Here is a 57,534-nt window from a genome sequence, read left to right on the forward strand (position 1 = left end):
GGCTGATATGGTGCCGCTGTCCAAGCCCGTGGCGGAAGTCTGTGCGGTTGCCAAAAAGGACCTCAAGGTTGGCGAGAAGCTCGATGCGATCGGCGAATATTGCTACCGCGCCTGGATCATGACGGCGCAGGAGGCCCGCGATGCCAAGGCAATCCCCTGCGGCCTTCTGCAGGGCGGCACAGTGACGGCACCCATTGCCAAAGGCGAACTCATCACCAGCGCCAATGCTGCACCCATCGCAGGCTCCAAGATCGTCGAACTCAGACAGCGGCAGGACAAGCTTGTTTATGGCTGATTCGGGTCAAGCCAGATGACGCCACTATTGAGCCGTTCTGGTCCAAGATCAGGGCGGCTTTTTATTGCGAGTATGGAATAAATTCACTTTCTCTTTGCAAAACAAAGACTTGATGAAAGCGTGGGCAACAATAATCCCATGCAAATAAATCTGTATAAAACCTGCATCTCCTTGAAAAAACCGTGTCAAGCGCCAATATTAATAATTGGTTAACGACTGAGTCTTTGGTGCAGGAGAATGCAGTGCCAGCGTATCAAGTCAAATTTGCCTATCTGACCAAGTATAAACAGACACGCCATCTGTTTCATCAGCTTGTCATTGCCGACGACGAGGCAACAGCGCTCGCCGAAGGCCGCAGGTTGATGAACAAGCGGTCTCCCAATGCGCGGATTATGCATGAATCATGCGTTGTTCGTCCCGACAGTCAGGAAGTTGAAAGCGCTACAGCCAAGGGTTGGGTTCTCAACGACAACTGGTGGTCGCGGCCGATTATGCCTGATGATGATCTTGCTGCCATTGCCAAACATGGTTTTACCCACAGCAACCACATCCACGCCAAGTCGGCGATGGATTGCGTTGCCATCGACAAATACGCCGCATAAGCCCGGCGGACCGGCCTAGAGCTCGGTCCGCATGCTCCACAATTCAGGAAACAGCACGATATCCAGCATCTTGCGCAGATAATTGACGCCAGATGTGCCGCCGGTGCCTGTCTTGAAGCCAATGATGCGTTCAACCGTGGTCACATGGTTGAATCGCCATCGCCGGAAGTAGTCCTCGAAATCAACAAGCTTTTCCGCAAGTTCATAGAGCGGCCAATGGGTTTCGGGTGAGCGGTAGACTGCAAGCCAGGCATCCCGCACACTGTCATTGGCCTCATAGGGCAAAGAGCAGTCCCGTTCGAGCATAGCCTTGTCGATGGCAAAGCCCTTGCGCGCCAGCAGGCGGATCGACTGGTCGTAAATGCTGGGTGCATGCAGAATACCATCAAGCCACGCATGAATATCGGGCTTGTGTGCATGCGGACGCATCATGGCGGCGTTCTTGTTCCCCGCTAAAAATTCGATTGCACGGTACTGGAACGACTGGAAACCCGAGGACATGCCAAGCGCTTCACGAAACGTCGTATATTCGCTCGGGGTCATGGTTCTGAGCACATCCCAGGCGGAATTCAACTGATCGAGAATACGCGACACCCGGCTCAGCATCTTGAACGATGGCGCAAGATCGTCCTTCGCAAGGTGTTCGCAAACGGACATCAGCTCATGGATCACAAGCCGCATCCAGATTTCCGAGGCTTGATGCTGAACGATGAAGAGCATCTCGTCATGGGCATCGGAGAGTGGTGATTGTGCCGTGAGAATCTTGTCGAGGCGCAGATAGTCGCCATAGGACATGCGCCCATCAAACGACATTTGCGCGCCCTCGGTCTCCGGATTGTAAGGCGTGCGGCTCATGTCACGGCTCCCCTCACCTTATATTCTGGAGCATCCCATGTGCGTGTTGCGAGAATTTCCTTGAGGATACCAACGGCTTCAGACACTTCGGCAAAGCTTAGATAAAGCGGCGTGAAGCCAAAGCGGATAATGTCAGGGGCGCGGAAATCGCCGATAACACCGCGCGCAATCAGTGCCTGCATGATGGCATAGCCATTATCGCATGAATAGGAAACCTGACTGCCGCGCTGCTCGGGGTTGCGAGGCGTGACCAGTTTCAGGCCGAACTCACCGGCAAATCCTTCCACCTCCTGAATGAAGAAATCGCAAAGCGCTATGGATTTTGCCCGCAATGCGTCCATGTCGACCTCGTCCCACAGGGCAAGTGCCTCATCCATCGCCACCATGCCAAGCACCTGCGGCGTGCCACAAAGATACTGGTCGATACTGTTCGATGGCGCATAGGCCGCTTCGAATGCGAAGGGCGCACGATGCCCGAACCAGCCGGACAAGGGCTGGCGGAACCCGCCCTGATGACGCGGATTGACGTAGAGGAATGCCGGGGCGCCGGGGCCGCCATTCAGATATTTATAGCCGCAGCCAATGGCGAAATCCGCACCGGCTCCCGCCAGATCAATCGCCATGGCACCGGCCGAATGCGCCAGATCCCATATGACCAGAATGCCCTTTTCATGCGCCGCCTTGGTCATTTCGGCCATATCGTGCCGATACCCGGTGCGATAGTTGACATGGGTCAGCATCAGCACGGCCACGTCCTCATCAAGCATCACCGGAATATCAGCGGGTTTTTCTGATAACATCAGCCGGTGATCCTTTCCGATCTGCTTGGCCACGCCTTGCGCAATATAAAGATCGGTCGGGAAATTCTCCCGCTCCGAGATAATCTTGCTCCGTCCGGGATTGAGACCGAGCGCCGCAGAGAGCACCTTGAACAGATTGATGGAGGTGCTGTCAGCCGATACGACGCTCCCGTCCTGCGCACCGATCAAACGGCCAATCTTGCCGCCAACCTGTTGCGGCAGGTGAACCCAACCCGCCGTATTCCAGCTGCGGATAAGCTGCTCGCCCCACTCTTCGCTGATGGTCCTGGCAACCCGGGCCTTTACGGTCTTGGGCAAAGCGCCGAGGGAGTTGCCATCGAGGTAGATGACACCTTCAGGCAGTTCGAACCGCTCCCGGAAATGCCGCAAAGTGTCCGTTTCGTCCTGATGCGTCGCGTCGATTCGTGTCATCGTCATTGTCTCTTTGGTTTTCAGGCAGCGGTATCAAAGCCGGCAATGCCGCTGGCTTTGGCGAGTTTCACAAAGGCATCCTTGGCAAGGCGGACATGATCAAGCATCAATGCCTCAGCCTTGACCTTGTCACGGGCAAGCGCGGCTTCCATCAGGGCTGAATGCGCATCGATGCCCAAGGCTTCGCGGGAAAGATTGCCGAGCGACTTGTCGCTGTTTTCCTGCGCAGCCCGGGTCAGATGATCAATCCGCAGAATGATATGGCGGCGATAGCGATGCAGTTGCGCATGCAGTTGCTGGGCAAAATTCAAAAGCCACTTGGATGAGGCCCCCGCAATGAGTGCCATATGGAATTCCGTGTGGGCTGCATCCCAGATATCAATCGCCTCGAACTGCGAGAATGAATTGGGCACATCGCATTTCGACAGGCGGTAATGCGCGCCGACGAGAGTGGCTTCCCAGTTACGATCGCCATTCTCGATGGAACTGACGAGCAGTTGCGTTTCAATGACAGAGCGCGCTGCTTCAAGGTCCTGCAACTCCTCCAGTGTGACGATAGCCACCCGAAAGCCCTTGTTCGCCTCGGTTGTCACAAAACTTTCGGCCTGCAGACGATTCAGCGCTTCCCGCACCGGCGTCGCGCTGCTACCGAGTTCCGCGGCGAGTGCGCGCAGACGCAGGGATTGCCCCGGTTGCAAATCCCCGTTCAGGATGCGCGAGCGCAACGCTGTATAAAGGTTTTCAGACTTGATGCTTTCGGCCATTGTGTTCCCTCGGCCTTTGCCATTTTCTATTTGTATATCATTTCACGTTTGTTATATTATTTTCAAGCCTGAGGAGGCGAGGCCAATAAAAAGCCAACAAAAAGTGGAGAACAATAAATGATCGGTGCAAAATACGTCGTGCGGACAGCGCTTGCTGCAGCACTGGGAATGACGCTTGGGCTGAGCGCAGCCTATGCAGAGACAAAAATCGGCATTGCGCAGTTCGGCAAGCATCCGCAGCTCGATGAAACCGTCACGGCATTCAAGGCTGAACTGGTCAAGCTCGGCATCGCCGATGCGGTTTTCGATGAGTTGCAGGTCAATTTCGACGCAACACTCATCCCGCAGATGGTCACCAAGCTGACCTCGGCCAATCCAAAACTGATTCTTGCCGTCACCACGCCAGTGGCGCAGGGCGCGCGCCAGATCGTCGGCAACACCGGCACCCCGGTTGTTTTCGCTGCTGTGACTGACCCTGTCGTTGCCAAGCTCACCCCTTCCTGGGAAGCGGGCGACAAGAACATGACCGGCGCATCCGATTTGCAGGATGTGGATTCGGTCGTCAAGTTCATCAAAAAGCTGCTGCCTGATGCAAAGCGCCTCGCTTATCTCTACAATCCCGGCGAAGACAATGACGTTGCCGTTTTGAAGCTGATCAAGACAGCTGCCGCCGCACAGGGCCTGCAGGTTGTCGAAGTCGGCCTTGATAACACCAACGACATTCCGATCCGTGTCAGCTCGCTCGCAGGCAAGGCCGACGTCATTTACGTGCCGGCATCAAACCTCGTACAGCCAGCTGTTCCTGCTGTTGCCGCTGCAGCGCTCAACATCAACATCCCCATCGTCAACGCATCGGCGCAGGCTGTGCGTGATGGCCTTGTCGCTGCAGCGTTTGAAGTGTCCTATACCAAGGTCGGACAGAACGCCGCCAAGCTTGCATCCGAGATCATTGCCGGAAAGTCACCTGCCAGCCTCGCACCGATCAAGCCGTCCTATGAGGATCATACGGCGCTGATCAACGAGAAGGTTTTGGCAAAAACCGGACAAAAAGTTCCGGATACTTTCAAAGATTGCGGCTGTTTCGTCAAATAAGCCTTCTCCTATCGTCTGCAAACATATAGTTCCTGCGCCATAAAAGGCGCAGGAACTTTTGACACGGAGCAATAAGCTTCGGTTTGAGGGGCTCAAACATGACTACCGACATGCTTGCCGTCACAGGCGGCACAAAGATTTTTTATCGCGGCACACCGGATGAACGCCGGGCGCTTGATGGGTTGAACATCGCGCTCAAACCTGCCGATTTCTGCATTGTCATCGGCAGCAACGGCGCCGGAAAGTCCAGTTTCCTCAATGCGGTCTCCGGTAAGCTGCCGCTCGATTCCGGGCGCATCAAGATTGACGGCCTGGATGTTACCAAGCTGAACGCCCACAGGCGCGCCCAGTTCATCGCCCGCGTCTTTCAGGACCCGATGATCGGCACCGCGCCCACCATGACGATTGGCGAGAACATGCTTCTGGCGGAACTGCGCGGCAAACCGCGCGGGTTCTCCTACGGATTGACGGCGAACCGCCGGGCAAAATATCGCGAGCAGTTGTCGGAACTCAATCTTGGTCTTGAAAACCGGCTGGATATGCCGGTTGGGCTCCTGTCCGGCGGCCAGCGCCAGTCATTGTCACTGGTGATGGCGGTTTCGACACGCCCGAAACTTCTGTTGCTTGATGAGCATACGGCGGCGCTTGACCCGCGCACGGCCAAACTGGTTATGGATACGACAGTGCGGGCCGTCGAGGAATTGCACCTCACCACGCTGATGGTGACGCACAATATGGATCATGCGATCAAATACGGAAACAAGATCGTCATGATGGACGCAGGCAAGGTGTTGCTTGAAATCGGACCGGAAGAAAAGCGCGGCATCACGGTGCCTGATCTTATTGACCGGTTTCACACCAAGTCCGACGCCATCGCGTTGCAGGGGAGTTGAGTACTATGGATATTCTTGGCACCCTCACCAGCTTCTACGCCCTCATTCCTGTTACCATCGCCCAGAGCCTCATCGTTGCCTTCGTGGTGCTTGGTGTCATGCTGCCATTTCGCATCCTGAATTTTCCCGACCTGACATCGGAAGGCGCCTTTCCGCTGGGCGGGTGCGTTTGCGGCACGCTCATTACCATGGGGGTTAACCCATTCCTTGCCTGCGGCGTCGCGTTGATCTGCGGCTTTCTCGCGGGCTGTACGACCGCGTTCATCCATCTGCGCTTCAAGATCAACACATTGCTGGCCGGTATTCTTGTGATGACGATGCTCTACAGCATCAATCTGCGCATCATGGGCCGCACCAATATCCCGCTTTTCACCTATGACACGGTCTTCACCATTCTGGCAGGATCATCGGCCAATGTTTCCTGGGTCAAAATTCTGATCGTCGGTGCTTTGATTGCGCTGGTCGTCGGCGCCATGCTGTATTTCTTCATGTCAGAGAAAGGCACGTCTATGCGCGCGGTTGGAGCAAGCCCTGACATGGCCGAGGCACAGGGTATCAATGTCGGCATCGCCACCATATTGGGCGTTGGTGCAGCAAGCGCGCTTTCAGCGACCGGCGGCAGCATCATGGTGCAGACTCAAGGCTTTGTGGACGTCAATATGGGTTTTGGCATCCTGATCAATGGCCTTGCAGCTCTGATCATCGGTGAGGCTGTCACCGGGCGGCAATCGATCCTGCGTCAGGTGATGGCACCGGTGGTTGGCTCGATTGTCTATTATCAGCTGATTTCCTTCTGTCTGACACTCGGATTGGCGCCTGCTGATCTGAAGTTTGCCACGGGTGCATTCGTTCTGCTCATGCTGGCTCTGCCAAACCTGCGCAAATCCGGCGGAGGCACGCAAATTCGCGAAAAGGTGCGGGAATAACAGGCCCGCATTTGTCGGGACGGAGATTTTGATCCGCGCCCGGCCTCTGCTAATCTGGAGCAAACAGGCTTGATCCGCGCGACGGCCGGATTGGAGGGGGACTGTTACGGATATGACGAAGAAATTCGACTGGGATGCTGCTTACTCCAATGGCGCCTATATTCCGGGTGGAAATGACTTCCCGCCCCGATGGAAGAGCMTGGCCGCCGAATTTCGAGCGGAAATAGCTGCCGCTGGCCGCCTGCGGGCGGATATCAGCTACGGCCCGCATGAGCGCAACACTCTCGATCTCTTCATGCCGCGCGGTGAAGTCCAAGGCCTCGTCGTGTTCGTGCATGGTGGCTACTGGATGAGTTTCGACAAATCGACCTGGTCACATCTGGCAAAGGGCCCGCTCGCACACGGATTTGCCGTGGCCATCCCGTCCTATGTGCTTTGTCCGCAGGCGCGTATCAGTGAGATTACCGTGCAGATCGCCACTGCCATCACCCACGCCGCTGCGGAGGTTCCGGGGCCTGTTCATTTAACGGGACATTCGGCGGGCGGGCATCTGGTGGCGCGCATGGCGTGTTTCACCTCGCCGCTCAGCCAGCCGATTCGCCACCGCATCCGCAAGACGGTGGCTATATCTACCCTTGGCGATTTGCGCCCTCTGATGAAGACCCGGATGAATGAAACGTTTCATCTCGACGCTGTGGAAGCGCGCCTTGAAAGCCCTTCCCTGCTTGAGCCGCAGGAAGGCGTTGACATCACGGCATGGGTTGGTGGTGCAGAACGGCCGGAGTTCATCCGGCAGAGCACCTTGCTGGCCAATATCTGGTCAGGCTTCGAGTGTGATGTGAATGCCGTGGTGGAGCCGGAGAAGCACCATTTTAACGTGATCGACGGCCTTGCCGATGCGGATCATGCGCTGACACGCACGCTGCTCTGCCTGTAAAATTCAGTAGATACGAATCAAAAGACTGCCAGAGTTGGGATATAGCTCTGGCAGTCTTTTGTGATTTTTTGATTTAAATAAATCAATTATCTCATGCACTTAGACGCTTTGAAACTTCAGGCGTCATAGCATTTGCCGGCAGCCCGAGGGCATGGGCAATGCGTTCCAATTTAGTCGGGTCGGAATTCTGACCGCTTTCAATTGTATCAATTTCGAGGGTCGTAAGACCGCACGCAACGGCCAGATCCTCTACGGAATATCCGAATTGCTCGCGGAACGCCCTAACAATGTTTGTACCATTGGCTATCGCCGTGGAAATGGCTTCTGGCAATGAATAGTCGCCGACGGTTGTGCTCATCGCTTTGCTCCTAACGTGAATGGTTGGTTAACAAATCGGAAGGCAGAACTTATACGTCCATCCTGCTGGATCAAGCCTTTTATCTGCAATCACATAAAACGTGATCGTAAAGCTGCGTCCGAACATGCCTTATTTAGGCACCAGATCTCTGTACAATACTGTAATTCTCGGAATGTTAACTCGACCAATTCCTAAAGAATATCAGTGGATTGTTACGCCACTGTGTCAGATATGACAGGGTATATATAGGAGCGATGAGACGAAAATGAACCATCACACCTTGAAATATTTCAGACCGGCATTTTTGCCTCTTATTGTAACAATTCCCCTGCTGACAGGATGTGCCGGCGGTGTCTACTATGACACATTCCGGTATGATGCGGCCTGCACCGACTCGGATGCACGCCATCCGGACAGGGGCCCGGTTTGCGAGGTAAGGAAGACGCGTTAAGCCCTGGAGAGGCCACAACGATGTCAACCCCATCCATCAGCCGTTTCCCGATACCCTCCGTTACTGAACTGCCGCAGGACATCGCCGACCGGATACTCGCCGTACAGGAGAAGTCCGGTTTCGTACCGAATGTCTTTTTGGTGCTCGCACATCGTCCGGACGAGTTTCGCGCCTTTTTCGCCTATCATGATGCCCTTATGGACAAGCCCGGCGGCCTGACAAAGGCCGAAAGGGAAATGATCGTGGTGGCGACGAGCGCCGCCAACCAGTGCCAATACTGCGTCATTGCCCATGGCGCGATCCTGCGTATCCGCGCCAAGAACCCACTGATCGCCGACCAGATCGCAACCAACTACCGCAAAGCCGATATTACGCCCAAGCAAAGAGCGATGTTGGATTTTGCCATGAAGGTCTCCGTGGAAGCCTACAAGGTCGAGAGCGCCGATTACGAGCAGTTGAAAGCACACGGGTTTTCTCAGGACGATATGTGGGACATTGCGGCAATCTCCGCTTTCTTTGCCATGTCGAATCGCCTCGCCAATGCAACAGACATGCGCCCCAACGACGAGTTTTATGTGATGGGTCGGGGATAGGTGCTTCACGCCCCTGTCATCGTGACACGCTAGGCCTGAAGCACAATCTTGCCGGAGGATGACATCATGTCTGCATTGCGAAACACACTTGCCATAGCAATCACCATATTCACGGTGATTGCCGGTTCATCCGCAAACGCTGAAATCATTCAATCTGGACGTACGATCAGCGAGCGTCTCAAGACATTCGACAGGAATACCGTCTGGAAGCCGGTTGAGCAGATCACCTTGAATTTCCCGACCTTCCATCCACAGGGAATGGTAAAAATCGGTGATGTCTTCTACATAACCTCCGTCGAAATCACCAAACCCACGACCAAATATGACCAACCGCGCGACGGCTATGACCGGGATACGGGTGAAGGCAAGGGGCATCTGTTCAAAGTGGATGCCAAGGGCAATCTGCTTGAGGACCTCGCATTGGGTGAAGGATCGATCTATCACCCCGGTGGGATCGACTTTGATGGTACCTCGATCTTTGTTCCCGTCGCGGAATACCGGCCGAACAGCGCCGCCATTATCTATAAAGTCGATCCGAAGACCATGAAACCGCAGGAAGTGTTCCGTTACAAGGATCACCTCGGCGGGGTTATTCACGACACCGAGAACAAGACGCTCAATGCGGTCAGTTGGGGATCACGGCGCTTCTATGCGTTCCAACTGGACAGCGCAGGCAATGTCACCAACGCTGATGTGGAGCGGACAAAGCTGGCCAAGCTCAATCCCTCGCACTACATCGATTATCAGGACTGCAAATATCTCGGCGCAAGCGAAATGCTGTGCGGCGGGCTGACTGCGTACCAGACGAAGAAGGACGGTCCCAAATTTTCGCTGGGCGGGCTTGAGATCGTCAACCTTGCCTCCAATCAGCCTGTCTATCAGGTTCCCGTACAACTCTGGACGGAAGCAGGGCTGCCCATGACCCAGAACCCCTTCTGGATCGAACCCGCAGACAAAGGGCTGAAAGCCTACTTCATGCCCGAAGATGACAAGTCCACGATCTATATTTATGAAGCGCAGAGCAAGTAACGGCTCGCCTTCTCCCAATTTGCGTGATCTGTCACCCGCGACTAAGACCATGCAAGGCAAGGACGCGAGTGGTGGCACCTGCTTCGGCATGCCAGTCCCACAGTGAAGCTAGACTAATCAAATTCCTTAAAAATCCGTAAACAAAAATACTATAAATTATTGAAATATATAATAAAATCCCTAAATTTCCAGATTTATGCAATGTGGGGGCAATCTTCGACTGCAAAATAAACCATGTCTTCCGGCGCTATAGATTTCGCAGGAAGTGGGGTGGTCGATTGCAAGGGTTTTGCGTCAGTTTCGGTGGCCAGCTCATAGATCAGGCGATCATCGCGCCGGAAGACATCTGTATCAGAGCGTGATCAGCCCAAGTGTATCAGGCTCTCGGGAGTTGAACCGCGCAACATGTCGCCGGACAGTTCGGTGGATCATGCGCTTGTATGTTTGGAGTAATGCGAATGTCCTCTCAAAGAAAGACTGTCTTGCTGGCTGGCGTGTTTGCGCTGCTGGCTTTTACAACCGGTACGGCGATGGCAGCCGATTATTACAATCCGGCCCCTGTCTACAACGATCCACCCGCGTTCGATTGGAGCGGCGCTTACATCGGTGCCCATGGTGGTACGGCCTTCACCAAGATGCCCAACCCTTTTGCTGATAGAAACGGCTGGAGCGGTGGTATCCAGGGCGGCTACAACGTCCAGATGGGCCCGGCTGTTCTCGGTGCTGAACTTGAAGGTTCCTATCTCGGTGGCGCTGAACACAAGGTGCGCGGTGGCAAGATAGAAGAAAAATGGCGCGCTGCGGCAAAGGCCAAGGCCGGTCTGACATTCAATCAGACACTCGTTTTTGGTACCGCCGGTGTGGCCCTGACCAAATTCGACGCCGGTGACAAGGTGCGCGACACCAGCAGCTGGAAGACCGGTTACCTCGTGGGCGGCGGTGTCGAGCAGGCATTCGCCGGCGGCCTCTCAGCCAAGATTGAATACAACTACATCCACACACCCAATGTGAAGGCGACCACGGCTCTTGGCCGTAGCGAAACCGACATTGGAAGCCATGAACTCAAGGCCGGTCTTAACTACCGGTTCTAGCAATAAAGCACGATCCCGGCAGACACATTGCCGGGGTCGTGCCCGGACTACACTGCGCGAGAATGTGGATACTAGTCCCGTTCACATGCTTGCGGTGTAGAAGTGCCTATCCGTGATGGGCGCTGTTCGGAGAGAAAATGGTTTGCAGCGCCGGCGGCGATCCCGCCCATCAGTCTCTGCCCGCCCTAAAGACTGTTTTCTCTCCGTTCGCACTTGGGCTAAGGCCGTGCAGACCGGCTATTTCCCCCACGATGTCAGAAAGATTAGACGGAGTGGATCGCTCAGATATCGCATCACATTGATGCTAATTTTTGCTGGAATATTTGTCAGTAAAATTTTCTATTGTTAATGTATTTATGTATAAATTTATACTTCAGTATAAGCAACTTTAAATATATATACACCCGGATGCTCTTTAATGAGCATCCGGGTGAAATATCTTAGATAGGCAAACTACCGAGTAAACCTGCAATGAGGTTAACGACAGCTTCAAGAAGGTGCTTAAGAAGATCTCCGAACATCTGAATGTCCTCCCGGTTAAGTAAGTCAGCGCTATCATTATTATCAGACGTGCAATTGTTTACTAATAAATTGTTATCATTCGTCTTTACTATTAAATTTGAACCACTTTGTTTTAACCGTATGTTTTTGGCTGTATTTGATCACCTTATTTTAGTTAAATATTTAGGTCATCATCACTTTAATTGATTATTCATAGCGCAGGGCATCGATCGGGTTCATCCGTGCAGCGCGACGTGCCGGGAAATAACCAAAAATCACACCGATCAGGGCCGAGAAGCCAAATGCGATCAGGACAATGGACGGGTCAACCACGAATGGTACGCTCATCAGGCTGACCGCTGTATAGGCGAGCACCAGACCGATGATCATGCCGATCAGACCGCCAATCAGGCACAGGACGATAGCCTCCACCAGAAATTGGGTCAGAACCTGCCGTTCCGTCGCACCAATGGCGAGGCGCACACCGATTTCGCGCGTTCGCTCCGTCACCGAAACCAGCATGATGTTCATAATGCCGATACCGCCGACAAGCAGGCTGACCGCCGCAATAGAAGAAAGGAGTCCAGTCAGAATAACCGTCGTCATGGAAACAATTCCAAGTATCTGACTGAGATCAGTGACTTCAAAGTCCCGGTCACCCGTTTCACGGATCTTGCGCCGCTCTTTGAACAGGTCCTCAAGTGCGGTCTTGACCGGGCCCGTCGCGCCATCCTTGGCCGAAACGGTGATCAACGACACATCGGTTGAACCGGCAATCCGGCGCTGGAACATGCGGAAAGGGATAAGAACCATGTTGTCCTGATCCTGCCCGTCAATGGCTTTGCCCTTGGAAACCAGCGTGCCTATGACCTCGCAGGAAATGCGGTTGACGCGAATACGGTCCCCATCCGGAATAGTATCTCCGAACAGGACCTTTCGCACCGTTCCACCGATAATACAGACGGATCGACCGCTGCGCTCTTCTGATTCCAGAAAGTTGCGTCCAGATGCCAGCTGCCAGTTCATCGTGGTGAAAAAGTCATTGGTTGAGCCAATAACCGATACAGTCCGGCTATTGCCCTCCCGGATGGCTGTGCCGGACACCTGACCGAAGGGGGCGACGGCCGCAATGCCTGGAATCTGATCGCGGATCGCGTCAACATCCCTGACATCAAAGGTGCGTGGTGCAAGGGTTGAACGCCGCTCCGGGTTGCCGGGCGACACAAAAAGCAGGTTGGTACCAAGCTTTGAAATTTCACCCGTGACCCGCTGCCGCGTGCCATTGCCGACGGTGACCATGGCAATTACCGCACCAACGCCAATGACTATGCCCAGCATCGTCAGGAACGAACGCATCATATTGCGTGACATGGAATGCAGTGCCAGCCGGAACGCTTCGATCAGCATTGTTATAAATCCTGTCTGCGTTCATCGCTCTGGATGTGACCATCGACAAAGCGGATTATACGCCGGGCATAGGCAGCAATATCGGGTTCATGGGTGACCATGATGACAGTGATGCCATTATTCCTGTTGAAACCGGAGATAACGTCCATGATCTCGGCACTGGTTTTCGTATCGAGATTGCCGGTGGGTTCATCGGCGAGCAGCACCTGCGGATTGGTGACAATGGCGCGCGCTATGGCCACACGCTGCTGCTGGCCACCTGACAGTTCAGAAGGCACATGACTGGCACGGGTTGCCAGACCCACCTGCCGCAGAGCCTCCAAAGCCCGCTCCCGACGCTCCGCGCGGCCCATGCCACGATAGATCAGCGGCAGTTCGACATTCTCAACCGCAGATGTACGGCGCAGAAGGTTGAAGCCCTGAAAGACAAAGCCCAGCAGTTCCCGCCGTAGCGTTGTCTGCTGATGCCGGTCAAGTTGGTCGATGCCAGTGCCACCAAACAGATATTGCCCGGTGCTTGGCCGATCAAGGCAGCCAATCAGGTTCATGGCTGTGGACTTACCGGAGCCCGATGGCCCCATGATCGCAACGAAATCACCCCGCTCAATAGCAAAGTCAACGCCCGCCAGCGCATGAACGGCCGCCTCACCTTCTCCGTAACTCTTGGTGACTCCACGGAACTCGATCAATGGTACCGGTTTTTGCATGGGCTGAGCGGTCATTTTGGCGGCGTGCTTGCAGCCACGATCACCTGATCGCCCGCTTTGATCTCACCGGAAAGAACGATTGTGTTGCGCCCGTCTGTCGCGCCGGTGCGCAGTTCAAGCTTCTCTGGCTTGCCACCACGCAGCACCCAGACATTCCGCTGTGCCCCGGCATCCTTCTTGACTGTATCAGGTATAGCTGGTGTCTGATCAGCAGGATTGGCTGCCTCAACCTTTACCGGTTCATTGGGCGGTGTAAACCGCAATGCCGCATTGGGGACAAGCAACGCATCCTTGACTTCCTTGACATTAATGTAAGCCGTGGCGGTCATACCCGGACGCAAGGCAAGGTCTTCATTGTCAACGGCCAGCATGGCTTTGTAAGTGACAACATTCGAGACTGTTTCGGGTTGAAAACGGATATTGACGATTTTTGCCGGGAAAGTGCGGTCCGGATAGGCATCCACATTGAAGGTCGCGTCCTGTTCCGGCTTGACGAGACCGACATCAGCCTCATCAACATTGACCTGCAACTCCATCCTTTTCAGATTGCCGGCGAGCTTGAACAAAACAGGCGCCTGAAAAGCAGCGGCAACCGTCGCACCCGGATCAACCGAACGGCTCAGCACGACACCATCAATCGGCGATATGATCTTGGACTTGCGCAAGGAGGTTTCGTTGACCTGCAGTTCCGCTTCCGAAACGGCCACCTCGGCATTCGCCACATCAAGCGCGGCAACGGCTGAGTCATATTCCGACTTGGCAACGTCAAGCTCGCGCACGGATGAAACCCTGCTGTCCTGCAGGGCCGTCATGCGTTCAAACGCATTCTTTTTGGCCGCGAGTGTTGCCTGTGCCTGCACAACACGGGCACGCGATGCCAGAAGCTTTGATTTCGAGCTCTCGATATTGGTGTTGATCGTGTCAATATCGAGCGTTGCCAGCACATCGCCCTGGCCGACGAAACTATTGTAATCGACCAGCACCGTGCGAACCGTGCCGGAAAGCTCACTGGACACATCCACCTGTTCGGTCGGCTGCACAGTTCCCGTTGCCGATACGGTGATGGAAAGCGTGCCCTTGGTCAGCGGCTTCTCGGTATAGTTATATTGCGTGCCACGAGAATACCACGACATGGCTGCCAGAATCGCGACAACGATAAGCCCACCGCCCCACAGGAAGGGGTGTCTGCGAAAAACATTCCGCTTGCTCCTGTTGTCGACAATGGAAGCCAGTGTTTTGCTCAGGTCCGGTTGGTTTATCGAAGAGTCCACGCTGTTACGCCATTCGCTTTATCGGTTGCATGATGCGCCAAAGCGCTTTGAGTGACATAAGCCCATAAAAATCAGACTTCAATGCGATAGACCCTTTCGCTACCGACCGCTTAATATAGGCGAACGGGTATAATTCAATCCAGTGCCCGATCATTGCAGGAGGAGATTGCGTCAGCATTGCAGACGAAATGCCAGTAAAACGGGCGGAAATAAGGATGTGAGCTTCAAAACGAGAAAAACCGGCGGAGGATTATCCTCTACCGGTTTCCATTAGGCATAATGCAAAATTATATTACAGGGCAACGTCAAAAGTCGCTTGTGTCTTGGCTTTGATTTCTTCCACCGTAACACCGGGCGCAATCTCGATCAGCGTCATCTTCGCCGCGCCGCGCCGCTCGATTGTGAAAACACCGAGATCAGTAATGACGAGATCGGTGACACGCTGTCCGGTAAGTGGCAACGTACATTCCTCGAGAAGCTTGGCCTCACCCTTGGCCTCGTGTTCCATGACGACGACAACCTTCTTCACGCCGGCCACCAGATCCATGGCACCGCCCATGCCCTTGACCATCTTGCCGGGAACCATCCAGTTGGCCAGATCGCCATTGCGGGCAACCTGCATGGCACCGAGGATCGATAGATCAATATGGCCGCCGCGGATCATGCCGAAACTATCGGCACCGGAAAAGTAGCTCGTTGTCGGCAGCTCCGTAATTGTCTGCTTACCGGCATTGATAAGGTCGGCATCTTCTTCGCCCTCATAGGGGAAAGGTCCCATGCCCAGCATGCCGTTCTCGCTCTGCAGCTGAACGCTCATGCCTGTCGGAATAAAATTGGCAACAAGCGTCGGAATACCGATGCCCAGATTGACATAAAAACCGTCCTGCAATTCCTTTGCGGCCCGTTCGGCCATCTGATCACGTGTCCAGGCCATCTCAGTTCACCCCACTTGCAGCGACAAGACGCGGACGGGTCGTCCGTTGTTCAATATGTTTGACGGGATTGGGCACATGCACGATGCGTTTGACGAAAATGCCGGGTGTATGGACATGGTCGCCATCGATCTTGCCCGCATCCACCAGATTTTCAACTTCGGCAACCGTGACCTTGGCGGCTGTGGCCATGATCGGGTTAAAGTTGCGTGCAGTCTTGCGATAGACAAGATTGCCTTCCGTATCGCCCTTGAAGGCGTGAACGATGGAAAGATCGGCAAACAGGCCGCGCTCCATCACATAGGATTCGCCGTCAAACTCGCGCACATCCTTGCCGTCGGCAATAATGGTGCCAACGCCGGTCTTGGTGAAGAATGCCGGAATGCCCGCGCCACCGGCACGAATGCGCTCGGCAAGCGTGCCCTGCGGGTTGAATTCCAGCTCCAGCTCACCCGACAGATATTGCTGGGCAAACAGTTTGTTCTCACCCACATAGGACGAGATCATCTTGCGGATCTGCTTGGTTTCCAAGAGAACGCCAAGGCCGATGCCGTCAACGCCTGCATTGTTGGAAATGACAGTCAGGTCCTTCACACCGGAATCCCGGATTGCGTAGATCAGGGCTTCGGGAATACCGCAGAGGCCAAAGCCTCCGGCCATAATGGTCATGCCGTCAAACAGCACGCCATCAAGCGCATCGCTTACATCTGAACGAACTTTTTTCAAGAACACTCTCCCATTGTTCTCCATCCTCTGCGGCAGGTTTTGCAGGCTGCCGTTGCCGCAACGGTATGGCTTGTCTTGGTGGCACAGGTAGTCGTATTAATACTGCATGACCGCAGCCGAGTTTCCTATCTCCGACATTGCCGTTTCAGGAAGCGCAAAACGCTTCATCCTGACTGACATGCCGGTACCGATGGTCTATGCGACGCACCGTATCATACGCGATTGCAATTTCGAATTCGCCGAGACCTTCGGCTATGAACGCGGCGAATTGATCGACCAGAGCTTTAGCCGTCTCTATCCGAAAATTACGGACTTTGTTCGTACCGGAGAAATGTGGCGAACAAATTTCGCTGGCGGGCGTGTCTATTATGACGAACGGGTGATGCGGCGGCGTGACGGGGCGAGTTTCTGGTGCCGGGTACGCGGGCGCAGCGGCAATCATGCCGATCCCTTCGCCGAAGCGCTTTATTGCTTTGAGCCGATGAACCGTACTGTGGCTGGTAATACCAGCTTGATCTCGGACAGGCAGAGACAGGTGCTCACCCTTGTCTCACAGGGCAAGACCAATGCGCAGATCGCCCATGAAATTGGCCTGTCAAAACGAACCATAGAAGCGCACCGCGCCCGCATCATGCGTGCCTTCGGGCTTCACAATAGTGCCGAACTCATTGCCTGGTTTTCGTCGCTGCGATAATCTCCTTCACCCTGATCAAAACGTCGGCGGCGTACAGGCGCTGACGACTTCGCAAGGATTTGGACCGACACAACGAAATCGGTGCGGCTGGCGGCTCTCGAAATAATAGGCGTCGCCGGGCCCGAGAATGCGCCGCTGATCGTCGACTGTGACCTCAATTCTGCCGCTGATGACAACACCACCTTCCTCGCCCTCATGCACAAGCATGACCCGTCCGGTATCACCGCCGGGTTCATAGCGTTCTTTGAGGATTTGCAACGCCCTGCCAAACAGGTTTTCGCCAATCTGGAGATAAGAGATATTGCCCTTACCGATCTCCACCAGTTCACCCGCCTCGTAGAACACTTTTTGCTTGAGATCAGGCTCGATAGCAAAGAACTCGGAAAGACCGATTGGAATGCCATCGAGAATACGCTTAAGCGCTCCAACCGACGGATTGGTCTGATTGGACTCGATCAGCGAAATCGTGGAATTGGTCACACCGGCCCGCTTGGCAAGTTCACGCTGCGACAGATTGTGTCTTTGCCTGAGATAACGGAGCCGCCCGCCCAGATCAATTTGCATATCCTGCCTCATCAGCTGTTCTACATGTTTGATATAGCGAATTTATGAAATAAGATATCAGTAAAATCAATATGTTATAGAATCACAGAAAAGGACTTGTTGGCAAATAGAAAGCATGGCTCCCTAACCGGAGAAGAGGAGCTTCCACCATGCTGATGAGCAATACCCCGTCACTCGAAAATTACTGGATGCCCTTTACGGCGAACCGGCAGTTCAAGGCGGCACCACGCCTGCTCGCCTCCGCCAAGGGCATGTATTACACCGATATCGATGGCGGACAGGTGCTCGATGGCACGGCGGGACTCTGGTGTGTCAATGCTGGCCATGGCCGCGAAAAGATCGCCGATGCGGTGGCGCGCCAGTTGGTGACCATGGACTACGCACCCTCGTTCCAGATGGGACATCCGCTCGCATTCGACTTTGCTGAAAAGCTTGCAGCACGCGCGCCCGGTGGCAAGAAGGCTGGACTGACAAAAGTGTTCTTCACCGGTTCCGGTTCGGAGTCGGTTGATACGGCGCTCAAGATCGCCATCGCCTATCAGCGTGCCATCGGTCAGGGCACACGCACGCGCGTCATTGGCCGCGAACGCGGTTATCACGGCGTCGGCTTTGGCGGTATCTCCGTCGGCGGGTTGGTCAATAATCGCCGCGTGTTCCCGCTTCTGCCGGGCACCGACCATATCCGCCATACACATGATCCCGTGCGCAATACCTTCGTCAAAGGTCTGCCTGAGCATGGCGCTGATCTGGCTGACGATCTGGAACGGCTGGTCGCGCTGCATGGCGCCGAGACCATTGCCGCTGTTATTGTCGAGCCTGTTGCCGGATCAACCGGCGTTCTCCTGCCGCCAAAGGGTTATCTGGAACGGTTGCGTGCGATCAGCCAGAAACACGGCATTCTTCTGATTTTTGATGAAGTCATCACCGGTTTTGGCCGTCTTGGCACACCCTTTGCTGTCGATTATTTCGGCGTCGTGCCTGATCTCGTCACCACCGCCAAGGGGCTGACCAATGGTGCCGTGCCGATGGGTGCTGTATTTGCCAGCGAAACTATTCACGATGCGCTGATGCACGGCCCTGAAAATCAGATCGAGCTTTTCCACGGCTATACCTATTCCGGCCATCCCGTTGCCTGTGCCGCCGGTCTGGCCACGCTTGAAGTCTATGAAGAGGAGGGCCTGCTCACCCGCGCCGCTGACATGGCTGAGCATTGGCAGGATGCACTCCATAGCCTCAAGGGTCTTGCGAACGTCGTTGATATCCGCACGATTGGTCTTGTCGCTGGTATTGAACTCACATCACGCCCCGATGCAGTCGGCGCGCGCGGTTATGACGTCTTCACCGACTGCTTCAAGAAGGGTTTGCTGGTGCGCGTCACCGGCGACATCATCGCTCTTTCGCCGCCGCTGATCGTCGAGAAAGAACAGATCGATACTATCGTGTCGATGCTGGGTGACGCGATCAAAGACGCAGCTTAAGGCGTTTTCAGAATTGCCGAGAAGCGCGGATCGAACGCCCGCGCGATCGGTTCCGCTGCCGCTCCCAAGGCAACCGACCAAGGATCAGCGAGCCCTGCCTGCAGGCGGGGCTCGGGGTAACGCAGCGCCCGGTCGGCGATAGACGGCAAGATGGGTTCCATGCGCGTGATAAGGCTGTCGATCAACACCTTCGGCGCTCCTCCACACAAAATCGTGGTTTGGGGATCAAAAATGGATTCCAGCATCTGCACCGTGCGGCGCAGGCGATCCGCAGCATTGTCGATCCAGCGTTCCACCACGGGTCCGCCCTTGACCACCGCATCGGTGACAAGTTCGAACAGCTTCGGATCAGATCGATCGAGCCCCAGCACATTGCATAGCGAGGCCATGGATGTGTAATGCTCCAACGGCTCCACATCCGCACCGTCACCCGGTGCCAGCGCCAGCATCATGCCGATCTCGCCAGCATTGGAATAAGCGCCGCCATAAATCTCGCCGTTGAGGATCAACCCGGCGCCAAGACCATAGCCAAGATAGATGCAGACCACATGATCAAGGCCGTGCGCAGCCCCCATCAATCGCTCCGCAGTTGCAGCGGCAGAAGCGTCGTTCTGCAAGGCGACCTCAAGGCCAGTGCCTTCGGCAATCCGCTCAACCAGCGGAAAATTCTGCCACGCGGTCATCATCCATGGATCATCGTAAAGCTCGTTGATACCGAACGGCCCCGGCATGGCGAGGCCAAGGCCAACGAGCTTTCGCGCCGCCTGCGGGTATTGTGCGGTCAGCGCCTCGCGGGCCTTTTCGACGAGATCAAGAATAACGACGACACCTTCGGCTGGGCCACCGGCTGGTAGCTTGGACTCAAACTGCACGAGCACATCGCCAACAAGATTGACAATCACCGCTCGCGTGATGTGCCGGTCAATCTGCAGACCGATGGCAAAGGCCCCTTCGGGCACAAGTTGATAGGGCGTCGCGGGCTGGCCGCGTCCTTTGCGGACGCTCGCCTGTGATTGTACAAGTCCGTCACTGGCCAGTTCTTCAATGATGTTGGAGACTGTCTGCGGCGTCAGTCCGGTCGCTCGTGCAAGATCGGCACGGGACAGCGCACCATTCACCCGCAAAGCATCAATCATGATGCGCCGGTTATGTGCACTGGCACCACCCAGATTGGTTCCGCTCTTCGCCCGGATCGATTTTCTCGCGTCCATTCTGTCCCCTCTTGACACCAGAACAATATTGATCAAGAAATAAGTCAAGACAATTGATTTAATGCAAAAGACCACAAGAGTCTTGGGGAATGTGAGCACTGGCTGGGCGTAACACGTCACGGGCAGATCCTGAACAAGAAAAGCTCCCGGACTGTGACGACCAATCGGCGCCGTCTATAATGGATGGTGCGCGAGCTACAAGGCCAATAGGAGGTATCATGTTGAAATCCATTCAGACAGCGCTTCTAAGCGCGACCCTTTTGGGAGCGGCGCTCGCCTCTCCTGCCCACGCGGAAACCAAGATCAATGCCCTGTTCATGGCACAGGCCGCCTATAGCGAGGCGGATGTGCGTGCGATGACCGAAGCCTTCACCAAGGCCAATCCTGATGTGACCGTCAATCTCGAATTTGTTCCCTATGAAGGCCTGCACGACAAGACCGTTTTGGCGCAGGGCTCCGGCGGCGGTTACGACGTTGTTCTGTTCGATGTGATCTGGCCTGCGGAATACGCCACCAACAAGGTGTTGCTTGACGTATCGGACAAGATCACCGGCGACATGAAAACGGGCGTTCTCCCCGGCGCATGGACGACCGTCGAATATCAGGGCAAGCGCTACGGCATGCCGTGGATTCTCGATACCAAATATCTTTTCTACAACAAGGAAATCCTCGAAAAGGCAGGGATCAAGAACCCGCCAAAGACTTGGGGCGAACTCGCCGAACAGGCCAAGATCATCAAGGACAAGGGTTTGCTGGCAACGCCGATCGCCTGGAGCTGGTCACAGGCGGAAGCTGCCATTTGCGATTACACCACGCTGGTCAGCGCCTATGGCGGCAGCTTCATCAAGGATGGCAAGCCGGTGTTCCAGACAGGTGGCGGTCTTGATGCACTCAACTATATGGTCGACAGCTATAAGTCTGGCCTGACCAACCCCAATTCCAAGGAATTCCTTGAGGAGGATGTACGCCGGGTATTCCAGAATGGCGAAGCCGCTTTCGCGCTCAACTGGACCTATATGTACAATATGGCCAATGACCCGAAGGACAGCAAGGTCGCGGGTAAGGTTGGCGTGGTTCCGGCCCCCGGCATTGATGGCAAGAGCACGGTTTCAGCCGTCAATGGCTCCATGGGGCTCGGCATCACCTCCACCAGCAAACACCCTGACGAAGCGTGGAAATACATCACTTTCATGACCTCCCAGCAGACGCAGAACCAGTATGCCAAGCTGAGCCTGCCCATCTGGGCATCGTCCTATACGGATCCGGCCGTATCCAAGGGGCAGGAAGAACTGATTGCAGCGGCCAAGCAAAGCCTTGCCGCCATGTATCCACGCCCGACAACGCCAAAGTATCAGGAACTGTCGACCGCGCTGCAACAGGCTGTTCAGGAATCGCTGCTCGGCCAGAGCAAGCCTGAGGATGCGCTGAAAACCGCCGCTGAGAACAGCGGTCTTTGATGCAACCATACGGGCGGCAGAAACAGTGCTGCCGCCCGTATCTTTCTCAATGATTGATATTGTGGCAGGCTGATTTTTATGACGAGCAATTGGATTACGACCCGCGCGTGGCTTCTGATGTTGCCACTCCTCATCGTCATGATCGCGATTATCGGCTGGCCGCTTGTCGATACGGTGCGCCTGTCCTTCACCGATGCCAAACTGGTTGGCACCGAAGGGAATTTCGTCGGCATCGACAATTACGTGAAAATCCTGTCCGGCTCCAATTTCCAGCGTACATTGATCACCACCACGCTGTTCGCCGTCCTCTCCGTTGCGGCGGAAATGGTGATCGGCGTTCTGGCCGCCTTGCTCCTGAACCAGCAGTTTTATGGCCGCTCCGTGCTGCGAGCGTTGATGATCCTGCCATGGGCATTGCCTACGGTGGTCAATGCGACTTTGTGGCGGCTGATCTACAATCCTGAATATGGTGCCCTCAACGCTGCGCTGACGCAGATCGGCCTTCTCGACACCTATCGGTCGTGGCTGGGGGAGCCCGGCACTGCGTTGACCGCGTTGATCGTTGCCGATTGCTGGAAGAACTTTCCACTGGTGGCCCTCATCGCACTGGCGGCACTTCAAGCTGTTCCTCGCGATATCACCGCAGCGTCCATGGTGGACGGTGCCGGTGCATGGTCGCGTTTCCGCTTCGTCATCATGCCCTATCTCGCAGGCCCGCTGATGGTTGCGCTGGTTCTGCGCACCATCGAAGCCTTCAAGGTGTTTGACATTATCTGGGTGATGACCCGTGGCGGTCCCGCCAATAGCACCCGCACCCTGTCGATCCTCGTTTATCAGGAAGCATTCTCGTTCCAGCGAGCGGGTTCTGGTGCATCGCTTGCATTGATTGTCACGCTTCTCGTCACCATTCTTGCCGTGGCCTATGCGGCGCTCATCCGCAAAAGCGCAGGAGCCTCCTGATGGAACGCCGCAGCCTGACAGCCACCATCTTTGTTTATATAGCGGCGCTACTGCTGGCAGCAGTTATTCTTGCGCCTGTGGTCTGGCTGTTCATCATGAGCATTTCTTCGACCACCGACCTCATTACCAAGCCGCTGCGCTGGTGGCCTGAGACCATCGATTTGTCGCGCTATGGTGTTCTCCTGTCGAGTGCTGCCAACAGTGCGGGTGAAGCATTCGTTGCCTCGCTGTTCAACAGCCTTGAGGTGGCAGGCATGGCAACAGCGGCTGCGCTTCTTGTCGCTATCCCCTCCGCATGGGCTGTATCACGCACACCAAGTGTCGGCTGGTCGCTTTATGCGGTAATCGCCACCTATATGCTGCCGCCCGTCGCCTTGGCTGTGCCGCTTTACATGGCGTTGTCGTGGCTCGGGCTTCTGAACAATGTTTTCGGGCTGGCATTGGTTTACCTCACGATCCTCGCACCCTTCACCACATGGCTGATGAAATCCGGCTTCGATTCCATTCCGCGCGAGATTGAGAGCGCCGCCACCGTTGACGGCGCGCGACTTGACCAGATCCTGCGCCTGATCACCCTGCCCTTGGCTGCTCCTGTCATGGCAACCGCCGCGCTCTTTGCCTTTCTGCTTGCGTGGGATGAATTCTTCTATGCCCTGCTGTTCACCTCTGACCAGCGGGCAAAAACCCTCACCGTCGCCATTGCCGATCTCGCGGGCGGGCGGGTCTCCGATTATGGACTGATAGCCACAGCGGGTGTGCTGGCCGCCTTGCCGCCGCTGATCATCGGTCTCTTTATGCAGCGTGCCCTGATTTCAGGCCTGACCAATGGCGGCGTCAAAGGATAAGTATGACTTCTGATACAAACCGGCCAGCGGGCCTTGTGGCAATCGAAAAGGAAATGGCACGGCAGAATGCCGATGCAATTGCTTCCTTTGAAGCCGCTGCACCGCTTGCCGCAACAATCGCCCAATCGCTGCGCAAGACCGGCCGCCTTCTCCTGCTTGGCATGGGCGGTTCTCACGCTGTTAGCCGTGCCGTTGAGCCGCTCTATCGCAGCTTGGGTATTGATGCCGTCGCCATGCCTTTGTCGGAGCAGCTTGGCCAGCCCGTGCCCATTGCCGGTAAAACAATTCTTGTGACCTCCCAGTCAGGCGAAAGCGCTGAAGTGCTGCGCTGGTTTGATGAGGCCGGGATTGCCCCTGATACGTTTGGGCTGACGCTCGAAGGCGGGTCAACGCTGGCCCGCACCGTGCCTTCACTGGTTGGTGCCGGTGGAACTGAAAACGCTTTCGCTGCCACCCGCAGTCTCACCGTCAGCTTTGCGCTGCATCTTGCCGTGCTGGCCGCGCTTGGCGACGATCCGTCGGCTGCGCTGAAGCTCCTTGAAGAAGGCAGCAAACCCGACATTGATGCTGCCGTTAAGACACTGAGTGGAGTTTCATCCGTCGTCACATCAGGTCGCCGTTTGCAGGGTGTTGCCGAAGCCATTGCGCTGGGGCTGACGGAGTTGTCACGGATTCCCTGCTTCTCATTGGAAGGCGGGCAGCTGCGTCACGGTCCAATGGAAATGCTCGGACCAAAAATTGGCGTGGTGCTGTTTCGCGCCAAGGATGCCACGGCTGAACTCGTCGCAAGAATGGCAATCTCCGCATCCGAGGCTGGATCACCTGTCGTCGTGTTTGACGCATCAGGCGAAGCACCGATTGATGGAGCGACAACTGTAAATGTCGGTGAAGCCACCGATATCGCAGCCATCTTCGCTCTTCTGCCTGCCGCTCAGCGTTTCATGATCGCTTTCTCAGGTGAGCGCGTAGCCGATGTCGGAACGCCCGTTCGCTCGACCAAGATTACACGGAGCGAATGAGACATGCGTCCACTGGCCGTTATTGGAAATGTGAATGTTGACCTGATCCTCGGGCCTGCCGATCCCTGGCCGACGCCCGGAACCGAGATCATGGTTGATTATGACGAACTGCGTGTTGGTGGTTCTGCCGGTAATTCGGCCCTGACCTGGGAAGGACTAGGCATCGATTTCCAGATCGCCGCCAATGTCGGGACTGACCAGTTCGGCGAATGGCTGCACAAGGAATTTGGGGAACGGGGTAAGCGCTGGCCGATTGCTCCAACCGGAACCACTCTTTCTGTCGGCATCACCCATCCCAATGGTGAGCGCACATTCTTCACCACGCGTGGACATCTCGGCGCGCTTTCATGGCCGGAAGTGCTTGATATGCTCGATGTCAGGCAGTTGCGCGGCGGTTACATCCTTCTGTGCGGATCATTCCTGACCGACACACTGGTCGCAGATTACGATGCGCTGTTCGATTGGGCCGATGATAACGATATTCGCATTGCACTGGATACGGGCTGGCCAATCGGCGGCTGGACAGAGGCCAATCGCGCGGCGACCCGCAAATGGCTATCGCGCTGCCATTGCGCCCTGTTCAATGAAGTGGAAACAACTCGCCTTGCCAATAGTGTTGAGCCTGCCGATGCCGCGCACAAACTCAAGGCGCTGATGCCGGACAATGCGATTGTCGTGGTCAAATGCGGACCGGATGGGGCATTGGCCATTGGCTCGGATAATGAGTTGGTAAAAACCGATGCGCCGCCGGTTTTCGTTGCCGATACGATCGGTGCTGGTGATGTTTTCAACGCGGCTTTTCTGGCAGCTCTCGCCAGAGAAATGCCGCTGCAGCAATGCATCGCCGCCGGTGTCCATGTGGCTTCCAAAGCCATTTCAACCATACCGCGCCGCTATGACAGCCATGACCTCGATACTATGCCGGAGAATGCGCTATGAGCGCCCTTGAACTCGTTGACATCCGCAAGCGCTACGGCACGATAGAAACCCTGAAGGGCATTGATCTCTCGCTGGCAAGCGGTGAGTTTCTGGTACTCCTCGGTTCATCCGGCTGCGGAAAATCCACACTTCTGAACATTATCGCCGGACTGGCCGAGGCGACGGAAGGTGATGTTCGTATTGGCGACCGCTCGGTGACGGGCGTGCATCCGAAGGATCGCGACATCGCCATGGTGTTCCAATCCTACGCGCTCTACCCAAACATGTCCGTAGCACGCAACATCGGTTTCGGGCTGGAAATGCGCAAGGTTCCGGCGGAAGAGCGCACGGAGGCCATCCAGAAGACCGCCAAAATCCTGCAGATCGAGAATCTGCTTGAACGCAAACCCTCCGAACTCTCAGGCGGCCAGCGCCAACGCGTTGCCATCGGAAGGGCTTTGGTGCGCAACCCGCAAATCTTTCTCTTCGACGAGCCGCTTTCCAACCTTGATGCCAAACTGCGCATGGAAATGCGCACGGAACTCAAACGTCTGCATCTGATGCTGGGAACCACGATTGTCTATGTGACCCACGATCAGATCGAGGCAATGACCCTTGCAACACGGATCGCGGTGATGCGCGACGGCCAGATCGAACAGTTGGCAACGCCGGATGAGGTTTATAACCGCCCCGCTACACGGTATGTGGCCAGCTTTGTCGGGTCGCCGCCAATGAACATGCTGGAAGCAACCGTGGCTGACGGAGTGGCTCATATTGACGGGTCGATCGGCAGTTTCGTCTTGCCGGAAGAGATCAGGGAAAAGGCCGGTCAGGTGCGTGATGTGGTGATCGGCATCCGCCCGGAAAGCCTCAGCCTCGCAGCATCGGGAGATACGGCGCTGGGCATTGATGCGATGGTGGAAGTGGTTGAACTGACAGGCCCGGAACTGGTTGTTACCTCAACCATCGGCAATCAGCGCTTAACCGCCAGCCTGCCGCCAAAATCCAGCATCACGGCAGGGGCTGCCCAACGTTTCGCCATCGATGCCGGTGCCCTGCATATTTTTGACAAGGCAACCGGCAAGCGACTTTAACCCTCGAGCAGATAGTCCGGCATGTCTTTCAACCGGGCTATATCGCGCAGTGGTGGCTGACCGAAGAGACGCGCATATTCACGGCTGAACTGTGACGGACTGTCGTAGCCAACCGTATGACCGGCTGTTGCCGCATCCAATGACTGGCTGAGGATCAGTCGGCGGGCTTCCTGCAGCCGCAACTGCTTCTGATATTGCAGCGGGCTCATCGATGTCACCGCCTTGAAGTGCTGGTGGAACGAAGACGGGCTCATATTGGCTTCGGATGCCACATGCTCAATGCGCAATGTCTTGCGGAAGTTGCGCTTGATCAGCCCGATTGCCTTGTTCACCTGATGCAGACGGCTTTCCGACTGCGCTATCTGGCGCAAACGCCCTGACTGTTCACCGGTCAGCAGCCGATAGAGCAACTCCCGCTCGGTGAGCGGTGCCAGCATCGGAATGTCTTTTGGCGAGTCGAGAAGGCGAATGAGGCGCACGACATTATCAAGCAGTTCCGGTCCCATGGGATTGAGCGACATGCCCCGGTCTGGAAGCTGGTTGCCGAAACTTTCCTTCGGCGCTTCAAGCAGCAATGCACTGAGCATGGTGGGGTCGAGATCAAGTTTCATGGAGAGATAGGGCTCGTCCTCCGATGCCTCGATGACATGACCAACAATGGGAAGGTCAACAGACACGGTCAGGTAGGTTGCCTTGTCGTAGTAATAGACTTCATCGCCAAGCATTGTCCGCTTGCGCCCTTGCGCGATGACGCAGACGGCAGGTTCGTGGACAACATGGTTCGGTTCAGTCGGGGCCGTGGCGCGCGCGAGATTCAAACGCGGAATATCCGTCGAAAACAGGCCATCGGCGCCCGTATGCTTTTCGATCAATTGTGCAAGTTCGGTGATTTTGTCCACGGCCGGTCTCCTCGGATAACACCCGCCCAATCTAGGTACTATTACGCACGCGAACCAGAGCCGGAACATCGGCTTTGGCCCAATTTGGAGGATTGTGCAATCATCCGGCAGTTTCAGTCAATCGCAAGGAGGCGTTTTACGCCGCACGCGTGCTCGCCACCTGACGGATGAAATGGTCCTGATCAATGGCAATGACACGATCCTGCGGAACCGCAGACAAACGCCTGACCTCCTCGACATCCGCAGCCTTCAATTGGGCCTTTGGATCATCGAACCGCATTTCTGGGTCTGGTACGGCTGACAGGAGAAGCTTGGTATAGGGATGCTGCGGATTATCGATGACCTTGTTGACGTTACCCCACTCAACGATCTGCCCTGCATACATGACGACAATATCTTCCGCGACATAGCGGGCCGTGGCGATATCATGGGTGATGTAAAGCAGCGCCAGCTTCATATCACGCTTCATCTCATTGAGCAGATTGAGCACACCTAGCCGCACCGAAACATCGAGCATGGAGGTGGGCTCATCAGCAACAATCACTTCAGCACCGACCGCGAGAGTACGGGCAATGTTGACACGCTGGCGCTGGCCGCCGGAAAGTTCGTGCGGATGTTTCTGCGCAACAATTCTTGGATCGAGCTTGACCCGGGTCAGCAGTTCTTCAATCGCCGCATCGACCTGTTTGCCCCTGAGATCACGCCGGTGCAGTTGTAACGGACGGCGCAGATGATAGTCAATCGTGTGAGCCGGATTGAGCGAGGAAAAGGGGTCCTGAAAGATCATCTGGACTGAACGGCGATAGGCGGCGAGCGCTGACGCATTATCCGTTGAAACGGGCTTGCCCTTGAACAGCAACTGGCCGTCGCTTGGTGTATATTCCCGCATCACCAGCCGTGCGCAGGTGGTCTTGCCGCTGCCGGATTCGCCTACGAGCGCAAGGGTTCTGCCCGCATGTAACTCAAAGGAAACCGACTGTGCAGCGTTCACCTGAAACGGCGGGCGGCCAAAGGATTTCGACACACGGTCAAGCGCGAGGATAGCAGAATGCGGCTCGCTCATGTCGGCACCCTTTCCATAACCGGTTCACCATGCAGCGACGGGAAGGAAGCCCAGAGTTTCTTTGTATAGTCGTGCTGCGKATCACCGTAGATTTTCTCGGCGGTATTCTGCTCAACCAGTTTGCCTGCCAGCATAATGCCAATGCGGTCGCAGAACTGCACCATCAGGCCGAGATCATGGGTGATGAACAATACCGAAAAGCCGAAAGTGCGGCGCAGTTCATTGATGCGTTGCAGGATTTCCCGTTGCACCACCACGTCGAGCGCCGTCGTCGGCTCGTCCATGACGACGATCTTCGGGTTCAGCGAAAGGCAGATGGCAATGACGATACGCTGACGCATGCCACCGGAAAATTGGTGCGGATAATCCTTCATACGATCCGGCGGGATATCGACAAGACGGAGCATTTCCGCAGTGCGCTCGCGTGCTTGCGCCTTGCTCATCCCTTGGTGCGTGCGCAGCACATCATAGAACTGCGCTTCAATACGCAGCACCGGATTGAGAGAATTCATTGCGCTCTGGAATACCATGGCAACTTCCCGCCAGCGAAAATCACGCAGCTGCGCCGGATTGAGGTCAAGGACATCCCTGCCCTCCAGCAATATCTGGCCGGAGCGGATCAGCGCCGGAGGTTTGTGCAAGCGACTGATGGCAAAGGCAATCGTGCTTTTGCCGCAACCGGATTCACCGGCAAGTCCAAACGTCTCACCATGGGCCACGTCAAAACTGACATCATCCACAGCGCGAAAATCTGTCTTGTCGCCAATATAGTCGATGGTGAGGTTCTTCACCTGAAGCAGAGGCGTAGTCACAGGCGGCCCTCCCCGGAACGGATGAGCGCCGACCAGCGGCTCATACTGTTTCCTGTCCGAAGACGCGGATTGGCGATCTCATCCACGGCAAAATTCAACAGCGAAAGCCCGATGCCGAGAAGCGCGAGCGCGAAACAGGGCGTGAGAATATCCCACCACGCACCAACCGACAGGGCGGAGGCCTTTTGCGCATTATAAAGCATCATACCCCATGACACGGTCTTGGGATCGCCGAGACCAAGAAATTCCAGTGTCGCTTCGGTGATAATGGCAAAAATAACGCTGCCAATGAAATTGATGCCAACGATGGAAATCAGGTTCGGAAAGATTTCAAAGGTCATGATGCGCCAGCGCGGCTCGCCCATCATCTCGGCGGACTTGACAAAATCCTTTTGCTTGACGGAAAGCGTCTCCGCACGGGTCACGCGTGCGCCCCACGCCCACGACGTAAGCCCAAGAATAACGGCTATAACCAGCGGACTGGCCTGTCCGATGAATGAAGCAAGCACGAGGAGGAGCGGCAGGTTGGGAACAACCAGCACCATATTGGTGAAGAAGCTGATGACTTCATCGGTCTTGCCGCCGCGATAACCGGCAATAATACCAAGCGCAGTGCCTAGCACCGTGATTATTAGTCCGGCACCGAAACCCACCGCGAGCGATGTTCTTGCTCCGTAAATCAGGCGGGCGAACACATCTTGCCCGATGCGCGTCGTGCCAAGCCAATGGTCAGCTGATGGCGGCTGATGCGGCCTGCCAACACGCGCGGCGGGATTATATTCTGTCAGAAGTGGTGCCGCGAGGGCAATCAGCATGATGATCAAAAGGATGATCATCCCGACAAGTGCTTTGCGGTTGCGGACAAGTCCGGCAATGAGTGTTTTCATGGCTCATGTCCTCCGCAGGCGTGGATCAAGCAGCACATAACTGATATCCACGATGAAATTGGCGATAAGCATAGCGATGGTCATGATCAGAAGCTGGCCCTGAATGACGGGATAATCACGGGCGAGGATCGCCTGATAGAGAATATTCCCAAGACCGGGATAGTTGAACACAACCTCGGTTACCAGTGAGCCCCCAAGCACCGTGCCAATGGCAATGGCAAGACTGCTGACGGTTGGCAAAAGCGCATTGCGCGCCGCATACCAGATCATCACCCGGCTGTCGGAAAGGCCTTTTGCCCGCCCCATGATGATGTAATCTTCGCCGAGAAGATTGATCATGTTGTTGCGCATGGTCACGGCAAAGCCGCCTGTCAGCACCGAGCACAGCGTCACCATTGGCAGAATGCCGTGGTAGAGCACACTTGCGATATAGGTGAACGAAAAAGACGGATCGAGCGCAGGATCAGCCGAATAGCCTGTCGGGAACCAGTTGAGCGTGAAACCGAAGAAGAACAGCACGATCAGCGATGTGACAACCGCCGGAACCGATGTAGCGAAGATCGCGCCAACGGATACGACGACATCGAAAACACTGCCGCGCCGCCATGCAGCGAGAATGCCGAGGAACGTTCCCAGCGTGAAACTGATGAGTGTTGCTGTTCCCATGAGTGCAACGGTCCAGATAAGCGCGTGGCCAAGCACCTGCGTTACCGGCAGCGGGAAATATTTAATCGAGCGGCCAAGATCGCCGGTAAAAATGCTTTGGAGATAGGTCAGATATTGCTGCCAGAGCGGTCCGTCAACAAAACCGAAAGTCAGTTTCAACGACTCAAGATTCTCAGCCGACAGTTCGGTGCCGGTGCTGGAAAACATGATCTGGATCGGATCTCCCGGCATGAGGCGCGGCAGGAAGAAATTAATCGTGGCCGCCGCAATGAAGGCAGCCAGATAGAATCCGAGGCGTCGAAGCAAAAAAGCCATATGCATCCCCCATCGCGGCAAGGGCGGCTATAACCCGCCATTACCTGTTGCGATGCCTATTTGACCGGCTCAAGCGCCAGAAGGTGAATGAGACGCGCCGGATTGTTGCGCGTGATCGAAGGATTGACGAATGGATGTTCCTTCGTCGACCAGCCGGTGAAACGCTTGGTGTTATACTGATACCAGTTCGGATTGTTAAACACCGGCATCATAGGCAGATTTTCCGCGACGATGCGCTGAGCCTTGTTCATCACATCCTTCTGGGCCGACGGATCGGCGGTGCGGGTGAAATCAACCAGCAGTTTTGCGAGATCAGGACTGAACCAGCGTTGCGCGGTAAAGCGTGTCTTGCCTTTGTCAGTCTCGTTAAAGGCGCGCTGATAGGGGTAATAGGGTGATGCGGCGGCTGGCAGGCTGTTGATGGCCATGTCGAATGAGCCATTGATGAGATTACCGGACCAGACAGCCTCCTCCGGTGTGGCAATCTTCACATCGAGGCCCGCCGCCTGCATGCCTTCAATGGCAATCTGAACCGTGTCGATCCAGTCGGTCCAGGCATTGGGCACGATCAGCGAGAATGACAGCTTTGACCCATCAGGATTGTCGCGGAAACCATCGCCATCCTTATCCGCATAACCGGCTTCATCAAGCAAAGCCTTGGCGGCATCCGTGTCATATTTTCCATATTTGCCGAAGTCCGCGAGGACGGAGGGATCAGACCAGTTCTTGTAGAGTTCACCCATGCCTGATGGATCATCGTTCAGGGTCGGGTAGCCATAACCAGCCACATCAATCATCCCCTGACGATCAAGTGCCATGCTGACGGCACGCCGGAATTTCACGTCATTGAACGCTTTGCGGTTATTCTGATTGGCCGTTTCCAGATTGAACAGGAACGCGACCATACTACCGGGCGTATACCAGTAATGGAAATGCGCGGGGTCCTTGGCGACATAGGTATTTTCCACGTCGGGCAGGAACGAGACACCCCAATCAAGCGTGCCATTGGCGGTCGCCGTCAATATCTGATTGTTGTCAGCCAATTGCGGAAACCGCATGCAGTCAATCTTGAGGTCAGCAGCATCCCAATAATTCGGATTGCGGCACTGATCGTAAGTCTGGCCGGTGAACCTGACAATCTCGGTCATCGGGCCGCTACCAACGGGGCTTTCATTGGCAAAGGTCACGGGATCGGCAATATCCTTCCAGACATGTTCCGGAATGATTGGCACCTGCACCAGTTGGTCAGCCGCAAGCGAGCTTGGATTGACCAAGGTGAAGCGCACGGTCTGTGCATCGACAACTTCGACGCCATCAATGAATTTCCAGATACTGACAAAATCCAGCGCCGGGAATTTCTTAAGGTAATCATAGGTGAACTTCACATCAGCCGATGTGAACGGCTTGCCATCCGACCATTTGAGATCAGGCCGCAGCTTGAACTCCATGCTCTTCAGATCATCCGCCAGCTTGAAGCTTTCAGCCAGACGGAAGTTCGGCTTGTTATTGTCAAAGCGATTGAAGATGACGAGCGGCTCATAAATGAAATCGAGCGTACTCTGGCGCGCCGATGTCTGGTTGAACGGATTAAAGTTGCGCACCCAGGTGGTGGCAGGCTCGATATTGACGGTCAGTACGCTCTGCGCCATGGCAGGTGCTGACAAAAACATCATTGCAGAAGCTGCTGCAAACAGACGGTTTCTCGACATGCGTATTCCCCTCTTATTATTGATTAAACGCGTTTAACTGACGAGTGCACTGGCAAACATGTCTTCAACTTCCGCATGAACTGCTTTGACATCAACTTTCAACGAACCAAGGCGGGCATTGGCAGCAGCGATGCGCCGGGCGGCTGCTTCAGTCAGCGGGCGGGAAGCCTTTGCAGCCGCTTCACTATCGGCAAGATCGCCGTGGCTGTGCAGGGCAATGTCAAAACCGGCGTCAAGAACCTGTGCGACGCGTTCGGGCATCGTGCCAGTCAGCGAGTTCATGAAAATGCAATCAGAGATAAGCACGCCCTCATAACCCAGATCCTTGCGGATCACATCAAGCATGACAGGCGAAACGGAAGCGGGCTGTTCCTTGTCATAGGCGGAATAAACCACATGGGCCACCATCGCCCAGGGCGTATCCTTCAGATCGATGAACGGCTTGAAATCGGTAGCCAGAAGAGTTTCCTTGCTGGCATCAACAACCGGGCGCTCCTTGTGGGAATCCAGCGTTGCACGGCCATGGCCGGGAATGTGTTTTATCACGGGCATGTTGCCGGTTTCGAGGAAACCATCGACAACTTCACGGCCAAGAATGGTGACAAGCGCGGGATCAGAACCAAACGAACGCGCGCCGATGACATCGCTTGTCGTGTCGAACACCAAATCAAGCACCGGTGAGCAACCACTGGAAAGACCAAGCTCGCTCATCATGGTGCCCATGGCGCGGGAGGAAAGGCGCAGGGCTTTGCGCGCCAGTTCAAGGTCATGCTGGGCCAGCTTTGCAAACTCGCCAAAACTGCGGAACAGCGGCCATGGGCCGGCGTCAAGATGCTGCACACGGCCGCCCTCCTGATCAGTAAAGACAGGTGCGTCCTCGCGGCCTACCGCTTCGCGGAAGCTTTCGATCAGCGCCTTGACCTGCTGCGGCTCGCGTTGATTGCGGCGACCAACGAAGAGGCCAAGCGGATTGGTCTCGCGAAACAGCGCAATTTCGTCTGAAGACAAGGTTGTGTTCGGAATGCCGACAAACAGGGCGAGAGGCAATTGGCTGGACACTGTATTTACTCCATAAGGTCTGATTGGAAACGAGGTCAGGTGCGCTTGGCGTGCAACATGCCCTCATAAACGCCTTTGTCTTTGGCAGGGATTTCGATGGCACCGGCTGCCTTGGCGTAGAAATCCACCGGCCCCGCATCGCCGATAAAGGCATAGGCATGACCGAGCGTTTTCATTGTCTGCAGGGTGGCCGAAAACAGAGCAAGGCCAATGCCTTTTCCCTGTTTGTCAGGGTGAACGCCAGTGGGGCCGAAAAAGCCGCGCGCGGTTGCATCATAGCAGGCAAATCCCACAAGCTCGCCGTTTTCAATCGCGATGAGACAGGCGGAGGGTTGGCGCGTGATGGCAACGGCAACTTCACTGCCCCAGTTGGCGCTGAAGTGCTCACGAACCCAATCTGTGACCAGCTGCGCTTCTGGCGCAAGCACAGGGCGGATGGTGACAGCGACATTGTCAGCTTTGCTTTTCAGCTCAGACAGCTTGTCCGTGTACAAGCTTACAAGTAAATCAGCCACCGCTGCTCCTCATTCAATAATTCCATTATAATGGAATATATCCCCTTTTTATGTAATAGAATTGGATTTTTGAATGGGCTTGTCAACTGGTTTTTGCCAGTAGCATTTGGCGTCCCGCCGTTTCCGGCAATTACTGGGCTTTGAATGATCCTGATCATCAGCGGTACGGAATAGTACTGCGCCAAATGGAGGCCGCTGCTTCGATTCGGGCCAATATGGTTATCGCCGACGTTTTGCTAGACAGTTGGACGTGACACGACATACCAGGCGCAGGCGATAAAGAATAAAGCGACCACCGCGCCGAGAAGCGGGCTCGGCCGGGCAAAATACCAGAATGAGCCATAGCCGAATGCCATGCCGCCACAGGCAATGTATTTCACCCGAACCGGAATGGCACCATGGCGCTGCCACTGGACCAATGTCGGCCCAAAGACAGGATGTTCCAGCAGCCATTTTTCAAAGCGTGGGGAAGAGCGACCAAAGCACCACGCGGCGATGATCAGGAAAATGGTCGTAGGCATGACGGGAAGCAGCGCCCCGATAAACCCGAGCGCGACCATCACCCAGCCAAGCGCAAAATAAACCGCGCGTCGTGTCCCGTTCATTTCATCCGCTCCTCCGCCTCGCATCGACGGCATAGCAGCGGTTTAACCGGAAAGGCTGTAAATGTCAGCCTGTACACTTGCCGCCCATATATTTCAGAAGCCAAAATGGCCTTTTAACCCGGGAACAGAGGCTACGATCTTGTCAATCAGTTCCGGGTCAGCGGAAGCCTTGGCATGGGCAACGACCGCAGAACCAGCCTGCTGTATCTGCTCAACCGTCAAACCGCTCGCCTTGAGCGTCGCGACACCATTGACGATTGCCCCGACTTTTTCACCCGCAGCGCCACCGAGAAACCCGGTTATGCTGGACAATAAGCCGCCCGCCTGATTGCCCGCAGCCATAACATCGAAACTCTGCGCCAGCTGCGCGGCGCCGGGTATCTTGGCAAAGAGAGTTGCGGCCTGCTCAGGTGCTTCATGCTGAAGCACGGAAAGCACTGTGCCCGCCGCCTTTTCCGCCACCTGCGGATCAAGATTGGCTTCAGTTGCTATCGTGTTGACCAGATCCTGTATCGGCATGGGGTTCTCCTTTTGCGAGTGCAGAACTGAACATTATCCAGTCTCTATGGGAATTGGATGACGCCAGAAAAGGCCAGAGGTTGCAAGCAGAAACGCCCGGACAGGAGGTCGTCCTATCCGGGCGTTTATAGAGTTTCAAAGAGCAAACGCCTGATGGCTGTTCGCTTTCATTCGGCCTTCAGGCGCGTGTTGCATGCGCTCCAATATTGCGGCCATGTTTGACCGGCAACCTTGTTGGCAGCCTTCGCCTTCTGCCAATCGTCACCGCATTCGCGAATGCGCGAACGGAACGCAATCTCACCTGCGGATAAGGGTTTGCCATTGGCGGATGTTTCCGGCGCTGTGGCAGCTTTGCTGGCCGCAGCTTTGGTCGGTGCAACAGTTGGTTCCGGCGGCGGTGTCGCATCGGATTGATCCGACTTCAGGCTGTCACTGCAAGCCGAAAGGAACTGCGGCCACTTCTGGCCATTCAGCGTACCAGCTGTTTTGGCTGCCTGATACTGCGTGCTGCATTCCTTGGTTACAGCCTTCCCGGACATCGCGCCGGCAGCTGCGGGTGCTGCCGCCGTTGTCTGTGCCTTTGCCGGTTTCATGGCGTCTTTCGCCTTCACCGCCGGAGCGGGAGCAGGTGCTGCTGCATCTGTCTTCAGATTGGCACTACAGGTTGAGAGGAACTGTGGCCATGTCTGGCCGTTCAGCTTATTCCCATCCTTGGCTGCCTGATATTGAGTGCTGCATTCTTTGGTGACGGACTGGGCTGCGGTGCTGGCTGCAGATGCCGGGAGGGCAAATAAGGTCATTCCGGCGCCAACAATCACCGATGCGGCGAGCGTCTTTGTAAGAAACTGGTTCATTTTCATGTGTTCCTTGCGAGTATGGTTCGCGTTTCCCCCGGTACGCACCATGCGTTCCGGTTTAACAATGCCTCGATGGCTCCCGTCCCTATTGAATGAAACGCGTTCAACGCATCACTCGAAGCCATCGCGCGGAATCTGCACTTCGATTGTGGCTGAAAATGTCTCGAATTCAGGAATATTTGCAGGTGAATTGCGCATCAAATTTACCCCAGAGTCGCAGTCGATGGCATTGCAAAGACAGCATGATCTTCTCGCCTAATGATTGCAAGTGAGATCACATTCCACCCTGAGTACGCATAGGTAGACTGAAACAACCATCAAAACCCGAGAGGGTATGCAGGTTGAGTGATTGGCGATTTGGTTTTGAGATTGGTATCGGCGCTCAGTTACGTCGACAACTGGACCAGATAAGTACGCACATATTGTGCAAAGGCCGGAAGGCCTACCAAAGAGAAACGGCATGGCGCAGAAAACCCGCGCCATGCCGGAAGCATTAAAGTCAGGCAGCCAGTGTGTCGGCAACAGGCTCCGGAACCGAAGCAATTGTGCGCAGAATCTGCGAAGCAATCTGGTAGGGATCGCCCTGCGAGTTCGGACGACGATCTTCGAGATAACCACGGTAGCCACTGTTCACAAAGCTATGTGGCACGCGGATTGACGCACCGCGATCAGCAACACCATAGCTGAACTGATGAATGGACTGCGTCTCGTGCTTGCCAGTCAAACGCAGATGGTTGTCTGGTCCATACACGGCAATATGATCATCGCAGGCATCGGCAAATGCAGCCATGACCTGTTCAAAGTAGTCCTTGCCGCCGACTTCGCGCATAAAGGCAGTCGAGAAATTGGCATGCATGCCGGAACCGTTCCAGTCCGTATCGCCGAGCGGCTTGCAATGGTATTCAACATCAATGCCGTACTTTTCGCACAGACGCTGCAGAAGATAACGTGCCATCCAGATTTCGTCGGCAGCCCGCTTGGAGCCCTTGCCGAAAATCTGGAATTCCCACTGACCCTTGGCAACCTCAGCATTAATGCCTTCATGGTTCAAACCGGCAGCGAGACAGATATCAAGGTGCTCTTCGACAATCTGGCGGGCAACGCTACCAACATTGCTGTAACCCACACCCGTGTAATAAGGACCCTGTGGCGCCGGATAGCCTGCATCAGGAAAGCCGAGCGGGCGACCGTTCTGATAGAAGAAATATTCCTGCTCAAAACCGAACCACGCGCCTTCATCGTCAAGAATGGTTGCGCGATTGTTGGATGGGTGCGGTGTCTTGCCATCGGGCATCATAACTTCGCACATGACCAGAACGCCGTTCTTGCGCTCGCTATCTGGATAGATCGCAACAGGCTTCAGAACACAATCCGAACTCCGGCCTTCGGCCTGCAAAGTCGAACTTCCGTCGAAGTTCCAGAGCGGCAGCTGTTCCAACTTTGGAAAAGCGTCAAATTCCTTGACCTGCGTCTTGCCGCGAAGATTTGGGACCGGTGTGTAACCGTCGAGCCAGATATATTCGAGTTTGTATTTTGTCATTGTGGCTTCTCTCACTACCTAGTTGTGCGCGCTAATCTTGCAGGTCCAGCGCCCAATCGTGCGCCGCCACCTGCGGATACTTTCTGCAAAGCAAGTTGCGTGCCACTTTTGCAATCAAGAGGATTGCCAGCGTTGGAAAAGTTCAAAAAACGAAATTTTAGCTTGCCAACGAACTAACCCGCAGAGGATTTTGACAGGCGTTCAAATGCGCACGCTTTATTCCGTCGAATTTCCGGCTCGTATTGCGTCAAAAAACAATCTGCTCGACGCGTACTAAACGATTGCCAGCCCAACAATTGAACATTTCATGATGATATTTTGGGCAGTTGCGAAAATCCTGTGCAGATGCGAGGCTGGTGGCAAGCGTGTCATATGACTCAAATACAGCTTGGCAAACGAACTCATCATACTTGCACTGCTGCCGGAATCTCTCAAACTCCGCAGTCATACTTCTCTTCGCACATCGCAACTGCCGAATAAATCACCGAAAATGTGGTTTTGTGACTTCTTCTAAAATATTTACAATCGGCCTTTCTATCCATTTTTGCTGAATCCAAGTGCAAGATGGCTTGTCCTTGAGCGCATAACACCGAAATTTGGGCAGATATCTATCTATACTGCCTATGTTTTGACCGTTGTATAGTTTCTCAAAGCATTGACTGCCGGAGAGCCAAAACTACCCCTATTGTCACATTCGAAATCCTTTGTTAGCCTCATGAAAACCACAAAACCACAAAAGGGGAATTCAATGCCAACTATCAGCAGGCGTAATTTCTTGACACATGCGGCGTCGCTGGGCGCCGGTGCTGCTCTTTTGAATGTGAATCCGGACTTCTTCTTTTCTTCTGCCTTTGCCCAAAGCGGCAAGCCGATGGTTTTTCTCTCGGCCGAGAACATCACGGGCAACTGGGACCCGACATCCCATACGACACTTTCGCAAATTAACGTCCAGGCTTTCGTCATGGGCTTTCTGACGCGCACGCCAATGCGCCTCGATAACCCGGAGGAAACGGTCTATGAACTGGCAACCAGCATCAAGCTGCTTGATGCCAATACGCTTGAGATCAAGCTGCGCGATGATGTGAAATTTCACGACGGCAAGCCGTTCAAGGCCGAGGATGTCAAGGCGACTTTCGAGTATGGCTCCCGCAAGGATCGTCCGGCTCAATGGTACCCCGGCCCGACTGAGACCCTCGATATCACCACCCCAGATGATCACACCGTCATCGTCAATACATCCAAGGGCGGCTACCCTGCCCATCTCTTCGTATTTCTCGCATCCTATTTGCCGATGATGTCGGCAACGGACATTGCAGGCGGACCATCTGGACCTTTGACCCAAAGATTGAATGGTACAGGTCCCTTCCGTTTCGTCGCCCAGAAGGGCAATGACACCCTGCTGGAAGCCAACAAGGATTATTTTCGCGGCGAACCGAAAATTCCAGGCATCAATTTTACCTTCGTCGGTGATGCCACCACCCGAATGCTGTCACTGCTGAATGGTCAGGCTTCCATTGTCGAGCGGCTTGAACCCGAACAGGTAACGACACTGGAAGGCAACAAGGCCATTGCTATCAACAGCGTTGTCTCCGTTGAAAACAAATATCTCTGGTTCCGTTGTTCCAAGCCCCCCTTCAATGACCCGAAGGTGCGCATGGCCGCCTGTCACGCCATTGATCTTGCCATGATCCGCGAGGTGCTGGGCTCCGCCGGGCATGAATCCTACAACTACGTATCACCTGTGAAATTCGGCTATACGGACCTGCCCAATTATCCGAAATATGATCCTGAAGCTTGCCAGAAACTTCTGGCAGAGGCAGGTTTCCCGAAGGGCAAGGGCCTGCCTGATCTCGAATACATCACGTCAGTCGGGTTCTATCCAAAGACCAAGGAATATGGCGAGGTCATCACCGCCATGCTGCAGGAACAGGGTTTTCCTGTAACCCTTACAGTGCTCGAACCGGCGGCGTGGAATGAACGGCTCTATGATCGTCCGGGCGGTGGCCCCGGCCACATGATCGATTGTGGCTGGTCGACTGGCTCGCCGGAACCTGATCTGGTGCTGCGCACCCACTTCCACTCCAGTTCCAAGCGCATCACCGGCATCGAAGATCCGCAGATTGACGCGTCGCTCGACAAGGAGCGCAACGCCCCCAATCTGGAAGAGCGCAAGAAAATCCTGCAGGGTGAAACCATGCCGCTTCTGGCCGAAAAAGTGCCAGCGCTCTCACTGTTCACCTCGGTGATGATCCACGCCATGCAAAAGGACCTGGCCGGGCTCTTCATCTATCCTGATGGGACAATGGACGCTTCGAAAACCACGTTTGCGTGACGCGAATGTCGCTGGCCCGCAATCCCGCACAGCGGATTGCAGGTCGATGATGCGGAGACCGCCTTCATGTTTGTTCTGAGTTTTCTGGTCAGACGGTTGTTGCAGGGAGCACTGATTGTGTTCCTTGTTTCGCTGTTGATTTTTACCCTGCTGCGTGTCGTTCCTGGCGATCCTGTCCGGTTGATGGCTGGTGGCATGGCACCGGAAGCTCTGATCGAACAGATTGCCAAGGATATGGGCCTTCGCGACCCGATTATCGTGCAGTTCGGCCGCTATATGAGCGGGGTGGTTCAGGGTGATCTCGGGCAGTCATTTGTACGGCCTGCCAATGGCGCTTCGACAGGTGGCGCAAACTTTAATGACTCAACGCGCGGCGAGCGGGCCAAAGTTCTCGACCTCATTCTCGAAACCTTGCCGATGACGCTGCAATTGGCAGGTCTTGCTATCGTGATTGCGCTGGCTTTCTCTTTTCTCGTGGGCATACCCGGTGGCCTTGCACCGGGGCGATGGCCGGATAGGCTGGCCTTTTACATATCGTCCATATTCGTTTCCCTGCCGAACTTTTGGCTCGGGATCATTCTCGCGCTGCTGCTTTCGGTCAAACTTGGCTGGCTTCCGGCGATCGGCTATCAGGGCTTTGCCTATACGATCCTGCCCGCGATTGTTCTTGCCGTTGAACTATCACCCGTCCTGATCCGCACGCTGACCGCATCCATGGCGGGGATCATGATGGAACCTTTCGTGGCTGTTGGCAAAGTGCGCGGCCTCAGTCGGCGACGCATTGTCTTCGGTCATGCGCTGCGCAATGCCTCCGTCCCTCTACTTAATCTTCTGGGTATCCAGTTCAGCGGACTGCTCGGCGGAGTGCTGATTGTCGAGTTCATCTTCGATTATCCGGGGCTTGGGCTGCTGACTATCAATGCCGTTCTTCAGCGTGATTTCCCGCTCATTCAGGGCATTGCGATTGTCACCAGTGCCATCTTTGTCTTCATCAATATTGCCGTCGACCTGGTGGCGACGATGATCGATCCGAGGCTCGAATACTGATGAGTGTGCTTGAAGCCATCCCTGCCAAGAGTGTCGAGCCTGAATCAATCAGGGGGGCGTCAATTTCGCGGCGTATCTGGCGTCTCGCCATATCCTCGAACGAGTTTCGCTTTGGCCTCGCCATCTGCCTCATCCTGCTTATTGCCGCAATATTCTACCCTGAGTGGAGCGGCATCGACCCCACCAAGATGAATGTGAAGGACCGTCTGATCCCGCCGCTGTTCCTGCAACAGGGCTGGACATGGGCGCATCCACTGGGCACGGACCAGATCGGCCGGGACATGCTGGTGCGCTCGCTCGTCGGATTACGCTATTCATTTCTGATCGGCGTGAGCACCGTCGCGCTCATGCTCTGCGTCGGCTGTTCTCTCGGCATGATTGCCGGTTATTTCGGCGGCAAGATCGATACGGTGATCATGCGCATCACCGATGCCCAGCTGTCGATTCCGATGATCATCCTTGCCATTGCGGTGCTCGGTGTCTCCCGCCCGACCATACCGGCAATCATCCTTGTCCTCGGGCTTTCAAGCTGGCCGACCTATGCACGCGTGACCCGCAGTGTGGTCATGACCGAGCGTAAGCGCGAATATGTCAGGGCGGCACAGGTCATGGGCGCTTCGAACTTCCGCATCATGGTGCGTCTGCTGGCACCGCTCATTCTGCCACCCATTATATTCGTGTCAGTCCTTGATGTAGCCCGCATGATGATTTTCGAATCCATCCTCGGCTTCATCGGGCTCGGCGTGCAGCCGCCAACCCCTACCTTCGGCAATATCATCGCGGATGGGCGCAAATATCTTCTCAATGCGTGGTGGATTGCCACCATGCCGGGTGTGTTCCTGTGTGTGACACTAACAAGCATCAATCTGATGGGTGCCGTGCTTGAGCGGGCGAGAAACCGCATCCATGGAGGTGCATCATGACACAGGCCTCGCCGGTTCTCTCCGTTCGCGATCTTTCAATCGACCTGCGCACCGGATCGGGCAAACGCCGTGTGTTGAGTGATATCAGTTTTGATCTTGCCCCGCGTGAGATTGTCGGCCTGATCGGCGCCAGTGGTTCCGGCAAGACCATTCTGTCCAAAGCGCTGGTCAACTGGATCGAACCACCGCTGGAGATTGCAGCAGGACGGGTGGAATATAAGTCCAACAATATTCTCACCGTTGCATCCGGGCCCATGCGCAAGCTACGACGGGAAATCGCCTATGTCGGCGGCGATCCCATGGGCGCGCTCGACCCTACCCTGCCTGTCGGGTATCAAATCGTCGAAAAGCTCCAAGCTGTTGCGCCTGAGATTGGTACTGCGGAAGCAAGGAAACGTGTGGTCGACCTGCTCGATGCGGTACGGATACCCTCAGCCAAGAACCGCTTCCACGAATACCCCTCGCAGTTCAGCGGCGGTATGATGCAGCGGGCGCTGATTGTTGACGCTCTTGTCAGCAATCCGGCCTTTCTGGTGGCTGACAATATTACCCAGCCGTTGGATGTGACAGTTGCGGCGCAGGTGCTGCGGCTTCTGCGCGAACTGACAGAGCGCTTCGATACGGCGGTCTTTTTCGTTTCCTCCTCGCTTCCCGTTGTCAGCGATGTCGCTTCCCGTATTCTTGTTCTGGAAGAAGGCAGGATTGTCGAACAGCAGGAAACTACTGCTTTGGTGCAACATCCCAAGCATCCCTATACATCGGAACTGATGGCGCAAATTCCCAAGCTCTGGGCCGAGGGGGCAGCCAATGTCCCAGCTTCGACAGGCAAGGAGGTCGTGATCAGCGTGCGGGATGTCAGCCGGTCCTATAGCGTGCGCAAGCGCGGCACTTTCGCGTCGCATAATACGGTACGTGCCGTGCGCAACGTCACCTTTGATGTGTTTGCCGGTGAGAATTTCGGGGTCGTCGGCGAGTCCGGCTGTGGCAAATCTTCGATGATGCGGCTTCTAAGCAGACTGGAACTTCCCGATAGCGGTCAGGTTCTCTGCAATGGTGACGATATTTCCCGCCTTTCCGGAAAAGACCTTCTGAAATTCAGACGGAATTTTCAGCTTGTCTTGCAAGACCCGTTCAGTTCCCTTCCTCCGCGAACCGCTATCGGCGCCATTCTGGAGGAGCCCCTACGCACCCACGGCGTGCGTGACAGGAAAGAGCTGCGACAACGGGCTCTGACAGTTATGGATGAAGTCGGTCTTCCCTCGTCGCTCTACGAGGAACTGCCCATCGGCCTTAGCGCCGGACAGCGCCAGCGCATCAATGTGGCACGGGCCATGGTGCTTCAGCCCAAAGTGCTGATCATGGATGAAACGCTGTCATCCCTCGACCAGACCGAACAATTCAAACTCCTGAAGCTGTTCGAAAAGCTGCAGGCACAATACGGCCTGACCTATGTTTTCATCTCGCATGACCTCGCCATGGTACGCCGCGTTTGCAACCGGGTGGCAGTCATGTATCTCGGTGAAATTGTCGAAATTGCCCATAATCAGCGATTGTTCTTTGATCCCGGCCATCCCTATACCCGCACCTTGATGAGTGCGGTTCCAACGCTAGAAGAACGGCGCTATCGCCCGGAGGATTATCTTCTGGAAGGCGAGCCGCCGAGCCCCATCGATCTGCCAGTTGGATGCAGCTTTGCCGGGCGATGCCCGAACGTCATGGAGCGGTGCCTGACGCAAAGCCCTGTTCTGACAGACCGCGGATCGAAGGACATGGCAGCCTGCTTCCTTCTTGATGAGCCCAGAAACCGGGATATGAGGGTCGTTGCATGAAGACCCAGAAGATCGGCATTCTTGATCTTGAGCAGATAAACCGGTGGGGCGTGCGGTCGAAATGGCGACGCGGCCCCTATCCGGATAGCCGCAGTTCTGTACGGATTTATCATCCCGCCCGACATTCAGCGGCAACATTAGCCAGTAAGTTCAGCCACGATTTACTTTGGCACGGCATTGGAGATGGCAACATGGCTCTTCCTGATATGAGAGTGCAGGTTATTCTTGCAGAACTGGCCAAGCATGGACGTGTTTCGGTCAAGGATATTTCCCGAAGACTTGATGTCAGTCGTGAGACCATCCGCCGCGATCTGAAGGTGCTTGAACGGGAGGGACATATGCGCTGCGTCTATGGCGGCGGCGTGAAGCAGGCTATCGGACTGGATCAGCCCGCCGCAGAACGCATGCGCATCAATGCACGGGAAAAGGGGCGGCTTGCCGTTCATGCAGCAAAACTGGTGAAGAGTGGCAGCAAGATATTCGTTGATTCCGGCACAACCACGCTGGCGTTTGCGCGGCACCTGATCAACATCGAAGGGCTGAACATTTTCACCAACTCGCTTGATATCGCCCAGCTCTTCGACGCGGGTTATTCGGGCAGCGTCACCGTGGTGGGCGGCACACTCAATCCGAGCTATCGCGCGCTGTTTGGGCCCTCCACCCTCGAAGCCATCAAGGGACACCTGTTCGATACCGCCTTCGTTAGTATTGCAGCGGTCGACTATGCCTACGGCTTTATGGATTACGGCGAAGACGAAGCCGCGGTGCGCCGCGAACTGCGCACGCGCTCACGCCATTACGTGATGCTGGCTGACAGCAACAAGTTTGGTCGAACGGGAAACATACGGACACTCGAACTCAAGGATATAGATACGCTCGTGACAGATGCGCAACCGCGGGCGGATTTTGCCGAAAAACTGAAAGAAGCGCAGGTTGAGGTTATTTATGCATGAAATCGGCAGGGTCGCCGTTCCCGTACCGGCAATTGATGAGGTCGAACTCCATCGCTTGATGGATGAAGTGTCACTCATTGGTGGCGGCGAAGGTGGATCAATGAATCGTCTGACCTTGTCGAAAGAAGACGGGCAGGCGCGCGATTGGTTTGCAGCCTGGGTACGAGACCGTGGCCTGCGGCTTGAGGTCGATGGTATCGGCAATATGTTCGGAATTCTCGATTGGGCTGGACCTGATGCACCTATGGTTATGACCGGTTCTCACCTCGACAGCCAGCCAAATGGCGGTCGTTTCGATGGTGCGCTTGGTGTCATCGCTGCCTGCACTGCGGTCGATACAATCAAACAGGCCGTCGAGAAAGACGGTCTTACGCCCAAGGTCAATCTGACAGTGGTCAACTGGACCAACGAGGAAGGCGCGCGCTTTCAGCCCAGTCTCCTCGGAAGCTCTGTTTACACCGGTGCTTTGACACTGGATTTCGCCCTTGATCGCCGGGATGGTGACAATATTTCGGTGCGCGAGGCCCTGACTGATATCGGCTATGCCGGTGAGGCTGCGCCTGCCCTGCCTGATGCCTATATAGAATTGCACATTGAAGGCTCAGATAAGCTCGAAAAGGCGGATTTGAAATTCGCGGCGTTCACACGGTATTGGGGCGCAACCAAGTATCGGCTGGCCTTTCTCGGCAAGCAGGCTCACACCGGCCCGACACCCATGGCAGAACGCAAGGATGCTTTGCTTGCCGCCGCTTATCTTATCGCCGAACTTAAGACCATGGCCGACAAGGGTGGACTTGATCTCCACACGTCAGTCGGGCGGCTCGAAGTGTTCCCGAACTCTCCCAATGTCGTGCCTGCGGAAGCCGTTTTGTTCGTCGAACTGCGCTCCGGCTCTCCCGATATTCTCCAAAGCGCCGAAGACGAGTTCAAAAGCAAGATCGAAGCGTGCGCACAACGTGCAGGAGTCGGCTACGAGGTAAGGTTCGTCGATTATCGCAAAGCGGGCCGGATGGATGAAGGTCTTGTCAATCTGGCAACCAAGACGGCCAAAAGCCTCGGCTATTCGACCCTCTATCTCGATACGATCGGCGGTCATGATGGCGTGGCTCTGGCCGATAAATGTCCAGCCATCGTCATTGCAGTTCCCAGCGTGGATGGTGTGATTCATCATCCGACCGAATTCACCACGCCGGAAGACCGGGCGATTGGCACTCATATCCTCACGGCTATGCTCTGGGATTTCTGCATGCATGGCAATGTTCTGAAAAGCTGAAGGCACAACATGAAAAAGCCCGGCGAAGCATCCAGTCCCGAAGAACAGGCACTTGAACGGTTGATCCTCGCCATCCCCGAATGGCAGGGCCAACCGGTCACCTACGAACGACTGGTTCCGCCAGTCGTTTCGCCGGTGCATCGGGCTGTTGACGGCGATTGCTGGATCGTTTCTGCCGGAGCAGATCAACGAAAAGCCTTCGTCAAAATCCTGCATACGGATTTCCTGCCCTATAGTTCCGGTGCCGTCGCCCACAAGGCGGCTGAAAATGCCGCCAGACTTGGCCTTACGCCAGAGCCAAGACATTTTCTGCCTGAACATAATGCCTATATCTCCGATCTGCTGGATTCGTCCTGGCGTACAGGCCGGATGGACGATTTCGGAAATGCTCTGATCACTGCCAATGTGGTCAAGGCCAAGAAGATGTTCCACGCTACGCCACGTCTCGGAAAACCTTGGTCTGTCTTCGACGGGATCAAAAGGTTTGAGGCTGATCTGGCGGCGGCATCCATCGTGCCGGAAGGCGATATCTGGTGGATGCTAGAGAATGTCGCGACGATCAAAGCCGCGCTTGATGCAGCAGGGATTGATGTAAAGCCCGCCCACGCGGATGGGCTTTCTTCCAACATTATGATCAATGGATCAAATGAAGTGCAGCTCGTCGATTTCGATCAGGCTTGTGACACGGACCCCTATTATGACCTCGGTGTTTTTCTCAATGAGGCATTCCAGTTCGACGACGGCAAGCAACTGGCTCTGGAAATATTTGATGGTCACTATCACGAGACGTCCATGCATCGCTGCAAGCTCTACGGCATTGCTGACGATCTGATGTGGGGACTGTGGGGCGTTTTACTCGACGCCACTTCGCCACGGACCGGACTTGAATATCTCAAATATGCACAATGGCGATTATTGCGGTGTCGGATGGCCATTCTCGACCCGCACTTCGAGATCATGCTGCGCAAACTTTGACCGATAATCCGACTTGGAGAACTGGCATGCAGGGTAAATTACTGGGTCAGGCGGTAACAGCCTCCGAACGGGCGCTTGAAGCAGTCCTATTGGAAATCTCCGAGTGGCAAAGCGAACATATCTCCTATGCGCCGGTACTCGGCGGCATCAGCAATACCAATTGGCAGATCAGGATCAACGGCCATGAGATTCCCTATTTCCTGAAAATGCCGGGTCAAGGCACGGAGATGTTTATTGACCGGCAAGCCGCACTTGAGGCCAGCAGGCGAGCCGAGGAAATCGGAATCGGACCCAAAGGCTATCCCTACCTTGCCCATAAAGGCATCGAAATTACGGATTTCATCGAGGACCGCCGTTCCTGCACCAACAAGGATTTTCGCGATGTTGAAATTCGCAATGCCGCCATTGGCGCTTACAGGCAGTTTCATAATGCCGGCCAGTTGGGGCTGACCAAAACCGTTTTTGATATGATCGAGGAACATATCGATCAGGCCCGCACCTTGAATGGTTTTTTCCCGCAAGATTTCGACTGGCTGTACACGCAATATCGCATGGCGCGATCGGCGCTTGAAGCATCGGGCATTGATCTTGTCGCCTGCTTCAATGATCCCATGCCGGGCAATTTCATGGTCGACGAGGCCAAGACGATCATGCTCATCGATTACGAATACGCGTCGAATAATGACCGATGCTACGATCTTGGTATCTGGTGCGGCGAGATGTTTTTCTCCAATACCATAGAGAATGAAGTGATCGAGGAGTATTTCGGTCATTTCGATCCGCAAATGTATGCCCGGCTCTACGTCCACAAAGCGCTTGCCGATATTAAATGGTCCACATGGGCCATGGTCCAAAGGGAAGTGTCCGCGCTTGACTTTGATTTCCATAAATATGGCGCGTGGAAACATATGCGCGCCCGCAGCTATATGCGCGATCCCCGTTGGAAAGATTATCTGAAAATTGTCTGACGGCGCTGGCCAAAAGAAAACCGGCGGCCCTCATGGAGGCCGCCGGTCTTTTTCAAAACAGCAATCGAACAGTTGATCGAACCCTAGACTGCACTTCCGCAACAAGCCGATGCCATGCGGTTGCCTATGGCAGCCAGACTTTTGGTCACTGCAGGTCCATCGACTGTAAAAGGTCGTTGCCAATTGGTTGAAGCGGTGGCTTCAAAATTTTTGCGTGCCACAGACTTCATAAGGAGTTCGAGCTCGCTGCGGGTCACATGATCAGCGCTCATGACAGCGTTGATCAGGGGATCTGACAGGGCTTCAGCAAGGGTAAGATCGGCATATGTCTGTGGCATGATGCACTCCTTCTCAGCGGCGTCGTTGCCGCGTTTTCAAATAGAAACGTCAATCCGTACTTTTCTGTGGCGGCGGCCCGGATACCAATTTCAAATAAAATTGACACACGAACCAAATGCGTGTTACCGGTAAGTAACAAGCCAATAGTTACTGGACGGTAACATCCATGTCAAGCGCACCAACGCAAGAAATATCAAAGCCTCACGAGACTGTTATATCGGTGGAATCCGAAGGCAACCGAATGCCGCCACGGGCGCGTATTATGGCGAGCGCCATTGATTTGTTTCGCCAACAGGGCATCAAGGGTGTTGGTGTTGACGCGATTGCAGAGGCTGCTGATTCCAACAAGATGACGCTTTATCGCCATTTCGGATCAAAGGACGATCTGATCTGCGAATGCCTCAAACAGGTGTCCGAACGCCGGGAACAAATTTGGCGCGACCTGGAAACAACCTTCCCTGACAATCCACTTGCCCAGATACGCGGCTGGATTGAAGAAGCTGCGGAATGCATATTCAATGACCGGCGCGGTTGCGATCTCGCAAATGCCGCTGTCGAATTGAAAGAAGCCAATCACCCGGCTTTCAAGGTGATCGTAGATGCCAAAAAAGCGCATATGGACCGCCTGACCGATCTTTGCCGGCAGGCTGGAGTGAAACAGGCCGAGCAATTGGCCGATGCACTGATGCTGCTCGTCGAGGGTGCGCGGGTATGCAGCCAAAGCGCTGGCGCAGAAGGCCCTCAACAACAATTGAAACGCGCCTGCGACGCAATGATAGCCGCCTACGCCTCGGATTAATTTACACCCATATTATTGGTTCCCGATCCAATTGCTTATCTCGAAAGAGAATAAAGCCTACTGGATTAAACCCAATAACCAGCAGCACGACATTCATCGTGGTGATCAACAATCAACGGCTACCTACTTACTATCACGAAAAGCCCTTCCCGGATTCACGCACTTGTTATCGGTGTCTTCAGCCAAAACATGTAGATTGCGCAATCAGGAGAGGGCTCCCCGACACCCCGCCAAATGAGCTGCCCGCAAAGGGTGTATTTGTCCTGGTAAAACCCAGACGGAGAGTCAATCGCATGGGAATCGCATTTATGAACGACGGCGTGCCGGAAACTCTTCCCTGCATCAGTCATGAAACGCGTTCAAAGTGGCTGCTGCAAAGAGTGGCTATCCTGAGACGAAATCCCAACTTCGGGGCCGCTGCCACTGACTACGCAAACGGTGCCGTCAGGATTTTCGAAGGTCGATATATGGCCAACAAAGTCATGGCCAATGTTGCCCGCCAGGTGATCTGTATGTCTATTCTGGCGTTGCATTTTACACGCAGCAATGGAAATCACGGCGCAACAATATCCAGCATCCAGAACATAACGTCGGGTTTGAAGCTATGCAGCAAAAACACCACTGCCGCTACGATCGACCTTTTGGAAAACATAGGACTTGTTACCCGTGTGCTGGACGAAAGTGATCACAGAAATCACCTGATCCAACCAACCAACAAGATGATATTCGGCATCAGAAGAATTACCGGCATAGCCCTCAGTGCAGCGGACAAACTATTCCCCTCACGGCATTACAAACAGCTGATTGAAGGGTCGGATGATTTTGTGGAACGCTATTTCGCGTCCAGCCTGCACTCGTTGCTGAATATCAGCACAATGATCTCCAAGCTGCACAGTTCGAAACTGTTCGCGATCAGCGACGGGGGCGGCATCCTGCTTTGCAAACTTATGTCAATGAAGGGACAGCCATCAACAGTTACTGAAAATACTGTCTGCTTTCCCTATGATGATATCGGTCATCTCTACGGCGTTTCGCGCACACACATTCGCCGTTTAATGAAGCGAGCGGAAGCAGAAGGCCTCGTGCGCTTGCTGGAAGATGGAGGCCGACGGATAGATATATTGCCTCCACTCGATGATGTTTTTGAGAATATGGTTGCCGCGCATATCGCTCGCGCTCAGTTCGATATTCATCTTGCCAACAAAGATTACGATCTATTGCCCATAGATCGTACGCCTGACTATTACGCCGTCTGAAAAGCAAGAATTCCACGTTAACAAGCCCAAATAAAATGGCCCTGCCTTTAAAAGCAGGGCCTTTTGAGCATTGACTGGAGATCAACTGAACTCAATTGCCTTCTTGTTGAAGCGCAGTCCTTCTACGTCAACGAGAATATGCATTGTTACGTTGCATCCGATTTTCAAGGCAGTCAAAGGACATAACTGGTCGCATTTTGCTACCATTTTGATATCCATTTTTCTGCTGGCAGGCTGTTTCGCAAAGATATTTACCCGAAAAACCGATCCATTCGACAAATTCTCATCGGCGAGCCCCCACTTGGTTTGCGTCTTGCGAAGCTTGATTTTTGCGCGAAAACAGTAAGTCGGCTGGGCACTTTACCCTCCTCACTGCTTCATCCCTTGGTTGTAAGTCCCGGCGCTTTAAGGCCTACAGATTGTAGCAAAACGGCAACAGGAGCATTGGTAGCATGATACCACCAGTTATGTCCTTTGACGAAAAGGGTGCCAAAGTAAGACATAAGTGAGGCACTGCGTCTTTGGCTTGCCTCTAACAATTTATCCTTAACTGGAGATCGACATGAATATCAAAAGTCTTCTTCTCGGCACCGCCGCTGCACTTGTTGTGGTGTCGGGCGCGCGCGCTGCAGATGCAGTCGTCGTGGCCGAACCGGAGGCCGTCGAATATGTGCGCGTCTGCGACGCGTACGGCGCTGGCTTCTTCTATATTCCCGGTACGGAAACATGCCTGAAAATCGGCGGCTATATGCGTTATGATGCCGGCGGTGGTGACGACCCCTATTTGGGCGGTCACATGGGCGGCAAAAATGATACGTGGTACAAGCGTGCCCGTGCTGAAGTCCGTTTCGATGCACGTACGGAAACCGAACTCGGCACACTCCGCTCCTACATCCAGACACGTTTCCAGTACACGGATGGCAATCAGGACGGCGCGTCGATCCCACAGGCATTCATTGAGCTGGGCGGTTTCCGCATCGGTGTTGCTGATGAAATCTTCGGCTCATGGGTTGGTTATGCTGGTAACATCATCAACGACGACGTGATCCAGTACAACAGCTTTGCCAGCAACCAGGTGAGCTATACGTACACTGCCGGAAACGGCTTCTCTGCTATCATCGCCGCTGAACAGGGTGAAGCTGAGAATTTGAATGGTCAGAGTTACGATTACCGTATTGATGACTACATGCCCCATGCCCTTATCGGTGCCAAGTATGAACAGGGTTGGGGATCAATCTCCGGTATCGCTGGTTATGACTCGGCCGTCGAAGAATGGGGCTTCAAGGCTCGTCTGGACGTGAAGTTTACCGATACAGTGTCCGCCTGGGTCATGGGTGCCTATCAGACCAATTACAACGAAGACTCCTTCAATACCAACGTCAACCGCAACTGGTTCGGTACGTGGGAAGGTGACTACGCTGTCTGGGGCGGTTTGGCAGCCAAGGTTTCCGACAAGGCAACTGTCAACGCTCAGGTTGCCTACGAAGAACAGGGCACGATTGCTGCTGCTTTGAACGTGGCCTACGAACTTGTTCCCGGCTTCACGATCACACCGGAAATCAACTACACCAAGTTTGACGGTGCGCGTAAGGACTACTCAGAAGCCCATGGCGGCAACGACGATGCCTTTGGCGGCATTATCCGCTTCCAGCGCAATTTCTAACCATCACGGCATGAAATCCGGGGTCGAAAGGCCCCGGATTTTTATTATCTGGTAGGATTGAGAGCCGAGAACCGGGGTGCAGGTGCCGTCTCGATCAAGCCCGAGGGCGTCTCTTTATAAATGCCGCGCGCCTTATTGTGTACATGGTTTACCGCTTCAGCAATGCTCAGAACCGGTGTAAAGCAGGCATCGCTTCCTTCCAGAATTTCACACCAGTGATCGCGTGGATGACTGGCAAATAGTTCAGCGAAACGCGCCTTCAGAGCAGGCCATTGTTTGCGATCATATTGCGAAGCTGGATCGACATCTGTAAGTCCGAGTTTGGCGAGCAATATCGCATAAAACTGCGTTTCAAGTGCCCCAACAGTAATGAAACGCCCGTCGGCACAGATATAGCTGTCGTAAAATGGCGAGTCATGGAACGGGCTTGGCTCAACCCCGTCAATCTGCCCGCTCGCACGCGCGAGTTGCACGATTGTTCCAAGCATCGCCACCACATCGACAATTGCCGCATCCACCACTCTTCCCTGACCTGATATTCTCGCATCCAGCACAGCGCTGACGATACCGAAACACAAACCAAGAGAACCGGTCGCATCACCCATCACGGTTGGCGCCGCTATGGGCGCTTGTCCTGAGCGCGCAGAGAGAGAAAGCAGCCCCGTCAAAGCGAGATAATTCAGATCATGGCCAGCACTTTGCGCCAGGGGGCCTGTCTGACCCCAACCGGTCATGCGGCCGTAGACCAGCCGTGGATTACGGGCGGCACATTCGCCCGGTCCAAGGCCAAGGCGTTCCATGACGCCGGGCCTGTTAGCTTCGACCAATGCATCGGCACCCGCCACCAGCTCGAGCGCCTGCTCGACACCGGCAGCAGTTTTAAGGTCGAGAGCGACAATCCGTTTGTTTTGGCGAAGGGGATTGTTCCCCGCATCGCCACCGAATTCCTGCATGATTTTTAGCGGCGTCGGACGCGTGATCACTGTCACCTGCGCCCCAAGATTGGCAAGCATGAGCCCGGCAAGTGGTCCGGGGCCAATTCCCTCAAACTCGATAACCCGAAGTGTGTGAAGGGGATTTTCCGGTGCCTGTTCGCTCATGACATTCCTGTTGTCTGATGGGAGCACCCGGCTCCCACCTTATCATCCATCATGCGTTGACACCTTGAGGTTCCTGATGCTCCTCGGGCGGCGCATTATGATCGGGAGCCTTGATACGGAACCACGCAATATAGAGCGCTGGCAAAAACAGCAGTGTCAGCACGGTTCCAACGATAATACCACCCATCATGGCATAGGCCATTGGCCCCCAGAAAATCTCGCGGGCAATCGGGATCAGCGCAAGACTGGCAGCCGCAGCCGTTAACATAATGGGACGCATTCGATGCTCCGTCGCTTCGACGACAGCGCTCCATGGGTCTTTACCCTCACTTCGCAAATCCTCGATCTGGACGACGAGGATGACCGAGTTTCGGATCAGAATGCCGATCAATGCCAGCACGCCGAGCAATGCCACAAAGCCAAGTGGTGAGTTGCTGGAAAGCAGAGCGGCAACAACGCCGATGATTGCCAGAGGCGCGACCGCAAACACCAGGAACAGCCGCTGGAAGCTTTGCAACTGGATCATCAGTAGCGTCACCATGGCGAATAGCATCAAAGGTGCGACGGCAGCGATTGGAGCCTGGGCCTTGCCGCTTTCTTCAACGGCACCACCCACGACAATCCCATAACCGGGTGGCAGCTTTTCCGTGAACTCCGCTACTTTCGGGGCAAGCTGTGAGACAACCGTCGCTGGCTGTAAATCACCCAAAACACCGGCTTTCAGCGTGATGGTGGGTTGGCGCGCACGACGCCAGACGACGGACTGCTCAAGTTCGTAGCGGAAATTTGCCACAGCGGCTGCCGGTACGGACTGGCCATTGGCGGTTGTCAGCTGGATATTGCGCAGCTGATCGATTGATCCACGCTCATCAGCACGGGCGCGCACGATCACATCGATCAGATAGATGGAATCCCTGACCTGCGTGATCGTCGAGCCACCGACAACGGCGTTGAGCGACGAGGCAATTGATTCCGAGGTGATCCCCAGTTGCCGCGCCTTATCCTGCAGCACGTCAACCTTGATGACGCGTGATGGCTCGTTCCAGTCGAATGTAATGTCCCCGATGGATGGATTGCCTGCAATCAGATTGGCCATCTCATGGGAATAATCGCGGACCTTCTGAACATCGGGCCCACTGACGCGGTACTGAACCGGACGTCCGACAGGCGGACCGATATCAAGCAGATGCACAAAGGCATCGGTGCTTGGAAACTCGTTCTTCAGCCATGCCTGTAGTTTTGTTCGTAGCCGGTCACGCGCTTCGAGACTCTTTGTTACGATAACGGTCTGGCCGAAAAACGGATTTGATGGCTGCACGTCGAATGACAGAAGGAAGCGGATTGCGCCCTGCCCGACATAGGAACTCCAATGATCAATATCGGCATTCCCGGCCAGTTGCTCTGCCTCAAACTTATCCATCTGCGCCTTGGTTTCAAGGATCGAGGCATTCTGCGGCAGGTTCCAGTCGACAATCAGTTCGTGACGGTCGGAATTGGGAAAGAACTGTTGTTGCACATGGCCCATACCGTAGACTGACAGGGCAAAAATGCCCACTGTAACGGCGATTGTCACCCATCGGAACCGCATGCAAGCCAAGAGAATGCGCTGAAACAGCGTGGCAAACCGGCTGGGATTCTCGTGCTTGTTCTTCATTGTTTTCGGTAGCAAAGTCACACCGAGCAGAGGCGTGAAAACCACGGCCACGATCCACGAGACAACAAGCGATACGGCAATCACCACGAACAGCGTATAGGTGAATTCGCCCGCCGCACTGCTATTGAGACCAACGGGAATGAAGCCTGATACTGTCACCAACGTGCCTGTCAGCATCGGAAAAGCCGTGTGGGTATAAACATAGGTTGCGGCTTTTCGTAAGTCATCTCCCGACTCTAGCCGTGCCACCATCATCTCGACAGCGATCATGGCGTCATCCACAAGCAGCCCAAGCGCGATAATCAATGCACCGAGCGAGATACGCTGGAGCGAAATGCCCATATACTCCATCACCATGAAGGTGATCGCCAGAACAAGCGGTATAGCCAGCGCAACGACAAAACCAGCGCGCATTCCCAGACTGACAAAGCTGACCGCCAACACGATAGCAACCGCCTCGAACAGCGCCCGGGTGAAACCCGAAACCGCTTCTTCGACGATCTGCGGCTGGTCCGAAACCAGATTAACACCAACGCCAACAGGCAAATCCGCCGTGATCTGCTGCATCTGCGCTTTAAGATGTTCGCCAAATTTAAGCAGATTGCCGTTCGGCTTCATACCAATGGCAAGTCCGATCGCTTCCTTGCCGTTCACACGGAACAGGCTGGTCGGCGGGTCCGCATAACCACGGGTAACCCGCGCCACATCGCTCAAACGGAAAAACCGGTCATTGACGCGCAGATTGATGGCCTGAAGGCTTTTTTCCGATACGAACTGCCCGTTTACCCGGATCATCACCCGCTCGGGTCCAGTCTCGATAACGCCCGATGGGGTAATCGCATTCTGGGCCTGCAAGGTGCTGATAATGGCCTGTTGATCCAGCCCCAGAGCGGCAACCTGTTTGGGAGAAAACTCCAGATAGATCGCTTCGTCCTGCGCCCCGACCAGCTCGACCTTGCCAACATCGGGGACAGTCAGGATTTTCCGCCTGACGTCTTCAACGTAATCACGCAATTGCCGCTGGCTGAGTCCATCTGATGTGAAGCCGTAAACATTGCCATAGACATCGCCAAACTGGTCATTGAAGAACGGTCCGACCACACCTTGCGGAAATTGCGGTGAAATATCCCGGATCATGTTGCGGACGCGAATCCAGGTTTGCGTCACCGCATCGCCGCGCACCGTATCCTTGAGATTAAGGAAAATCGTTGTCGAACCCGGCGAACTGACACTGCGGGTATAGTCCAGCGTGTCCAGTTCTTCGAGCTTCTTTTCAATCCGTTCGGTGACCTGCGTTGTCGTGTCCTCAACGGAGGCTCCCGGCCATTGCGCCGAGATCACCATGGTCTTGATGGTGAAGTTCGGATCTTCCTCACGGCCAAGATTGAGGTAGGAGAAAATCCCCGCAATCGTAAAAACGATCATGAAATACCAGACGAGAGACCGGTGATCGAGCGCCCATTCTGAAAGGTTGAACTTTTTCATAGTGGATTCCCGTCAGTCAGCTTGATCTTTTGGCCATCGGTAAGGCTGTGTGCGCCCGCCGTTGCTATCCGGTCGCCGTCCGTCAGCCCATCCGCGACAATTGCTTCGAAGCTGGTGCGATTTTCCAGTTTGACCTCTTTGGCGGAAACTGTTGCCTGCTTGCTGTCAATGAGCCAGACAAACGTCTTGCCGTCCTTGTCGAGAATGGCGGTGGCCGGAATGCGTATTCTCGGGTCAGCCGCTGTCGTCAGATAGGCGGTCACGGTTGTTCCCAGACGAAACCCTTCCGGTGGCTGTTCCAGGGTAATGCGTGTACGGCGCGTGCGCGTGGCTTCATCGGCCTGCGGGGCTATTTCCCGGACAACACCCGACGTCTGGATTGTTGGATCGGTTTGGAGCGAAACGCCGAACTTGCTGCCGATTTTAATGGGGTTGGCGACGGCTTCCGGTATATCAACAACAGCTTCCCGCACATCGGGGCGCGCAACCACGGCAATCTGTTGGCCCGCAGTCACTGTCTGTCCCACATCCGCCTGCAGCGATGTCACAACACCGTCAAAATCAGAGCGCAGCACCGCATAACCAAGCTC

General features: G+C 54.9%; 54 protein-coding genes and 1 pseudogene (1 of these 55 only partly in view). 28 read left to right on the top strand and 27 right to left on the bottom strand.

The features are described from left to right. Both AB4Y96_RS03510 and AB4Y96_RS03515 read left to right on the top strand, forming a co-directional pair. Positions 1–295: pseudogene (locus AB4Y96_RS03510) on the top strand (homoserine dehydrogenase); the annotation flags it as partial. A 242-nt stretch (positions 296–537) separates the two neighbouring features. After that, on the top strand, positions 538–897 hold the full coding sequence (locus tag AB4Y96_RS03515; RefSeq protein ID WP_091882930.1) for a hypothetical protein: 360 nt from the start codon (positions 538–540) through the stop codon (positions 895–897). Between the two features lie 15 nt (positions 898–912). Here AB4Y96_RS03515 and kynA read toward each other — a convergent pair whose 3' ends face one another. From kynA to AB4Y96_RS03530, 3 genes are read right to left on the bottom strand one after another with little or no spacing between them, the layout of a single operon-like run. Next, complete coding sequence (kynA, locus tag AB4Y96_RS03520; RefSeq protein WP_091882934.1) at positions 913–1,752, bottom strand: tryptophan 2,3-dioxygenase; 840 nt, start codon at positions 1,750–1,752, stop codon at positions 913–915. Further along, entirely contained in the window at positions 1,749–2,990 is a 1,242-nt protein-coding gene (gene kynU, locus AB4Y96_RS03525) for a kynureninase (RefSeq protein ID WP_441915682.1), read from the bottom strand. Before kynU ends, kynA begins: the two co-directional genes overlap by 4 nt. A 14-nt stretch (positions 2,991–3,004) precedes the next feature. After that, positions 3,005–3,748 carry a GntR family transcriptional regulator gene (locus AB4Y96_RS03530; protein WP_091882937.1) on the bottom strand — a complete coding sequence of 248 codons (744 nt, stop codon included), beginning with the start codon at positions 3,746–3,748 and terminating at the stop codon, positions 3,005–3,007. A gap of 117 nt (positions 3,749–3,865) precedes the next feature. Between AB4Y96_RS03530 and AB4Y96_RS03535 the strand changes: the two genes are divergently transcribed. From AB4Y96_RS03535 to AB4Y96_RS03550, 4 genes are all read left to right on the top strand, one after another. Continuing rightward, complete coding sequence (locus AB4Y96_RS03535) at positions 3,866–4,840, top strand: ABC transporter substrate-binding protein (RefSeq protein WP_091882940.1); 975 nt, start codon at positions 3,866–3,868, stop codon at positions 4,838–4,840. 110 nt (positions 4,841–4,950) lie between these two features. Continuing rightward, positions 4,951–5,733, top strand: coding sequence for an ATP-binding cassette domain-containing protein (locus tag AB4Y96_RS03540; RefSeq protein WP_091883196.1), 783 nt, complete (start codon positions 4,951–4,953; stop codon positions 5,731–5,733). Between the two features lie 5 nt (positions 5,734–5,738). Then, positions 5,739–6,659 carry an ABC transporter permease gene (locus AB4Y96_RS03545; RefSeq protein WP_441915684.1) on the top strand — a complete coding sequence of 307 codons (921 nt, stop codon included), beginning with the start codon at positions 5,739–5,741 and terminating at the stop codon, positions 6,657–6,659. A gap of 112 nt (positions 6,660–6,771) precedes the next feature. Beyond that, positions 6,772–7,596: an alpha/beta hydrolase gene (locus tag AB4Y96_RS03550; protein WP_441915685.1), complete on the top strand. Its 825-nt coding sequence runs from the start codon at positions 6,772–6,774 to the stop codon at positions 7,594–7,596. A gap of 91 nt (positions 7,597–7,687) precedes the next feature. Here the strand turns inward: AB4Y96_RS03550 and AB4Y96_RS03555 are convergent, their stop codons facing one another. After that, on the bottom strand, positions 7,688–7,954 hold the full coding sequence (locus AB4Y96_RS03555; protein WP_091882948.1) for a helix-turn-helix domain-containing protein: 267 nt from the start codon (positions 7,952–7,954) through the stop codon (positions 7,688–7,690). A 471-nt stretch (positions 7,955–8,425) separates the two neighbouring features. On the opposite strand from AB4Y96_RS03555, the gene AB4Y96_RS03560 reads away from it, so the two are divergent. The 3 genes from AB4Y96_RS03560 (at position 8,426) to AB4Y96_RS03570 (ending at position 11,118) form a co-directional block, all read left to right on the top strand. Beyond that, entirely contained in the window at positions 8,426–8,998 is a 573-nt protein-coding gene (locus AB4Y96_RS03560) for a peroxidase-related enzyme (RefSeq protein WP_441915687.1), read from the top strand. 66 nt (positions 8,999–9,064) lie between these two features. Continuing rightward, positions 9,065–10,027, top strand: a complete 963-nt coding sequence (locus AB4Y96_RS03565; protein ID WP_441915689.1) for a DUF6454 family protein — start codon at positions 9,065–9,067, stop codon at positions 10,025–10,027. A 458-nt stretch (positions 10,028–10,485) separates the two neighbouring features. After that, complete coding sequence (locus AB4Y96_RS03570; RefSeq protein WP_441915690.1) at positions 10,486–11,118, top strand: outer membrane protein; 633 nt, start codon at positions 10,486–10,488, stop codon at positions 11,116–11,118. A 708-nt stretch (positions 11,119–11,826) separates the two neighbouring features. Here the strand turns inward: AB4Y96_RS03570 and AB4Y96_RS03575 are convergent. The 5 genes from AB4Y96_RS03575 to AB4Y96_RS03595 all read right to left on the bottom strand — a co-directional run bounded on the left by AB4Y96_RS03575 (position 11,827) and on the right by AB4Y96_RS03595 (position 16,686). Next, a complete protein-coding gene (locus AB4Y96_RS03575; RefSeq protein WP_441915691.1) occupies positions 11,827–13,026 on the bottom strand; it encodes an ABC transporter permease in 1,200 nt (399 codons plus the stop codon). 2 nt (positions 13,027–13,028) lie between these two features. After that, the gene (locus AB4Y96_RS03580; protein ID WP_091883198.1) at positions 13,029–13,733 is read right to left on the bottom strand and encodes an ABC transporter ATP-binding protein; all 705 of its coding nucleotides are present in this window, start codon (positions 13,731–13,733) and stop codon (positions 13,029–13,031) included. A gap of 11 nt (positions 13,734–13,744) precedes the next feature. Continuing rightward, on the bottom strand, positions 13,745–15,004 hold the full coding sequence (locus AB4Y96_RS03585) for an efflux RND transporter periplasmic adaptor subunit (RefSeq protein WP_441915693.1): 1,260 nt from the start codon (positions 15,002–15,004) through the stop codon (positions 13,745–13,747). A gap of 292 nt (positions 15,005–15,296) precedes the next feature. Next, positions 15,297–15,938 (bottom strand): 3-oxoacid CoA-transferase subunit B, encoded by a 642-nt coding sequence (locus AB4Y96_RS03590; RefSeq protein ID WP_441915695.1) that lies wholly within the window; start codon positions 15,936–15,938, stop codon positions 15,297–15,299. A gap of 1 nt (position 15,939) precedes the next feature. Next, a complete protein-coding gene (locus tag AB4Y96_RS03595; RefSeq protein ID WP_441915697.1) occupies positions 15,940–16,686 on the bottom strand; it encodes a CoA transferase subunit A in 747 nt (248 codons plus the stop codon). Between the two features lie 82 nt (positions 16,687–16,768). Here AB4Y96_RS03595 and AB4Y96_RS03600 point away from each other — a divergent pair, with 82 nt between their 5' ends. Then, the gene (locus tag AB4Y96_RS03600) at positions 16,769–17,356 is read left to right on the top strand and encodes a LuxR C-terminal-related transcriptional regulator (protein WP_441915699.1); all 588 of its coding nucleotides are present in this window, start codon (positions 16,769–16,771) and stop codon (positions 17,354–17,356) included. A 15-nt stretch (positions 17,357–17,371) separates the two neighbouring features. Here the strand turns inward: AB4Y96_RS03600 and AB4Y96_RS03605 are convergent, their stop codons facing one another. Beyond that, complete coding sequence (locus tag AB4Y96_RS03605) at positions 17,372–17,920, bottom strand: cupin domain-containing protein (RefSeq protein WP_091882971.1); 549 nt, start codon at positions 17,918–17,920, stop codon at positions 17,372–17,374. Positions 17,921–18,069: 149 nt separating this feature from the next. Between AB4Y96_RS03605 and AB4Y96_RS03610 the strand changes: the two genes are divergently transcribed. Then, on the top strand, positions 18,070–19,398 hold the full coding sequence (locus AB4Y96_RS03610; RefSeq protein WP_441915701.1) for an aspartate aminotransferase family protein: 1,329 nt from the start codon (positions 18,070–18,072) through the stop codon (positions 19,396–19,398). Here the strand turns inward: AB4Y96_RS03610 and AB4Y96_RS03615 are convergent. Beyond that, on the bottom strand, positions 19,395–20,609 hold the full coding sequence (locus AB4Y96_RS03615) for an ROK family protein (RefSeq protein WP_441915703.1): 1,215 nt from the start codon (positions 20,607–20,609) through the stop codon (positions 19,395–19,397). The two genes, AB4Y96_RS03610 and AB4Y96_RS03615, sit on opposite strands and share 4 nt — an antisense overlap. Before the next feature lie 218 nt (positions 20,610–20,827). On the opposite strand from AB4Y96_RS03615, the gene AB4Y96_RS03620 reads away from it, so the two are divergent. The 6 genes from AB4Y96_RS03620 (at position 20,828) to AB4Y96_RS03645 (ending at position 26,902) form a co-directional block, all read left to right on the top strand. Continuing rightward, positions 20,828–22,066 carry an extracellular solute-binding protein gene (locus AB4Y96_RS03620; protein WP_091882978.1) on the top strand — a complete coding sequence of 413 codons (1,239 nt, stop codon included), beginning with the start codon at positions 20,828–20,830 and terminating at the stop codon, positions 22,064–22,066. A 78-nt stretch (positions 22,067–22,144) separates the two neighbouring features. Next, positions 22,145–23,026 (top strand): carbohydrate ABC transporter permease, encoded by an 882-nt coding sequence (locus tag AB4Y96_RS03625; RefSeq protein ID WP_091882981.1) that lies wholly within the window; start codon positions 22,145–22,147, stop codon positions 23,024–23,026. Beyond that, on the top strand, positions 23,026–23,871 hold the full coding sequence (locus tag AB4Y96_RS03630; protein WP_091882984.1) for a carbohydrate ABC transporter permease: 846 nt from the start codon (positions 23,026–23,028) through the stop codon (positions 23,869–23,871). Before AB4Y96_RS03625 ends, AB4Y96_RS03630 begins: the two co-directional genes overlap by 1 nt. Positions 23,872–23,873: 2 nt before the next feature. Next, positions 23,874–24,890 carry an SIS domain-containing protein gene (locus tag AB4Y96_RS03635; protein WP_441915705.1) on the top strand — a complete coding sequence of 339 codons (1,017 nt, stop codon included), beginning with the start codon at positions 23,874–23,876 and terminating at the stop codon, positions 24,888–24,890. 3 nt (positions 24,891–24,893) lie between these two features. Further along, a complete protein-coding gene (locus tag AB4Y96_RS03640; protein WP_441915707.1) occupies positions 24,894–25,829 on the top strand; it encodes a PfkB family carbohydrate kinase in 936 nt (311 codons plus the stop codon). Continuing rightward, the gene (locus AB4Y96_RS03645; protein WP_441915709.1) at positions 25,826–26,902 is read left to right on the top strand and encodes an ABC transporter ATP-binding protein; all 1,077 of its coding nucleotides are present in this window, start codon (positions 25,826–25,828) and stop codon (positions 26,900–26,902) included. The genes AB4Y96_RS03640 and AB4Y96_RS03645 overlap by 4 nt, the downstream gene beginning before the upstream one ends. Here AB4Y96_RS03645 and AB4Y96_RS03650 read toward each other — a convergent pair. From AB4Y96_RS03650 to AB4Y96_RS03705, 12 genes are all read right to left on the bottom strand, one after another. Continuing rightward, positions 26,899–27,801 carry an AraC family transcriptional regulator gene (locus AB4Y96_RS03650; protein ID WP_441915711.1) on the bottom strand — a complete coding sequence of 301 codons (903 nt, stop codon included), beginning with the start codon at positions 27,799–27,801 and terminating at the stop codon, positions 26,899–26,901. The two genes, AB4Y96_RS03645 and AB4Y96_RS03650, sit on opposite strands and share 4 nt — an antisense overlap. Positions 27,802–27,937: 136 nt before the next feature. After that, positions 27,938–28,864, bottom strand: a complete 927-nt coding sequence (locus tag AB4Y96_RS03655; RefSeq protein ID WP_441915713.1) for an ABC transporter ATP-binding protein — start codon at positions 28,862–28,864, stop codon at positions 27,938–27,940. Continuing rightward, complete coding sequence (locus AB4Y96_RS03660; RefSeq protein WP_441915715.1) at positions 28,861–29,676, bottom strand: ABC transporter ATP-binding protein; 816 nt, start codon at positions 29,674–29,676, stop codon at positions 28,861–28,863. Before AB4Y96_RS03660 ends, AB4Y96_RS03655 begins: the two co-directional genes overlap by 4 nt. Then, on the bottom strand, positions 29,673–30,563 hold the full coding sequence (locus tag AB4Y96_RS03665; RefSeq protein WP_441915717.1) for an ABC transporter permease: 891 nt from the start codon (positions 30,561–30,563) through the stop codon (positions 29,673–29,675). The genes AB4Y96_RS03660 and AB4Y96_RS03665 overlap by 4 nt, the downstream gene beginning before the upstream one ends. A gap of 3 nt (positions 30,564–30,566) precedes the next feature. Further along, positions 30,567–31,544 (bottom strand): ABC transporter permease, encoded by a 978-nt coding sequence (locus AB4Y96_RS03670; protein ID WP_441915719.1) that lies wholly within the window; start codon positions 31,542–31,544, stop codon positions 30,567–30,569. Between the two features lie 56 nt (positions 31,545–31,600). Next, the gene (locus AB4Y96_RS03675) at positions 31,601–33,253 is read right to left on the bottom strand and encodes an ABC transporter substrate-binding protein (RefSeq protein WP_441915721.1); all 1,653 of its coding nucleotides are present in this window, start codon (positions 33,251–33,253) and stop codon (positions 31,601–31,603) included. Positions 33,254–33,286: 33 nt separating this feature from the next. Continuing rightward, positions 33,287–34,312 (bottom strand): glycoside hydrolase family 3 N-terminal domain-containing protein, encoded by a 1,026-nt coding sequence (locus AB4Y96_RS03680; RefSeq protein ID WP_441915723.1) that lies wholly within the window; start codon positions 34,310–34,312, stop codon positions 33,287–33,289. A gap of 35 nt (positions 34,313–34,347) precedes the next feature. Then, positions 34,348–34,827: a GNAT family N-acetyltransferase gene (locus tag AB4Y96_RS03685; protein WP_441915724.1), complete on the bottom strand. Its 480-nt coding sequence runs from the start codon at positions 34,825–34,827 to the stop codon at positions 34,348–34,350. Positions 34,828–35,063: 236 nt separating this feature from the next. Next, positions 35,064–35,432: a YbaN family protein gene (locus AB4Y96_RS03690; RefSeq protein WP_441915726.1), complete on the bottom strand. Its 369-nt coding sequence runs from the start codon at positions 35,430–35,432 to the stop codon at positions 35,064–35,066. Between the two features lie 93 nt (positions 35,433–35,525). After that, positions 35,526–35,951, bottom strand: coding sequence for a hypothetical protein (locus AB4Y96_RS03695; RefSeq protein ID WP_441915728.1), 426 nt, complete (start codon positions 35,949–35,951; stop codon positions 35,526–35,528). Between the two features lie 167 nt (positions 35,952–36,118). Continuing rightward, positions 36,119–36,805 carry a hypothetical protein gene (locus tag AB4Y96_RS03700; RefSeq protein ID WP_091883020.1) on the bottom strand — a complete coding sequence of 229 codons (687 nt, stop codon included), beginning with the start codon at positions 36,803–36,805 and terminating at the stop codon, positions 36,119–36,121. A 502-nt stretch (positions 36,806–37,307) separates the two neighbouring features. After that, the gene (locus tag AB4Y96_RS03705; RefSeq protein ID WP_091883022.1) at positions 37,308–38,348 is read right to left on the bottom strand and encodes a glutamine synthetase beta-grasp domain-containing protein; all 1,041 of its coding nucleotides are present in this window, start codon (positions 38,346–38,348) and stop codon (positions 37,308–37,310) included. A gap of 748 nt (positions 38,349–39,096) precedes the next feature. Between AB4Y96_RS03705 and AB4Y96_RS03710 the strand changes: the two genes are divergently transcribed. From AB4Y96_RS03710 to AB4Y96_RS03745, 8 genes are all read left to right on the top strand, one after another. Next, positions 39,097–40,680, top strand: coding sequence for an ABC transporter substrate-binding protein (locus AB4Y96_RS03710; RefSeq protein WP_441915730.1), 1,584 nt, complete (start codon positions 39,097–39,099; stop codon positions 40,678–40,680). Positions 40,681–40,746: 66 nt separating this feature from the next. Further along, positions 40,747–41,727, top strand: coding sequence for an ABC transporter permease (locus tag AB4Y96_RS03715; RefSeq protein ID WP_441915732.1), 981 nt, complete (start codon positions 40,747–40,749; stop codon positions 41,725–41,727). Continuing rightward, positions 41,727–42,650 (top strand): ABC transporter permease, encoded by a 924-nt coding sequence (locus tag AB4Y96_RS03720; RefSeq protein ID WP_441915734.1) that lies wholly within the window; start codon positions 41,727–41,729, stop codon positions 42,648–42,650. The genes AB4Y96_RS03715 and AB4Y96_RS03720 overlap by 1 nt, the downstream gene beginning before the upstream one ends. Beyond that, positions 42,647–44,479 (top strand): ABC transporter ATP-binding protein, encoded by a 1,833-nt coding sequence (locus AB4Y96_RS03725; protein ID WP_441915736.1) that lies wholly within the window; start codon positions 42,647–42,649, stop codon positions 44,477–44,479. Before AB4Y96_RS03720 ends, AB4Y96_RS03725 begins: the two co-directional genes overlap by 4 nt. Next, a complete protein-coding gene (locus tag AB4Y96_RS03730) occupies positions 44,476–45,432 on the top strand; it encodes a DeoR/GlpR family DNA-binding transcription regulator (RefSeq protein ID WP_441915738.1) in 957 nt (318 codons plus the stop codon). Before AB4Y96_RS03725 ends, AB4Y96_RS03730 begins: the two co-directional genes overlap by 4 nt. Further along, positions 45,425–46,705, top strand: a complete 1,281-nt coding sequence (locus AB4Y96_RS03735; RefSeq protein WP_441915740.1) for a Zn-dependent hydrolase — start codon at positions 45,425–45,427, stop codon at positions 46,703–46,705. Before AB4Y96_RS03730 ends, AB4Y96_RS03735 begins: the two co-directional genes overlap by 8 nt. 9 nt (positions 46,706–46,714) lie before the next feature. Next, entirely contained in the window at positions 46,715–47,680 is a 966-nt protein-coding gene (locus tag AB4Y96_RS03740; RefSeq protein ID WP_441915742.1) for a phosphotransferase family protein, read from the top strand. 26 nt (positions 47,681–47,706) lie between these two features. Further along, the gene (locus AB4Y96_RS03745; protein ID WP_441915743.1) at positions 47,707–48,648 is read left to right on the top strand and encodes a phosphotransferase; all 942 of its coding nucleotides are present in this window, start codon (positions 47,707–47,709) and stop codon (positions 48,646–48,648) included. Between the two features lie 83 nt (positions 48,649–48,731). Here the strand turns inward: AB4Y96_RS03745 and AB4Y96_RS03750 are convergent, their stop codons facing one another. Continuing rightward, positions 48,732–48,986: a hypothetical protein gene (locus tag AB4Y96_RS03750; protein WP_091883043.1), complete on the bottom strand. Its 255-nt coding sequence runs from the start codon at positions 48,984–48,986 to the stop codon at positions 48,732–48,734. Between the two features lie 167 nt (positions 48,987–49,153). On the opposite strand from AB4Y96_RS03750, the gene AB4Y96_RS03755 reads away from it, so the two are divergent. From AB4Y96_RS03755 to AB4Y96_RS03765, 3 genes are all read left to right on the top strand, one after another. After that, the gene (locus AB4Y96_RS03755) at positions 49,154–49,786 is read left to right on the top strand and encodes a TetR/AcrR family transcriptional regulator (protein WP_441915744.1); all 633 of its coding nucleotides are present in this window, start codon (positions 49,154–49,156) and stop codon (positions 49,784–49,786) included. Positions 49,787–50,079: 293 nt separating this feature from the next. Then, the gene (locus tag AB4Y96_RS03760; RefSeq protein ID WP_441915746.1) at positions 50,080–51,042 is read left to right on the top strand and encodes a helix-turn-helix domain-containing protein; all 963 of its coding nucleotides are present in this window, start codon (positions 50,080–50,082) and stop codon (positions 51,040–51,042) included. Positions 51,043–51,604: 562 nt separating this feature from the next. After that, complete coding sequence (locus AB4Y96_RS03765) at positions 51,605–52,705, top strand: porin (RefSeq protein WP_091883053.1); 1,101 nt, start codon at positions 51,605–51,607, stop codon at positions 52,703–52,705. A gap of 44 nt (positions 52,706–52,749) precedes the next feature. On the opposite strand, the gene AB4Y96_RS03770 is transcribed toward AB4Y96_RS03765, so the two are convergent. The 3 genes in view from AB4Y96_RS03770 to AB4Y96_RS03780 are tightly spaced (at most 49 nt apart) and all read right to left on the bottom strand, a layout consistent with a single transcriptional unit that may run on beyond the window. Beyond that, the gene (locus tag AB4Y96_RS03770; RefSeq protein WP_441915748.1) at positions 52,750–53,805 is read right to left on the bottom strand and encodes a CaiB/BaiF CoA transferase family protein; all 1,056 of its coding nucleotides are present in this window, start codon (positions 53,803–53,805) and stop codon (positions 52,750–52,752) included. Positions 53,806–53,854: 49 nt separating this feature from the next. Then, positions 53,855–56,944: an efflux RND transporter permease subunit gene (locus tag AB4Y96_RS03775; protein ID WP_091883058.1), complete on the bottom strand. Its 3,090-nt coding sequence runs from the start codon at positions 56,942–56,944 to the stop codon at positions 53,855–53,857. After that, positions 56,941–57,534: the 3' portion of an efflux RND transporter periplasmic adaptor subunit gene (locus AB4Y96_RS03780; RefSeq protein ID WP_441915751.1), read on the bottom strand. 492 nt of this gene lie beyond the right edge of the window; only the last 594 of its 1,086 coding nucleotides appear in the window; its start codon lies beyond the right edge, outside the window; its stop codon occupies positions 56,941–56,943. The genes AB4Y96_RS03775 and AB4Y96_RS03780 overlap by 4 nt, the downstream gene beginning before the upstream one ends.

The sequence above is a fragment of the Phyllobacterium sp. TAF24 genome, assembly GCF_052113785.1.
GTDB lineage: Bacteria > Pseudomonadota > Alphaproteobacteria > Rhizobiales > Rhizobiaceae > Phyllobacterium.

Excerpts from the sequence above, each read along its gene's own strand:
- AB4Y96_RS03675 (WP_441915721.1), bottom strand. The coding sequence starts at position 33,253 with ATGTCGAGAAACCGTCTGTTTGCAGCAGCTTCTGCAATGATGTTTTTG.
- AB4Y96_RS03625 (WP_091882981.1), top strand. The coding sequence starts at position 22,145 with ATGACGAGCAATTGGATTACGACCCGCGCGTGGCTTCTGATGTTGCCA.
- AB4Y96_RS03715 (WP_441915732.1), top strand. The coding sequence starts at position 40,747 with ATGTTTGTTCTGAGTTTTCTGGTCAGACGGTTGTTGCAGGGAGCACTG.
- AB4Y96_RS03615 (WP_441915703.1), bottom strand. The coding sequence starts at position 20,609 with ATGGACGCGAGAAAATCGATCCGGGCGAAGAGCGGAACCAATCTGGGT.
- AB4Y96_RS03725 (WP_441915736.1), top strand. The coding sequence starts at position 42,647 with ATGACACAGGCCTCGCCGGTTCTCTCCGTTCGCGATCTTTCAATCGAC.
- AB4Y96_RS03730 (WP_441915738.1), top strand. The coding sequence starts at position 44,476 with ATGAAGACCCAGAAGATCGGCATTCTTGATCTTGAGCAGATAAACCGG.
- AB4Y96_RS03575 (WP_441915691.1), bottom strand. The coding sequence starts at position 13,026 with ATGCTGATCGAAGCGTTCCGGCTGGCACTGCATTCCATGTCACGCAAT.
- AB4Y96_RS03560 (WP_441915687.1), top strand. The coding sequence starts at position 8,426 with ATGTCAACCCCATCCATCAGCCGTTTCCCGATACCCTCCGTTACTGAA.
- AB4Y96_RS03705 (WP_091883022.1), bottom strand. The coding sequence starts at position 38,348 with ATGACAAAATACAAACTCGAATATATCTGGCTCGACGGTTACACACCG.
- AB4Y96_RS03590 (WP_441915695.1), bottom strand. The coding sequence starts at position 15,938 with ATGGCCTGGACACGTGATCAGATGGCCGAACGGGCCGCAAAGGAATTG.
- AB4Y96_RS03770 (WP_441915748.1), bottom strand. The coding sequence starts at position 53,805 with ATGAGCGAACAGGCACCGGAAAATCCCCTTCACACACTTCGGGTTATC.
- AB4Y96_RS03640 (WP_441915707.1), top strand. The coding sequence starts at position 24,894 with ATGCGTCCACTGGCCGTTATTGGAAATGTGAATGTTGACCTGATCCTC.
- AB4Y96_RS03600 (WP_441915699.1), top strand. The coding sequence starts at position 16,769 with ATGACCGCAGCCGAGTTTCCTATCTCCGACATTGCCGTTTCAGGAAGC.
- AB4Y96_RS03545 (WP_441915684.1), top strand. The coding sequence starts at position 5,739 with ATGGATATTCTTGGCACCCTCACCAGCTTCTACGCCCTCATTCCTGTT.
- AB4Y96_RS03645 (WP_441915709.1), top strand. The coding sequence starts at position 25,826 with ATGAGCGCCCTTGAACTCGTTGACATCCGCAAGCGCTACGGCACGATA.
- AB4Y96_RS03750 (WP_091883043.1), bottom strand. The coding sequence starts at position 48,986 with ATGCCACAGACATATGCCGATCTTACCCTTGCTGAAGCCCTGTCAGAT.
- kynU (WP_441915682.1), bottom strand. The coding sequence starts at position 2,990 with ATGACGATGACACGAATCGACGCGACGCATCAGGACGAAACGGACACT.
- AB4Y96_RS03740 (WP_441915742.1), top strand. The coding sequence starts at position 46,715 with ATGAAAAAGCCCGGCGAAGCATCCAGTCCCGAAGAACAGGCACTTGAA.
- AB4Y96_RS03655 (WP_441915713.1), bottom strand. The coding sequence starts at position 28,864 with ATGAGCGAGCCGCATTCTGCTATCCTCGCGCTTGACCGTGTGTCGAAA.
- AB4Y96_RS03565 (WP_441915689.1), top strand. The coding sequence starts at position 9,065 with ATGTCTGCATTGCGAAACACACTTGCCATAGCAATCACCATATTCACG.
- AB4Y96_RS03665 (WP_441915717.1), bottom strand. The coding sequence starts at position 30,563 with ATGAAAACACTCATTGCCGGACTTGTCCGCAACCGCAAAGCACTTGTC.
- AB4Y96_RS03620 (WP_091882978.1), top strand. The coding sequence starts at position 20,828 with ATGTTGAAATCCATTCAGACAGCGCTTCTAAGCGCGACCCTTTTGGGA.
- AB4Y96_RS03745 (WP_441915743.1), top strand. The coding sequence starts at position 47,707 with ATGCAGGGTAAATTACTGGGTCAGGCGGTAACAGCCTCCGAACGGGCG.
- AB4Y96_RS03535 (WP_091882940.1), top strand. The coding sequence starts at position 3,866 with ATGATCGGTGCAAAATACGTCGTGCGGACAGCGCTTGCTGCAGCACTG.
- AB4Y96_RS03755 (WP_441915744.1), top strand. The coding sequence starts at position 49,154 with ATGTCAAGCGCACCAACGCAAGAAATATCAAAGCCTCACGAGACTGTT.
- AB4Y96_RS03670 (WP_441915719.1), bottom strand. The coding sequence starts at position 31,544 with ATGGCTTTTTTGCTTCGACGCCTCGGATTCTATCTGGCTGCCTTCATT.
- AB4Y96_RS03635 (WP_441915705.1), top strand. The coding sequence starts at position 23,874 with ATGACTTCTGATACAAACCGGCCAGCGGGCCTTGTGGCAATCGAAAAG.
- AB4Y96_RS03530 (WP_091882937.1), bottom strand. The coding sequence starts at position 3,748 with ATGGCCGAAAGCATCAAGTCTGAAAACCTTTATACAGCGTTGCGCTCG.
- AB4Y96_RS03710 (WP_441915730.1), top strand. The coding sequence starts at position 39,097 with ATGCCAACTATCAGCAGGCGTAATTTCTTGACACATGCGGCGTCGCTG.
- AB4Y96_RS03540 (WP_091883196.1), top strand. The coding sequence starts at position 4,951 with ATGCTTGCCGTCACAGGCGGCACAAAGATTTTTTATCGCGGCACACCG.
- AB4Y96_RS03700 (WP_091883020.1), bottom strand. The coding sequence starts at position 36,805 with ATGAACCAGTTTCTTACAAAGACGCTCGCCGCATCGGTGATTGTTGGC.
- AB4Y96_RS03690 (WP_441915726.1), bottom strand. The coding sequence starts at position 35,432 with ATGAACGGGACACGACGCGCGGTTTATTTTGCGCTTGGCTGGGTGATG.
- AB4Y96_RS03630 (WP_091882984.1), top strand. The coding sequence starts at position 23,026 with ATGGAACGCCGCAGCCTGACAGCCACCATCTTTGTTTATATAGCGGCG.
- AB4Y96_RS03720 (WP_441915734.1), top strand. The coding sequence starts at position 41,727 with ATGAGTGTGCTTGAAGCCATCCCTGCCAAGAGTGTCGAGCCTGAATCA.
- AB4Y96_RS03695 (WP_441915728.1), bottom strand. The coding sequence starts at position 35,951 with ATGCCGATACAGGATCTGGTCAACACGATAGCAACTGAAGCCAATCTT.
- AB4Y96_RS03765 (WP_091883053.1), top strand. The coding sequence starts at position 51,605 with ATGAATATCAAAAGTCTTCTTCTCGGCACCGCCGCTGCACTTGTTGTG.
- AB4Y96_RS03595 (WP_441915697.1), bottom strand. The coding sequence starts at position 16,686 with ATGGAGAACAATGGGAGAGTGTTCTTGAAAAAAGTTCGTTCAGATGTA.
- kynA (WP_091882934.1), bottom strand. The coding sequence starts at position 1,752 with ATGAGCCGCACGCCTTACAATCCGGAGACCGAGGGCGCGCAAATGTCG.
- AB4Y96_RS03735 (WP_441915740.1), top strand. The coding sequence starts at position 45,425 with ATGCATGAAATCGGCAGGGTCGCCGTTCCCGTACCGGCAATTGATGAG.
- AB4Y96_RS03605 (WP_091882971.1), bottom strand. The coding sequence starts at position 17,920 with ATGCAAATTGATCTGGGCGGGCGGCTCCGTTATCTCAGGCAAAGACAC.
- AB4Y96_RS03580 (WP_091883198.1), bottom strand. The coding sequence starts at position 13,733 with ATGCAAAAACCGGTACCATTGATCGAGTTCCGTGGAGTCACCAAGAGT.
- AB4Y96_RS03610 (WP_441915701.1), top strand. The coding sequence starts at position 18,070 with ATGCTGATGAGCAATACCCCGTCACTCGAAAATTACTGGATGCCCTTT.
- AB4Y96_RS03760 (WP_441915746.1), top strand. The coding sequence starts at position 50,080 with ATGGGAATCGCATTTATGAACGACGGCGTGCCGGAAACTCTTCCCTGC.
- AB4Y96_RS03555 (WP_091882948.1), bottom strand. The coding sequence starts at position 7,954 with ATGAGCACAACCGTCGGCGACTATTCATTGCCAGAAGCCATTTCCACG.
- AB4Y96_RS03570 (WP_441915690.1), top strand. The coding sequence starts at position 10,486 with ATGTCCTCTCAAAGAAAGACTGTCTTGCTGGCTGGCGTGTTTGCGCTG.
- AB4Y96_RS03775 (WP_091883058.1), bottom strand. The coding sequence starts at position 56,944 with ATGAAAAAGTTCAACCTTTCAGAATGGGCGCTCGATCACCGGTCTCTC.